We start from the raw sequence: 54,407 nt of genomic DNA on the forward strand, positions 1-54,407 counted from the left end.
CGGCCGGCGGCTGGTCGCCCGCATCCCGCGCTGGAGCCAGCTCGGCCTAGACGCCTGGACGGCGCTGGAGCGGCAGGCCGCCGCCTTCCAGCGGGCGGAGCCGTCGGGCCACACCCCGCGCTTCGCCGGCCTGCTGCCGCCCGGCGAGGGGCTGCCGCTCGGCGCTTTGGTGGTGGGTGAGGTGGAGGGGCGTACCCCCGTCCTGCCCGGCGACATGCCGGCCATTGCCCGCGCGCTGGCGGCATTGCACCGCATGGCGCTGCCGGATTTCTTTGAGCCGCTTCCCGCCCCGCCCGACCCGGTCGCCGCCTTGCTGGCGCAGGTCGAACGGCAGGCGGAATGGTTCGACCGCGCCGACCTGACGCCCATTGCGCGCAGCCTGATCGCGGAGGAGCTTGCCGCCGCCCGTGCCGGCGACCTCGCCCCGCCGCGAGAGACCCCGATGCCGCTGACCGCGGTGGGGGTGGACGTGCATCCCGGCAATTTCCTGATCGACGCCCACGGCAAGGCGTGGTTCACCGATCTGGAAAAGCTGCAATACGGCCACCCGGCCAGCGATCTCGCCCATGCCAGCCTCTACACCTCGACCAAGTGGGATCCGGAGGTGAACGCGGAACTGGCCCCGGCAGACGTCGATGCCTTTATTGAGGCCTGGGCCATCGCGGTTCCGGGCGACCTCGCCGACGAGGTGCGGCCCTGGCTGAGGCCGCTGCGCCGGCTGACATGGTTGCGCACGCTCTCCTGGATGGCCCGCTGGTCGGTCGAGGGCGCCACCCTGTCTCCCGGCATGCCGGAGGCGTTGCGCGCCCATATGGACGCCCACGCCACCGACATCCTGCGCCCGGAGCGGATCGAGCAGGTGCGGCGGGAGTGGCGTTGGCCGATGTGAAAACGGGACGCGCACGAAAGTCTCTTGCCCGCGCCCTGCCGAAAATGATGGGATACCGACTCGGAAAACGAGGTGACGAGAGCATGACGAGTTTCCGACGCCGGTTGCTGCCGATCTCCCTGGCCATCCTGATGGCCGGGACTGCCTTGGCGCCCGCCCTTGCCGCCGGGCCGGGGGCAGGCCCGACTGCGGATGACGGCACCGGTTCCGCCACCGGCAGCTATCTGGCCGGCCGCTACGCCCAGCACCAGGACGACTGGACCGCGGCGGCGCGCTTCACCGCGCAGGCTCTGGCCGCCGATCCCGACGACCCGGCCTTGCTGCGCCGCACCTTCCTGTTGCGGCTGGGCGAGGGGCGGATCGACACGGCCGTCGGCTATGCCAGCCGGCTGCTCGATGAAAAGGGCGAGCCACAGATGGCGCTGACCCTGCTGGCCGCCGACGCGCTGGCCAAGGGCAAGCTGGATGAGGCCGACGGCTATACCGCCCGCCTGCCGACCGACGGGCTCGGCCGTTTCCTGGCGCCGCTGACCCGCGCTTGGCTGGCAACCGCCCGCGGCAAGACGGATGAGGCGCTGACGGCGCTGCAACCGCTGTCCGGAGTCCAGGGCTTCGAAGCGCTCTACAACCTGCATGCCGGTCTGATCCTCGACCTCGCCGGCCGCAACGAAGAAGCGGCGGCCCGCTACGCCAAGGTGACGGAGACCGATGCGCCGCTGCGCGTCGTGCAGATCGTCGGCAGCTTCATGAGCCGTACCGGCCGCAAGGACGAAGCGCGCAAGCTCTACGAGGCCTTCCAGGGCAGCAACCCCGACGGGCTGCTGGTGGAGCCGGCGCTGGCCGCCATGGCGAATGCCCCGTCCGACACCCGCCCGGTTCCCGATGCCCGCTCCGGCCTTGCCGAAGCGCTGTTCGACCTGGGCAGCGCGCTGCATCATGAGAATGCCGACGAGCCGGCGCTGCTGTTCGGCCGCATCGCGCTGCACCTGCGCGACGATCTGGCGCTGGCCCATTTGCTGATCGGCGACATCACCGCGTCGCGCGACCATCACGAGGAGGCGCTGGCCGCCTACAAGAGGCTGGAGAAGGACCCGCTGTTGGGCTGGACCGCCCGCATGCGCGAGGCCGACAGCCTCGCCCGCATGGATCGCAACGACGAGGCCATCGCGGTCCTCAAGGACCTCGCCGCCGAACGGCCGGAACGCACCGACGCGATCACCCGCCTGGGCGACATCTATCGCTACGCCAAGCGCTATGCCGAGGCCATCCCCGCCTACACCACCGCGCTGGAGCGGATCGGCACCCCGCAGGAGCGGCATTGGCCGCTGCTGTATGCCCGCGCCATGTGCTACGAGAAGACCAGGCAATGGCCGCAGGCCGAAGCCGACCTGCAGGCGGCGCTGAAGCTGCGGCCAGACGAACCGTCGCTGCTCAACTTCCTCGGCTACAGCTGGATCGACCGCGGCGAGCATCTGTACAAGGCCAGGGCGATGGTGGAGCGGGCGGTGGAACTGCGCCCGCGCGACGGCTACATCGTCGACAGCCTGGGCTGGGCGCTCTACACGCTGGGCGACTACGAAGCCGCCGTCGCCAAGCTGGAGCGCGCGGTGGAGTTGAAGCCGGTCGATCCGACCATCAACGACCATCTCGGCGACGCCTACTGGCGGGCCGGCCGCCGCGTTGAGGCCCGCTTCCAGTGGATGCGCGCGCTGCGCAGCGCCGACGACGACACCGACAAGGCCGCGATACAGGCCAAGCTGGACAAGGGCCTGCCTGAACAGAAGGCCGCAGCGAAGCAGTGAGGGCCGGCCAATGAGTGCAAGCCCTCTCCCGCCCCGGTAACCCTCTCCCCGGGGGAGAGGGGACTCTTACGCTCTACGCCTTCTCCCCTACATAGGGCTTGTACAGGCTGTCGGTCTGCTGGATGTGCTCCACGAACCAGTCCTTCAACAGCAGGATCAGGTCCATGCGCAGCATCGTGGGGTTGTCGCCGTCGAAGTCGCGGGCCAGCTTTTCCACCTCGTCGGCGAAATAGCGGTGGGCGGCGAGGTGGCCGTCCAGTTCGGGATAGCCGCAGCGCTCCATCATCGCCTCTTCCCGCGCGAAATGGACGGCAACATAGTCGCGTAGGCTGGCGAGCAGACTCGACAATTCCTCCCGGTTGGCGGGGGTGATGCCGCTTTCCAGCAGACCGTTGAACAGGTCGAGAAGGCGCCGGTGCTCGTCGTCGAGCACGGGCACGCCGACGCTCATGGATTTGTCCCAAACGACGTAGCTCATCGCAGCGATCTCCCCCCTCGCGACCCGCGATCGCAGGCGCATCCCGCGGACTGAGGCGGTTGCGGCCGGCCATGGCTGGGTTGTGGACATCTTGACAGGGATCCTAAAACCGGCAACCGTGCCCGTCCAAGCGGCAAATCCCCGCAGGGGGCGCGGCAAGACGCGCATCGTGCCAAGCCCTCCCCTGCTAAAGCGACAGAGTGACCGATGGCCCTGCTCGACGAGATCGCGGAGAAGAAACGGGCGCTGGACGCCGCGCGTCCCCTGCCGCAGGAGGTCGTGCACGGCATCGCCGACCGGTTCGAGCTGGATCTGACCGTCGCCGCCGCGGCGCTGGAGGAGATTCCGCTCAAGCGCGCGGACGTCAAAGCGATCCTGGAGCGCGGCAGCATCCTGCGCCACCGCGGGGTGGAGGAACAGCGCTTCGTCCTGAACCACCGCGCGGCGCTGGAGCTGATGGCCCGGCTTTCCTTCGATCCCTCGGGCGCCGTCACCGAACGCACGGTTACCGCCTTTCACAGCGTGCTCTATCGCGGAATCGAGGACGAGGCCGGAAAATACCGCGACGGTCCGCCGAAGGACGACCCGGCCGAAACGGCTCCTGACCCGGCCAAGCTGCGGGTGTCGATGTCGGCGCTGTCGACCTGGATGCGCAAGTCCGACGCCGGTCCCGACACGGCTTTCGAGGCGCATCACCGGCTGAGCGCCATCCGTCCCTTCCATGCCGGCAACCGGGCGACGGCGCTGCTGCTGTGCAATCTGATCCTGAACCGCGCCGGCTATCCGCCGGTGGTGGTCCAGGCCGACGACCGCGGCCTGTATCTGGACCTCGTCGAGCGGGCCTGGTCGGTCGGCGACAAGACGCCCTTCCGCGACCTGATGATGCGATTCCTGTCCCAGAGCCTGGATTTCTGCCTGGAAGCGGCAGGGAAAGGCGAAGACGAGGCGGACGGGGGCGAGGCTCCCTAAACGGTTGATCCGGCCGGCAACCGCAGACGCGACGGCCGGTCGGGACCGCTGTGGATCAGCAGGGTGATCGGCAGCGCATCGACCCGGCGGGTCTCGCCCGGCTCCGCCCCGGTGCCGGGATTGACCGGATAGGCCGGGAAACAGGACCCGGCAAGGCTGAGGCGCAACGCCGATCCCGGCGCGAGCGTGGCGCAGGCCGCCCGCATGCCGATGGTCAGCGGCCGGGTCGGATCTCCCGGCTCCACCCGCGCATGGCCATGGGTCAGCGGCAGCACCTGCCCGTCGGGCCGCAGCACCGACAGCACGGCGCTGACATCGAAGGATGGCGCGTCGGCCTCCACCCACACATCCAGCGCCACCCGGCCGGCCAGCATCAGCGATTCGTCCAACGGCAGGCTGGTGTAGGTCGCGACGTCCGGGCGGCGGTCGACGGCGGCGCGGTCGGGACGTCCGGCGGCATCCGGCACCGCATGGCCGCCCACCGTCGGCACCGGCATGCGCGGGTCGTGCACCACCACGTCGAGCGCCTCCAGATCGGGCATCTCCAACTCCAGCCGCCCGCCCTGACGGTTGGCAAGGCCGTCGCTGGCCAGATGCAGGACCGCTTCGGCCGCCGGCAAGGTGGACAGATCGTGCCAGCGTCCGGTCTCCACATCGTGCAGGCGGACCGGACCGCCGCGATCCCCTCCCTCGCCCTTCAGCACCCGGTCGAACCACGCGAGTTGCAGCGTGTCGAGCGTCGGCGCCTGTCCAGGCGCGGCGGCGGGTCCCTCGGCGCCCCAAGGACCGACGACCAGCCGCACCGGTGCCCTCTGGCTTGCGCCGAAGCGCTCATGGGCGTCCAGCATGCCGGCGAGCCGCGGGTCGTACCAGCCGCCGATCTGCAGGACCGACACGTCGGTCGGCATGGCGTCCTGCATCGCCTTGGGCGACAGCGCGGCCCAGGATGGGCCGGGCACCGGGTTGGTCAGCCAATCGTCGTAATGGGTGTAGCGGGCGTAGTCGCGCAGGGCCTGCGGCCGTGACGGGATCTCGTCGTCGATGGGCAGGCTGCGCGCCGCGTCCGTCAGCAACCGGTGCCCGGTTCCGTCCTCGACCCGCCGCGCGGCGTCGGCCGCGGTGCGCAGGGCCCAGCCCATGGCGTCGGCCAACCGGAAGGCCCCGCCCTCATAGGCCCAGTCGGAAAAGACGTCCCACCCGGCGAAGGCCGGCGTCACCGCGCGCAGGGCCGCCGGCGCCTCGGCCATCGCCAGCCATTGCGCCATTCCGGCATAGCCGCAGCCGTACATCGCCACAGATCCCGACGATCCCGGCAGGGAGGCCGCCCAGGCGACGGCATCGGCGCCATCCTCCCGTTCCGCCTCGAAGGGACGGAAGCGGCCGTCGGAGGTGCCGCAGCCGCGCATGTCCTGCACCACCACCACATAACCGCGCGCCGCGTACCAGCGCGGATGGGCGTAGTGGCTGGTCAGGGCGGTGCGCCGGCCGCAGGGGACGCGCAGGAGTAGCACCGGCCATGTGCCGGCGGCGTCGGGCCGATAGAGATCGGCATCCAACCGCACGCCGTCCCGCGTCCGCATCGACACGGTTTCCGGCGGCCGGACCGGCAGCAGGCTGTGGGAGTGGTGGATCACCGGGGCCAGATGGGTCATGGCTGATCGGGCTCGCTCGATGACGAACAACAGATAATGTGTCGTCGTGGCAAAGCCCATGCCAGAGGAAGGAAGGCGATCGGCCTAAATTTTAAGGTCGCAAATCCAGGCATGGAAAGCCCGCTCCCCTTACGGGAAATGGGCTTTTCCAGGTTTCGCGGCCGTTTCGTGGTCGGTGCCGATCAATGCGAGGATAAATTCCAACCGCCCATTCCCCAGGCCGATGCCCCTTTCACGGGCATACCGCCCAATCAGGCGGCAATCAGCTCGAAACGGTCGACATCGACCATGCCACGGTCGGTGATCTTCAGGTGCGGGATGACCGGCAGCGGCAGGAAGGCCAACTGCAGGAAGGGCTCGGCCAGCGGACAGCCCATGGCGCGGACGGCGGCGCGCAGGGACCGGAGTTTCACCTCCACGGCCTCGAACGACTCCAGGCTCATCAGCCCGGCCAGCGGCAGCGCCAGTTCCCCGACCACCTGCCCGTTGCGCACGGCAACGAAGCCGCCCTGCAGCTCGATCAACCGGTTCACCGCGATGCGCATATCGGCATCGCCGGCACCCACCACGCAGATGTTGTGGCTGTCATGGCCGACCGACGAGGCCAGCGCCCCCTCCGCGAAGCCGAAGCCCTGGACGAAGCCGCGGCCGATGTTGCGGTTGCTGCCGTGGCGGGCGAAGACACAGATCTTCAGCAGGTCGCGTGACGGATCGGCCACCATCCGGCCGCCGACCACCGGCACCTCGATCCGCCGGTGTTCGGTCAGGATCTTGCCCGGTTCCAGCCCGATCACTGACTGGACGGAGCCGCCGACCGGCACGGCGAAATCCTCCTCGGCCACCGGCTCCAGCTTCACCGAATCCAGCCCCACCGGCGTTACCGCCGGCCGGCCGTCGAAGCTGTGCGGCCCGACGATCTTGCCGTTGCGGATGACGCGGTTGACCGCGCAGTCCTCCAGATCGTCCAGAAGGACCAGATCGGCGCGATGCCCCGGCGCCACCAACCCGCGGTCGTACAGACGGAAGCCGCGGGCGGCCGACCATGTGGCGGCACGATAGACATGGGCGACCGGCGCGCCGAGGCGGATGGCGCTGCGGATCAGGTGATCCATGTGCCCCTCCTCCGCGATGTCCAGCGGATTGCGGTCGTCGGTGCAGAAGCCGAGGAACGGTGAGGTCTCCGGCCCGATGACTTCGGCAAGGGCATGGACGTCCTTCGACACCGACCCGTCACGGATCAGCACCTGCATGCCCTTGCGCAGCTTCTCCATCGCCTCATCGGCACTGGTCGTCTCGTGGCAGTTGCGGATGCCGCAGGACAGATAGGCGTTCAGTTCCTTCCCCGTCACCAGCGGGGCGTGGCCGTCGATGTGGCGCCCGTCGAAGGCGGCCAGCTTGTCCAGTACCCCGTCCACCTTGTGGAAGACGCCGGGAAAGTTCATGAATTCCGCCAGCCCCAGCACGCGCGGATGGTCCATGTGGCGGATCAGGTCCGGCGCCTCCAGCCGGGCACCCGAGGTCTCCAGTTCCGTCGCCGGCACGCAGGAGGACAGCTGAACGAACAGGTCGAGCACCGTGCCCCCGGCACAGTCGAGGAAATAGCTGAGGCCCCTCTCGCCCAACACATTGCAGATCTCATGCGGGTCACAGATGGCGGTGGTGGTGCCGCGGGGCAGGACGCAGCGGTCGAACTCCTGCGGGGTGACACAGGTGGATTCGCAGTGGACATGGGTGTCGATGAAGCCGGGAACCACGGTCAGGCCGCGCCCGTCGATCTCCTCCACCCCGTCATAGGACTCGTAGGTGCCGACGATGACCTCGCCGCAGACGGCGATGTCACCCTCCGCGATCTCGCCGGTGACGACGTTGAGGAAGCGCGTGTTCTTGATGACCAGATCGGCCTTCGCCTCCCCCAGCGCCTGCCCGATGCGCGTCTTCAGATCGTCCCGCCCCACTGCCCGGCTGACCGACATGTCCCACTCCGCCTGTCGTCTATTCAAAGAGGCAAAGTGGCCCGCCGCCCGGCCCTGCGCAAGCGGCTATCCGCCGGCCTGCTGGCGGAATGGGGAGCGGGCCTGTTCCTGCGCATAAGCGGCGAGAACCTTGGCGTTGTCCAGTTCCAGCCCTTCCGCCACCGCACGGCGCATATTGGTGTACAGGAACCAGTGGCAGGCATGGGAGAGTTTCGGCAGGAACCCTCGCGCCAGCTTGTGCGGGCCGCCGCGCCCGCTGTCCACACGGCTCAACCCCCGGGCAATCGCCCGTTCGACAGTGCGGTAATAGCAGATCTCGAAATGGACCAGCTGCGCGCCCTCCCTCGCCCCCCAGCTGCGCACATAGAGGCAATCGTCACCTTCCATGGTCAGCAAGGCGCCGATCGCGACTCCGCCGGATTCGGCGAACGTCAGCGTCACGGCATCACCGAAAGCGGCGCAGAGTCGCAGGACGAAATCCATCGTCAGCGCCTGACGCCTCCCCCGGCGGCTATGGAGGTCGGCCAGCAAATCCAGGAACACCGCGACATCGGCCTCCCCGACCCGGCCGCCCGGCACATCGCGAATCCGCACCCCGCTTTCGATGATCTTGCGGCGTTCCCACAGCATCACGCTGCGCCGACGGCTCGACAGGGCCGCGGTGAATTCGGTGAAGTCGCCATAGCCCGCGTTCCGCCACTCGTAATCGACGGTATGGCGGGTCAGCCATCCCGCCTTCTCGAAACGGGCACGGTCTTCCTCGTCCGGAAAGCTCACATGGATGGAAGAAAGACCATGATTGTGGGCCAATGAACGCATAGCCCCTGTTAGTGCATCTGCCACGCCGGACGGCGCTCCCTCCCGTAGCAAAATCCGCGCGCCGGTCACCGGCGTGTAGGGGACCTCCATGACCAGCTTCGGAAAATAGCGTCCACCCGACGCCTGAAAGCCGTCGATCCATGCCTGATCGGGCCAGAACTCGTCCGTAGACCGGTCGCGCAGATAGAGGGGCGCCGCTCCAACCGTAAGGCCCAATTCATCCCTTACGATCATATGGGCGGGACGCCAGCCATTGTCCGGCCCGGCCAGACCGCTGTCTTCGACCGCGCTCAGATAAGCATGCCGCAGGAACGGCCCCTTGCCGGCGGCACAGGCATCCCATTCCAGCGGGTCGATCCCGGAAATCCCAAATACCATCGCGACCGAAAACGGCTCACCCTGCCGGTCGCCGTCCTGTGCAACCGGTCCCTGCCTCATGACCATGTCATTCCCTGATTATTCCCCGTCGTAGGGCGGCGCCACCGGAAGCCGTACGCTGACCGTCGTGCCTTCCCCCTCGCGGCTGCGGATGTCCAGCGTGCCGTTCAGCAGATCGACGAAGGACCGCACCAGCGGCAGGCCCAGCCCAGTGCCGCCTGAGCGGCGGGACAGTTGGCTGTCGACCTGACCGAAAGGTTGCAGGGCGATGGCGATGCCGTCCGCATTCATGCCGATCCCACTGTCAGCCACCTCGATCAGGATTCGGTCGCGTTCCGGGCGGACCCGCAGGGCGACGCTGCCGCCGGTGGGGGTGAACTTCACCGCGTTGGTCAACAGGTTCAGCAGGATTTGCTTCACCCGCACCGGGTCGCCCAACAGGCGGGGGGTTTCGGGGGCGATGTCCTGGGTCAGGGTCAGCCCGCCTTCCTCCGCCCGTTCGGCGATCAGCAGAAGCGAGCTTTCCACGGCGTCGCGCACGTCCATCGGCTGCGGATGCATTTCCAACTTGCCGGCCTCGATCTTGGCAACATCCAGGATATCGCTGATGACCGCCAGCAGGTGCTGGCTCGACTTGCCGATCACCTTGGCGTAGTCGAGGTATTTGGGATGGCCGAGCGGCCCGACGATCTCGCTCTCCATCATCGAGGAAAAGCCGATGATGGCGTTCAGCGGCGTGCGCAGCTCGTGACTCATGTTGGCGAGGAACTCGCTCTTGGCGCGGTTGGCGAGTTCGGCCTGTTCCTTTGCCTGGATCAGCGCCTGTTCGGCGCGGCGACGTTCCTGGATCTCCTGCATCAAAGCGCGGGTACGCTCGGCCACCCGCATCTCCAGCTCGTCGCGGGCCTGACGCAGAGCCAGTTCCGCCCGCTTGCGGCGTGTGATGTCCTGGCCGACGCAGAGGATGCCCGCCGGCGCGCCGTCGGCCTCCGGCAGCCGGTTCAGGTTCCACAGAAGCACACGCTCGCTCATGCAGTCCTGCTCGCGCAGGGCCTGCTCGAAGTTGCGGACCTCCATTCCCTCGGCGGCGACCTTGAGCTGGGCGGCGAAGGCGCCGGTCGGCTGCTCCCCCATCATCTCGGTCCAGGGGCGGCCGATGGCGGTGCCGGGCTCCAGCCCGAAGGCGCGTTCGGCATCACGGTTGGCCTCCAGCACACGGCCATCGTCTCCCAGCACCAGGATGATGCTGGCCGCCGTGCGCAGCAGGGAGCGGAAGCGCGCCTCCCCTGCCCGCGCCTCGCTCTGGCGCAATGCGGCTTCCAACTCGGCGATGCGCCGTTCCAGCCGGCGGATGGTGTCGGCCGGGCCGCCTCCCGGCGACGGGGCCGGGTCGGCGAAGAAGATCGGATCGGTCACGCCGCGGCGTTTTCCGGCTGCATCATGTCGCCCAGCTTCGCCAGCAGGAACTCCAGATCCTCCGGCGCCAGATCCTCGTACTGGGTCAGGATGCGCTCGATGACGCGGCGGCGGTGGCGCTCGCGGTCGCCGGGTTCGCCGTCATAGGGGGTCTCCTTCAGCACGTCGATCGCGATGCGGCAGGCCGGCAGCAGGGCCGGCGGCAGCTTTGCCTTGTCATACAGCGACTTCAGCCCCAGCCGTCCGGCATCATGGATCAGCAGCCGGGCGTTGGTCAGCGGCACGTTCGCCATGCGCGACATCGCCATCTCGAAGAAGGCGATGTCGCCGGTGCACAGCGAGCGGACCAGCAGCGACGGCGTCAGGCGGCCGGTACGGGCAAGCTGGGTGACCAGCCGGTCCAGCGCCCCTTCGTCGCTCTCCCCGGTGAACAGGGCGACGGTCGCCCGTTCACGGCTTTGCAGGATCAGCTCCGACGCGACCTTCGACGGCAGTTCGTGGTGCGAGACCAGATGCTGGCGCAGCCGTTCCGACACGACGGCGACCAGACGCTCGGCGATGGTGATCGGCAGCTTCGAACGGTGGACCAGCGGATCCTGCACCGCCTCGCTGGCGCCGAAGCGGTCGATGACGCGGCCCAGGCTCTGCTCGCCAAGCTCCGCCCCCTCGTTGGCGACCAGTGCCGCGACCGCGTGTTCGGAACCGCTTTCGATCAGCGCGTCGGCGACCACGGCCGGCACGGTCGGGCGTTGGGCGATGGCGGTGCTCTTTGCCTCCGCTCCCGTCCGCACGATCTCGACCAGATCGGCCGGTGTCAGCACGGTGGAGACGCTCAGCACCGGGATCGCCACCGCCTCCACATCGCGGGCCAGGGTCAGGGCGACGTCACGCGGCAGGGATGGGCTGGATTTCAGATTCTCGGCCAGGGTCTGACGGACGCGCAGGACCGTGTCCGTGACCATCACGCGGATGATGTCCTCCGCCAGCATGCGCTCCGACTGCGACAGCTCCGGGCTGTCGAACTGCTGAGCCAGCTTGGCGGCCAGATCGGTCCGGCTGTTCGGCGACGGGTCGGCCAGAAGCCGCGCCACGTCCTGCTGGGTCAGATGACCCGACTTGAAACCGTCACTCATGGGTCCCGGACCCTTCCTGCCCTGGTCCGTCTCCATATGGGTCGCGGACCGCAAAACCCGCGCGGATGTGGGCGGAGACTTGTCCACAAGGGTTAAGGATCTTCCGAAACGGTTGAACCTTCCTTAACGCCCCGCGGTCATAAGCCCATGGCCTTTGGCCATAAGTCCATGGGAGGAGGAGCCGCTCACGGCATTCCGACGAAGCTGGGCGGCTCCGGCAGGATGGACCGGCGTCGCCGTGCCCCGCGCAGATGCAGCGTCACCTCGGCGATCTGCTGCTCCACCGAGATATGGCGCTGCGAGGCGACCTCCAGCCCGCGGTCCTCGTAGACGTAGGCGTCGGGATGGCTCTCCGCCCAGCGCTGGATGGCGGCATCGCGGTCGCGCAGCAATTCGACGATGGTCGGGCGGAACAGCCGCGTCATCGCGGTGATCCAGCGGTTGGCCGGCCAGGACGGCCGGGCATGATCGACCTCGAAGGAATCGAGCATGGCGATCACGTCGTCGGCCTTGTACCAGGTCTCCCCGGTCACCCAGCGGTTGGTGGTGAACAGCCGCACCGGCTGGCCGGCCACGTCCATGGCGATGCCGATCAGGTGGGACAGAGCGTCGTTGTCGTTGTCCGGCGTCACGAAATCGGCCAACGGCGCCGGCCGCAGCCCCGGCGGCATGCCGTGCGGGCGCAGGAAGGTGTGGAAATGCCCATGCTCGCCATTGGGCCGTTCGCCTTCCGGATGGCAGTGATAGTAATACTGGGCATGGAACTCGGCGTCGTAAACATCGCCGGGCGGATAGTGCTTCCACTCGTACAGCGTGCCGTGACCGCGCAGAAGCTCACCCACCACCGTGTCGCCGGTCTTGGCCAGGACGCGCTGGCACAGGCGAACCTCGCGTCCCGCCTCGGCCATCGCCTCCAACTCTTCGCGGGACACTTCCGACAAATCCGTCATCGCCCGATCCTGCGCTGCGCGAACACCCCTATTACGTACGCGGCTATGCGGGCATGGCAAGGTCTTTTCGATTGCCGCACCTGCGGTTGCAGCACCGCTTGCGCTCAGGCGGTCCACGGCCGCCCGATCAACTGCCGGAAGGGTGGAAACGCTGCGACAGCGACCAGGTCACCAATTCCCCGGTGACCCTGCCCAGCGCCTCGTCGAATGCGGCGATCACGTCGGTGAAGGAGCGTCCGCGCACCGGTGCCGACGCCTCGAAAGTCTCGCCGGCCTCGATGGTCCGGCGCGGCATGGCGACCAGCTTGGCCGACAGACGCACATGCACCCGGTCGGGCATGGCGGCACCCGGCGTGGCGTATTCGGCCTGGAAATCGCGCAATTCCGACTTCAGCACATAGTCGGAACGCAAGCCCACCGTGTCGCGCCCGACCGAGACGATGCGACCGCTGTCTTCGAAGGTCTGGACGATCAGCCCCTGCACCATGTTCGGCGCCCGGTCGGCCCAGGACACGTCGGCGAAATAATCGAGCGAGGTCGGCGTGCGGGCCAGGGCGATGCGCGGCGTATCGATCCCCGCCGCAGCCGACGGCGTCTCCACCAGCAATTGCCAGTCGGCCTTGGGGCCGGGGGCGACGGTGGCCCGCGGGGTCAGGGTATAGAGATGCGGCGCCGTCGGGTTCAGCGTCGAACAGGCGGCCAGCCCCAGCAGCAGGGCCGCGCCCAGCATCCTGCGCACGACAGTCCCTGCCGATCCGCCTCGCTCCATCCTCGCAAGCCTCATTTCCCACGCACCTCCACGCCCTGCCGCGTCCCGCCGAAAAGGAAGTTCGACGGGTCGTTCTCGATCCGCGTGACCACCCGGGACAGCTGGCCCGAGAGATCGCGCAGCTGGGTGATCAGCAGCGTCAGTTCATACAGTCCCGTGGCGGTAAAGTCGCGCACCGGCTCGCGATTTTCGGCGACGAGGCCGTTCAGCGTGTCGGAGGTGCGTTTCAGCGACCGCAGCAGCTCGCGCGCCTCGCCACCCAGCTGCTTGGCGGTGCCGTCCACCGTCGCCAGCGTATCGTGCGTCTGGGCCAGCGTGCGGTCAAGCTGTGGCCCGACCGCCTCGAACCCGTTCAGCGTCCGCCGCGCCTGGGTCATGGTTTCCTCCAGACCGGCGCTGGCGCGGGCAAGCTCGGCGCTGATGGTGCGGGCATTGGCCAGGATGTCGCCGATCGCCTTCTGGTTCTCACCGTTCAGCATCTCGCCAAGCTTGGTGATGACCTCCAGCGAGCGGTTGACCAGCTGCGGTGCGCTGTCCACCACCGCGGTCAGCGAACTGGGCCGAGACGGAATGGTCAGCACCCCGTCGGCATCGGTGGCGGTCAGCCGCTTGCCCCCCATCGCCCCGCCGGAAATTTGGACATAGGCGCCGCCGGTGATCCCCTGCACCTCCAGCGAGGCGATGGAATCGGACATGATCGGCGTGCCGTTCTGCACCTCGATCGTCACCCGCACCCGCGTCACGTTGTCGGGGTCGAGCCGGATGTCCGACACGGTGCCCACCGGCACGCCGCGGTAGCGCACCGGGCTTCCCTGCTGCAACCCGGTGACGGAGCCGGTGAAATAGATGCGGTAGGTCTCGCGCGTCTCGTCCAGCTGGACCTTGGCGATCCAGGCGGTGAAGACCAGCAGGCCGGCGACCAGCGCCAGCACGAAGCTGCCGACCAGGATATAGCTGGCGCGGGTTTCCATGACGTGCCCCTACCCTTTCGCAAGCTGGCGAGCGTCATTGCGCTCTTTCGCGTCGAGGGCCGCGCGGCCGCGCGGTCCGTGGAAATAATCGTGGATCCACGGGTGTGGATCGGCCAGATGCTGGGCCAGGGTCCCCACCCGGATCTTCTTGTCGACCAGCACGGCGATGCGGTCGCAGATCGAGGTCAGGCTGTCCAGATCGTGGGTGACCATGAAGACGGTCAGCCCCAGGCTGCGTTGCAAGCTCTGGATCAGCGTGTCGAAGGCGGCGGCGCCGATGGGATCGAGACCGGCGGTCGGTTCGTCCAGGAACAGGATGTCAGGGTCGAGCGCCAGCGCGCGGGCCAGACCGGCGCGCTTGATCATGCCGCCCGACAGCTGGGCCGGATGCTTGGTGCCGGCATCGGGCGGCAAGCCGGCCATGGCGATCTTCACCCGGGCCACCTCCGCGATCAGCGCCGGGGGCAGGTCGGTGTGCTCCTTCAGCGGCAGCATCACATTCTCCGCCACCGTCATGGAGCTGAACAGGGCGCCGTTCTGGAACAGCACGCCGGTGCGGGCCTGCAGAGCCGTGCGCTCCGCCCGGTCCAGTTCGGCGGTGTCGTGGCCCAGCAGCTCGATCCGCCCGGCGGCGGGCTCGATCAGCCCGAGGATCTCCTTCAGCAGCACCGACTTGCCGGTGCCAGAGCCGCCGACGACGCCCAGCACCTCCCCCCGCTCGACGTCGAGGTCGAGGCCGTCATGGACGGTCTGCGGGCCGAAGCGGGTGACCAGTCCACGCACGCGGATGACGGGAGCGCCGGCCATCACACCCCCAGCATGGAGAAGAGGACGGAAAAGACCGCGTCGATGACGATCACCAGGAAGATGCCCTCCACCACCGCCTTGGTGGTCATGATGCCGACGCTCTCGGCGCTGCCGGAGACCTTCAGCCCCTCGTAACAACCGACCATGGCGATCACCAGGGCGAAGACCGGGGCCTTGATCAGGCCGGCGATCACCGTGTTGATGCCGACCGCGCTGTGAAGCTGGCGGATGAACTGCCCGAAGGTGATGTCCAGCGTGGCATAGGCCATCACCGCCCCGCCGAACAGCCCCATCACGTCGGCGTAGAAGGCCAGCAGCGGCAGGGTGATCATCAGCGCCAGCGCCCGCGGCACCACCAGCAGTTCCACCGGATCGAGACCCATGGTGCCGATGGCGTCGACCTCCTGGTTCACCTTCATGGTGCCGATCTGCGCGGTGAAGGCGGAGCCGGAGCGGCCGGCGACGATGATCGCCGTCATCAGGATGCCGATCTCGCGCAGGACGGAGATGCCCAGCAGGTTGACGACATACAGCTCCGCCCCGAAGCGTTTCAGCTGGTCCGCCCCCTGGAAAGCCAGCACAACGCCGATCAGGAAGGACAGCAGCCCCAGGATCGGCAGGGCGTTCAGCCCGGTCTGCTCGATGTGGAACAGGACGGAGGTCAGGCGCAGGCGCGACGGGCGCAGGATCAGCCGGGCGAAGGTGACGGTGACGAGACCGAGGAAACCGACGAGATCGAGGATTTCCTTAGCGGCGCTCACCGTCGTCTCGCCGGTGCGGACGATCATGTCGAGGATCGGGTGATGCTCGCGCTCGATCGGATGCGGCGGCGCCTTGCCTGCGTCGCGCACGGCATCGAACAGGGCGGCATGCTCCGGCCGCAGACCGACGATCGCCACCGCATGTCCGTTGGCCCCCAGCCGCTCGGCCATCCGGTTCAGCAGATAGGCGCCGACGGTGTCGAGCGCCTCCACCCGCGCCATGTCGAGACGCACCGCGGCACCCTCCTGGGGTTTCGGAGCGCGGTCGAGCGCATCGGACGCTGCGGTGGCAGCATCCAGGGTCCAGCGCCCGGCGGCGCCGATCCGCCACCCGCCGTCCTCCGGTCCGGCATCGATCCGGATCTCGTCCGCCGCCCCATCCGTCGCCAAAGTCCCAGCCACAGGCTCCGCCGCACGCCTCCGCACATCCACCGGTACGTGGCCGGTGCGCCTGGAACGTGGCTGAGCATCGCCGGATGGTCAACCCCATGCGGTAAAATGGCGGCACCGCCAAAGCGTCCATTCCCGTCTTTGCGCCGGGGTGGGCAACCGCTAGAGTGCCCGGCGGCAGACCGGGCCGTTTATGCCGGCACATGATTTATTGCGGAAACGACCTCCGATGAACCTGAAAGACCATATCCGCGGCATTCCGGATTTTCCCAAGCCCGGCATCCTGTTCTACGATGTCTCGCCGCTGCTGGCGAACGGCGCCGCCTGGAAGGCCGCCATCGACGAGCTGGCCGAGGCGGTGCACCCGCACAAGCCGGATCTGCTGGTCGGAATCGAATCGCGCGGTTTCCTGGTCGCCGCCCCGCTGGCGCTGGCGCTGGGCATCGGCTTCATCATGGTGCGCAAGCACGGCAAGCTGCCGGGCGACAAGATCGCCCATTCCTATGACCTGGAATACGGCACCGACACCATCGAGGTGCAGTCCGACGCCGTGAAGCCCGGCCAGCGCGTCGTGGTGCTGGACGATCTGCTGGCGACCGGCGGCACCATGGCCGCCGCCATCAATCTGCTGCGTCAGGTCGGCGCCGACGTCCGCGCCGCCGCCTTCCTTGTGGAATTGACCTTCCTGAATGGCCGCGACCGCATCGACGTACCCAGCATCTCGCTGACGGCGTATGACGAGTAAGATCAGCGCCGGGCGCGCCAGCCATCGACGCTGAACCGCCCGGCCCCCGACGCCACCAGTGACAGGAAGCCGCCGATGATGGCGAGGTTCTTCATGAACTGGATCTGCTGCATCTTCATGGCGTCGGGCGCCGCGTCCCAATAGCGGTGGGCGATCAGGGTCGCGGCGACGGTGAAGGCCGCGACCGCCAGCGCCGCCAGCCGGGTCCAGGCGCCCAGCACGATGGCAAGCCCGCCGAGCGCCTCGACCAGCGCGCCAACGGGGGCGACGATCGTGGCCATCGGCACGCCCTGGCTCTCCATCCCGGCGATGAAGCCGCCGAGCGCCATCAGCTTGCCGAAGCCGCTCTGCACGAAGATGGCGCCCAGCAGCACGCGGGCGGCCAGCAGCAGGGCATCCTGCCAGGAGGTGGCGGCGCCGGTCTCGTAGGCGGTGGCATGGTTCGTCATCGCTTGTCCCTTTCCCAATGGCTTTGGAAAGGGACGGCGGCGGGACGGCGGTTATTCCATGAAAAATGCGGGATCAGGCGGTCCTCCACAGGCTGATGATCATGACGCCGGCCACCGTCAGGGCGGCGCCGGCCAACTGCAGCCAGCCCATCGGCTCGGCCAGCGCCAGATAGCCGAAGACGGCGGCGGCGACCGGGCCGATGGCGCCGCTCAGCGCCACCAGATTGGGACCGACCCGCCGCAGCGCCTCCGCCGTCATCAGCACCGGCAGCACGGTGCAGACGACCGCCATCACCACCGACAGACCGAAGACCGCCGGCGCCAGGTCGAGCGCCGACAGGGGACGCAGCACCAGGAACTGCAGGATGCAGCAGAGGCAGGCCGCCGTCATCGCATAGGCGGTGAAGCGCATCGAGCCGATCCGCTGCACCACCCGGCTGCTGCCGACCAGATAGATCGAATAGAGGAAGGCCCCCATGAAGACCAATCCCGCCCCGGTCATGAAGTCGGGATGGCCGGTTCCGATCTCCGACCACACCACCAGGGCGACGCCGGCGTAGGAAACCACCAGCGCCACCACCTCGCGCAGGCCGATGCGCTTGCCGAGGAACAGGGCGGACAGGACCACGACGATGGTCGGGTAGAGGAACAGCAGCAACCGCCCCATCCCGGCCGAGACATAGCGCAAGCCCAGGAAATCGCAGAAGCTGGCGGCGTAATAGCCGGTGATCCCGAGCGCCACGGTCAGGGCGAGGTCGCGTCCGGCGATCGGCGCATACTCTCCTTTCCTGGCTCCCTTCTTCACCCCCGACCACAGCGCCATGCCCAGGAAGAAGGGCAGCGCGAAGACCATGCGCAGCATGATCAGGGTGACCGGATCGACGTTGTAGCGGTAGGCCAGCTTGATGATGACCGGCCGCAGCGAAAAGGCGATCACCCCGGCGATGGCAAGGCCCAGCCCGACCAGGATCTGGACCGGCGGCAGGAACCGCGTCGCCGCGGCTTCGGAGGACAGGCTGGACTGGGACAAGGCGGCGTTTCCGGCGGCTGGAGAGGGACCGCCATTCAAGCATCCCCGCTGCCGTTTGGCTTCAACCAAGGCGGCGGCCGGCCATGACCGCCGCCATACCCTGGATTGCGTCAGGCGGTTGCGCCGGCCGCAACGGCGGTGCCCGACATCGGCGCCAGCCCGGTGAAGGTCACCCGCGCCTGCTGGCCGATGGCGATTGAGTGGACGCCGGTCAGGGCGCCGGTGGACACCCACTGCCCGGCCTTCAGCGGCCGGCCCAGCCGCACGGCCATGCTGAGCGCGACCGCGACCGCGGCGGCGATGCCGCCCGGCAGCTTGGCGGCGCTGCCGACGCCGACGCTCTGCCCGTCGATCAGCACCTCGGCCCTGAGCGCGTCGGCGCCCTCCACCCCACCCACGATCTCCTCGCCGACGATCAGGCCGGTGTTGTTGCCGAAGACGGAGGTCGAGGCGGTGGGACCGAGCGTGTTGACCGGAGCCAGCGGCCCGCCCGCCACCTCGATGGCGGCATGGACGGCGGCGATGAAGGCGGCGGCCTCCGCCGGGCTGTAGTCCAGCTTGTCGGCGGGGGCGTCGGCGGCGATGCGCACCGCGAACTCCGCCTCCACCGCGCCGAAGCCGCCGGGAATGACCGGGAAGCTCAGCGGCCCGCCATCGGCGGCCGACACCGTGCGGGCGAAGATCGGGCCGATGTAGCGCATGGCGCCCAGCGTCTCCTCCAGCGCCGGGGGCACCCGCGCCACCTTCCAGCCGGCAACCTCGTCGGGCCAGGCAGCGGTCGCCGTCGCCTGGATGGCGTAGGCGGTGGCAAGGTCGGCCGGCAGCGGACCGGGGAAGTCGGCAAGGCCGGCCGCGCTGCGGCGGGCAGCGACGAAGCGGGCCGCGGCCTCGGCGATCACCGGGTCGGCCAGGGTCGGGGCGCTCAGCCCGATGGGGTGCGTGACGGTCATGGAAAGCTTCTCCGCTGAGGGGCGCCGCGACTGTAGCGGTCCCGGCCGGCGGGGGAAAGTGCGCCGCACAATAACAACTCCCGAAAGGCGGGGTGGACGGACCATCCGGTTGCGGAGACACTGAACCCGTCCTTGCCGCGGGAGAGGCCATGCGTTCCGACACCGACGCCGCAACGAAGCTGCTGTTCCGCCGTATCGAGGCGCGGCGCGACGATCTGGTCGCGCTGACGCAGGATCTGATCCGCATCCCCACCGTCAACCCGCCGGGCGACGTCTATACCGACTGCGCCGAGTTGATCGGCCGGCGGCTGGCGGCGCGCGGATTCGCTGTCGAGTATGTGCGGGCGGAGGGGGCGGCCGGCGACAGCGACCGCTATCCGCGCACCAACGTCGTCGCCCGCATCGAGGCACCGCGACCGGGACCCTGCGTCCATTTCAACGGCCACATCGACGTGGTGCCGGCCGGCCAGGGCTGGACCGTCGATCCCTTCGGCGGGGTGGTGAAGGACGGCCGGGTTTATGGCCGCGGCGCCTGCGACATGAAGGGCGGCATCGCCGCGTCGATCATCGCCGTGGAATCGCTGCTGGAGGAAGGGCTGTTGACGGCGGGCGCCCTGGAGATTTCCGGCACGGTGGACGAGGAATCCGGCGGCTATGGCGGGGTCGGGCATCTGGCGAAGCTCGGCTATTTCTCGCAGCCCAGAGTCGACCACGTCATCATTCCGGAGCCGCTGAACGTCGACCGGGTCTGCATCGGCCATCGCGGCGTCTGGTGGGCGGAGATCGAGACCAAGGGCCGCGTCGCCCACGGCTCCATGCCCTTCCTCGGCAACTGCGCGGTGCGCCACATGGGCGCCGTGCTGCACCGGATCGAGACCGAACTGATCCCCCGCCTCGCCGCCAAGCGCACCGGGATGCCGGTGGTGCCGGAGGGGGCGCGCCAATCCACCATCAACATCAACGCCATCCATGGCGGCCAGCGCGAGGACCATGGCGGCCTGCCCAGCCCGATGGTGCCCGACCGCTGCCGCATGGTGATCGACCGCCGCTACCTGATCGAGGAGGACCCCGAGGCGGTGCGCGGCGAGATCGTCGCCATCCTGGAGGATCTGCGTCGCACCCGCCCCGGCTTCGCGTACGAGCTGCGTGAGGTTCTGGCCTTCCTGCCGACGATGACCGATGCCGACGCGCCGGTGGTGCGGGCGGTGGCCGCCGCCATCGAAACGGTGCTGGGCCGCCCGGCGCAGCATGTGGTTTCCCCCGGCACCTATGACCAGAAGCATGTGGTGCGCGTCGGCCAGTTGAAGGACTGCATCGCCTACGGCCCCGGCATCCTCGACCTCGCCCACCAGCCCGACGAATGGGTCGGCATCGACGACATGGTGCAGTCGGCGCAGGTGATGGCGCTGGCGACGCTGGATCTGATGGGGGGTGCTGCGGAGGCCGGCGGCGGGCTGCGTTTCTGACGGCACCGGCGCTGCGGCCGGGGGGAGGGATGGAACGGCGTGGAACAGTTTCCGCCGGACGTTCCATCTACCGCCGGCCGGCGAAGGCTCCGGCGGCGCGGCGGCTGACCGGGCCGGGGTTGAGGTTGGGGTACTCCTCATACTGGTTGAGCGTGTAGGGGAAGACGCCCTTCGGCCCCGCCGCCTCAGGCTGAGCGAGGACGGCGGCGACCTGCGCCGGGCTGGGCGGATGGCGTTCGCGGATCGCGCCGGGGATGGCGTCGTCATCCAGTTCGGGGACGACGACGGCGGGCGGGTCTTCGGGTTTCGGGGCCGGTCTCGGGGCGGGCGGCTGGTCGGATTGGGCGGCCTGCTGCTTGGCGGTGGGCAGGTCGAGGCCGGCGAACAGGCCGAGCCGTTCGGCCAGCCAGCGCACGGTGGCGGGATCGCCCGACGTGACCAGCCGCTCGATCTGCTCGGCCACCAGCACCCGCAGCGAGGACAGGCGCAGTTCCGCCTCGCGGTTCAGCGCCTGCCGCTCCCACCACACCCTGTGACGGAAATCCTTGGAACCGTAATAGGCCCGCCACAGCGTGGTCCGGCTGCACCCCATGGCGCGCGAGACCTGAAGGAAGCTGTTGCCGCGCGCCAGCATGCCGGCGGCCATGATCCACTGTTCCTCATGGAACTGCGAACCGGGGACCAGCGAGCCTTCGGACGGGGTCGGCGGCTCCTCGGCCCAACGGGGGAAATTGTCGGTGGTGAAGCTGCGGGGATCGAGTGGCATGGCGGAACTCCACAAGTCGGGGGGCTTGCGGGGGAGATTACAGGAAAATTTTCCTTTCCGGTGGCGTTCTTTGAAAATGGAGATGGGGGTCGCTCCATCGGCACAGGGGAGGTCCTCCCCTCTCGCTCTTGCGATCCGACTGTTCCGCTGCAAATATCCTCGTCATGAAGGCCGCACCAAGTACCACCTGCATCGCGCTCTCGCGCGCTTGACGCGAAGAGCTTTGACGTGAGCACCCCGATTGGCGGCTCGCGTTGGTTGTCTGCGCGCCCACGCGGACAGGAAACCGCCTATCTGGCGGCTCAGATGCAGCGGAGCGATCCGATGAAGAACTTTTTCGAAAACCCCTTCAAGGGCGTCCTTCTGGAAAAGCAGGTCACCAACCCGAACATCGTTTTTGGCCGGTACAGCTATTATTCCGGCTATTATCATGGCCAAAGCTTCGATGACTGCGCCCGGTTTCTTCTCCCGGACGACGGGGCCGACAAGCTGGTGATCGGCAGCTTTTGCTCGATCGGGTCTGGCGCAGCGTTCATCATGGCGGGCAACCAAGGCCACCGGAGCGACTGGATCAGCACCTTTCCCTTCTTCTGGATGCCCGACGTGCCGGCATTCGCCGGTGCGCAGAACGGCTACCAGCCGGCAGGCGACACGGTGATCGGCAATGACGTCTGGATCGGTTCGGAAGCCATCGTCATGCCCGGTATCACGATTGGCGACGGTGCCGTGATCGGCACAAGGTCGCTGGTAACGCGGGACGTCGAGCCCTATGCGATTGTCGGTGGCTCCCCCGCCAGAACGATCCGGAAGCGCTTCGATGACCATCTTGTTGCGTTGCTGCTTGAGATGGCGTGGTGGGAGTGGTCCGACGACCAGTTGCGGAGCGCCATGCCGATCCTGACCAGCGGCGACGTCGCGGCGCTTCATCGTTATTGGGAAAGCGCGATCAAACGCAGCTGACGGCGACCATGCCGGCTTCGCCTGTCCCTGGAGCGGGATGGGCAAAGCCGGCACCTGTCGGCCCCATGTTCAGAACCGCAACAGCTGAGCCCCCTGGCGCCTGCTGCCCGGCGCAGACGACGCGGCGGCACCCTGAGCGATTCGCTCGCCGGCATGTTGGCGGCGATCAAAATTTCGCGTATACTGTGACGCTCGCGGTAGAAGTAACTCGTTAAAAGGGTATCACGCAAACTAGCGTTGCACTGATTACCTTCAGTATAGAAAATAAAACATAAAGGATATGCAGAATGCCAAGAAAAACTCCTAAGGAAAATGAAATAGAGAAATGGGAAAATGGACTCCCATGGCTTTTTCAGGCACGAGCGGGAGAGTGGATAGAAGGTAATGGTGCATACCCAAAGCAAATCAGGCTCATGACTGAAGAACATATAAAAAATGCAATAAGTCTTGTGAAAACAAGCGGTCCTATATTCGAAAATAGGGACTGCAAATACAAAACAACTCAGGAACACTACGAAAAAGTCGCAAATGAAAAAATAAGACAGCTTGAGGGTGAGTTATTTTTCCGTATTAACGGCTACAATAAGCCGTAAATCATCTGTTTCCTCGATGCCGATCAGCAGCAGCCCGACCAGCGCGATACGCGTCGCCCTGGTCGAGCGGCCAGCCGGTCGCCGGCACCAACTCGCGCCCGGTCTTACAACTGGGCGACACTCTCGACACCGATCTGCAAGAATTTTGCACATCAGGTGGATGCCTTGATATCTGAAAAGGCATCGCAAAAAGGAGCGTTTTGGAGCGTCCGCAAAGCGCCACGAGCGGTCATAAGCGAAAGTCAAAACCGCCCATCTTCTGATTAAGTCATAATTTATTCTAATATTTCTGTTTGTCATGCAAATTTGTTTATCTCTTCCATGAATATAATTAGAAAGTGGGTCGATGCTTGAGTTTAACGAAATCGTTGAAGATTCCTTAGGTTCCAGAGCCCCGAATTCTTGTGAATATGCACAGGTAATATGCGAGGATAAGTGGATCAATGGCTGCTCGAATGGAAAGATGTGGAACTATGCGCAAATTCCAAATGCTAGGAATTATATCTCTGTAATAGTGATACTTGAATCGCCACACATCGAAGAATTCAATCGCCAAATCGATGGAACTTTCGTGCAAGTTGGCCCCGCTGCAGGATTTAAGCGCGGCAGGTCCGGCTATCGTATTCAGAAATTTTTGGAAAACCGATACCTTTCTCTAATTCCTAATTATAAAATCAACACTCCTTTGTTTTTAGTTAATGCGGTCCAATATCAATGCTCCCTAAACAGAAAATTAACAGAGGCGATAGCGGTAGAGAGGGACAAGGTATTTAAAGCTGTTTGGGAGAGAGGCGGCTGTTGCAACTTCGTGGAGCGCCTCTCAAGTTATTACCAACCCGGTGATATTGTGGTGAACGCTTGTACCGGAAATAAGAAGCAGGATGCAGCTACAAATTTGAAGCTGACGGTTGAGGCTGGTATCATTGCGGCGCTTGAGGGTAAGGACGGGCGCGAAGCCACAAATAAGCTTTGGGGAAACTCGAAAAAAGACATTCGCGTTATAAGTGACATAGGTATCCATCACCCATCCTCCAAATGTTTTGAGCGACAGCCGCCTATCTGGATACTTCCATGAGATTCCCTTGCGAAAGGTCCGCTTCGAGTCAGAAGCAGACGCAGCCGGCATTGCTATCAGAACCGCACCGCAGGCGGAGCCTTCCGCCGGCTGCCGCTATGGGGCCGCGTGCTCTTCGATGCAATCGACGCGGTCCGGATAGAACGCCAAATGGTCGCGGATGGCGGCCACGGCGGGATAGGGGGTTTCGTAGGTCCAGACAGCGTTGACCGCGACGCGATCACCCACGCGCAGGCTGTAGTAAGCGGCATCCCCCTTGTAAGGGCAATGCGTCGTGTGCGCCGTGCGCTCGAAGGCCGTCATGTCGGCATCCGCACGGGGAATATAGTGGACCATGGGCAAATTCGCCTCGGTCAGCGTCAGGGCGCGTGCCGTTTCGGCGACGACCCGGCCGGCGAAGACGACACGGATCCGATTCGGGTTGGGGACGATGGTGATGGGATGCTCGGGGCCGGGAATTTTCACAGCGATACTCCTTGCTCGCCAGCGGTCGCGCCGGTCATGGCGCTTTCGCCATGCTACTCTGGGCGGTGTGACGGAGCGTTGTCCTCGTTTCACATCCGTGCCACAGGTGGCTCCACCGAAGAAAGATTGGATCTCAATGAGCATGCAGCCATGGGAAGGACGTGACCGGCTGGTCGCAATCGACATCGAGACGACCGGACGGCGCCTGCCGAGCCTCCAGGACATCCGCAAGGCGCCCAAGGGCCTGCGTCAGCCCGGCATCATCATCGAGATCGGGTGTCTCGAACTCATCCGCGAGGGCGATGGCTGGAGGAAAGCGCGCAGTTGGGAGTCGCGGGTCAACCCCGACGCCCCTCTCCATCCCGACTCCATCAAGGTGCACGGCATCAAGCCCGCCGACCTGAAGACGGCGCCCCGCTTTCCCGAAGTCGCCGACGCGCTTCTCGCCTTTCTGGGCGAGGATCTTCTGGTGGCCCATGCCTATGAGAACGAGATGGACTTCCTGAACCACGAGTTCGCGCGCTGCGGACGCGCCGCATGGGGTGCCGACACCTTCACGGCGGACCGGTTCATCTGTACCAAGGAGATGTCGCACGCGGTCTTCCCCGGCGCTTCCGGCTCGCTCGATGCGCTGTGCGACCGGCTGTGGCTCGACCGGAGCGATCGCTTCGCCCACCATGGCGCGCTGCTCGACGCAGACCTGACGGCTGACGCCTTCGTCAAGATGGCGTTGGGAGATACCGGCCCGCGCGACGCCGTGTATGAGTGAGGCACGGCGCCCTCACTCCGCCGACACCGACTGCACGGGGGGCTGCACCGCCGTCAGCTTCTCCAGCAACCGCTCCACCTCCTCGACCGGGATGGGGCGGCTGAACAGGAAGCCCTGGTAGCTTTCGCAGGCGAGATCGCGCAGAAGTTGTAGCTGCTCCTGGGTCTCCACACCCTCGGCGATCACCGACAGGCCCAGGCTGCGGCCCAGGCCGACGATGGCGCGGGGGACGGAGGAGTCGCTGGCGCCGGTCGACAAATCGTGGATGAAGGACCGGTCGATCTTCAGCTTGTCGATCGGCAGACGGTGCAGATAGCTGAGGCTGGAATAGCCGGTGCCGAAATCATCCAGCGCGATCAAGACTCCGCGCTGCTTCAACGCCGCCAGCGTCGCCGCCGCCGATTCGACGTCGTCGATCAGCGTGCTTTCCGTCACCTCGATCTCCAGCTCCGGGCCGCTCAGGCCGTTGGCATCCAGCGCGCGGGCGACCTTGGCCGGCAGCTGGCCGTCGCGGAACTGGGCGCCGGACACGTTGACCGCCACCGGGATCGACAGGTCGAAGCGGGTCCGCCAGCGCCGGATCTGGGCGCAGGCCTCGAACAGCACCCAGTCGCCCATCGCCAGGACCAGACCGGTCTCCTCCGCCACCGGCAGGAAACGGCCGGGCAGGATCATCCCTTCGTCGGGGTGGCGCCAGCGGATCAGCGCCTCCAGACCGACGATACGGCCGGTCAGGGTATCGACCTGCGGCTGGTAGACCAGGAACAGCTGGCCGTCGCGGATGGCCTGGCGCAGGCTGCCCTCCAGATCCATGCGCTCGCGCGATTTGGCGCCCATCTCCTTGGTGACGAAGCGGAAGCCGTTCCGGCCCTGCTCCTTGGCATGGTACATGGCGATGTCGGCGCAGCGGATCAGCCCTTCAGGATCCTCGGCGTCGTCGGGATACAGGCTGATGCCGATGCTGGGCGTCACCACGAAATTCTGGCCGCCGACGGCGAAGGGGCTGGCCAGATGCGCCACCACCTTTTCCGCCACGCAGGCCGCATCGTTCGGCTCCATCACCCGACGGACGACGATCAGGAACTCGTCGCCGCCCAGCCGGCCGACGGTGTCGGATTCGCGCAGACCCGATTGCAGCCGGCGCGCCACCGACCGCAGCACCTCGTCGCCGAAGCTGTGGCCCAGGCTGTCGTTGATGACCTTGAAACGGTCGAGGTCGATGAACAGCACCGCCACCTTGGTGCCGTCGCGCCGCCCCTCGCGCAGGGCCTGGGCGATGCGGTCGTACAGCAGGACGCGGTTGGGCAGGCCGGTCAGCGCATCGAAATGGGCCAGATATTGGATGTGCTGCTCGGCCCGGCGCTTCTCGCCGATGTCCTCGGCGAAGGCCAGGACGAATTTCTGCGCGCCGTCGGCGATGACCGGCTGGAAATGCAGGCTGAAATGGCTGCGCCGGCCGCCCAGCAGCAGGGGCTGGTCGGATTCGAGCTTGCCGCTCTCCCCCTGCAGCGCCGCCTCCAGCGCGAAGACCGACGCTTGATCGCCAAAGCGCAGCCGCAGGTCGGTGCCGAGCAGTTCCTGCCGGGGCAGGCCGGCGGCGGCGGCGAAGGCCGGGTTGCAGTCCAGCACCAGCCCGTCGGCGCCGACCAGCGCGATCCCCAGCGGCGCCTGGGTGAACAGCTGCTGCCGTTCCGCCTCCTGCAGGCGGAGCGAGGCCGTCATCTCCCCGGCCAGCACCACCGCGCGGGAATGGGTCACCAGCGCCATGCGCAGGACCAGCGCCAGCGCGAGGCTGAGCGCCAGCCCCCCGGCCAGCAGCGCGCCGGGCACCCAGTCATGCGCGGTGAACAGGCCGTCGGGCAGGCTGTCGTAACGGACGGTCCACACCCGCCCGCCGACCGGCAGTTCCCGCATCAGGCTGATGGCGACCGTGGAGTCCAGCGGGCGGCGGCTGCGGTACAGCGGAAATTCGGCATCCGCCGGCGGCACGTCGAAGATCTCGATGCCGGTGTCCCGGCGGTTCGCGTCGATCAGCCCGTCGACCAGCGGGCCGATCCTGACCGGGGTCAGCACCACGCCGGTGAAGGACGCACGCCGCGCCTCCAGCGACGGCGGCAGCGGATCGCCGCGGTAGGTCGCCTGATAGAGGATGAAGGCGGGGCCGGCCCCGGTCGCCTCGTCGATCTTCAGCGTGATGGCGCGGGTGGCGGCGGGCTCGCCGGTGTCGCGCGCCCGTTCGATGGCGGAGCGCCGGACCGCCTCCGACATCATGTCGAAGCCGATGGCCCGCACGTTCCCTTCGTTGACCGGGGCGGTGAAGATGTTGACCACCCGCTCCGCGCCCGCCGTCTCGGGCCAGATGCGGAAGTCCGACAGGCCGGCCGCCCGCATCGACGCCACCAGATCGCCGGCCCGGCCGGCCGCGACCGCGCGAGCATAGGCGATGGAGATGATGCCGGGATAGCGCTGAGGCATGTCCAGCGCCTCGACGAAGCGGCTCCACTGCGTCCAATGCAGGTCGGGGAAGGTCATCGCCAGCGAGGCGGCGCTGCGCGCCACCTGTTCGTACACCCGCAGGCGGTCGGCGAGCTGGCCGTGGATTTCCTCGACCCTCGCGGCGAAGCGGTGCTCCTCCTCCCGATGCAGCAGGCGGCCGGAATGGAGCATCGCCATCACGGACAGGCCGGCACCGGCAATCAACGCCAGAACGGGAACGGCCACCGGCAAGTTCAGATTGCGAAGGAAGCGACGAAAGGAGGGTTCCGAACCGGCGGCAGGTTGGCTTTCCGCAGTGGGATCCGGCTTGGGATCCAGCTTGGGATCGGCCTTGGACGCGGCTGCCGGCTCCGGCATCAGAACTCCTCTAGGATCTTCGGACTGGTCAGCAGCAACTGTTCGATCATCCCCAGGATCTGCTCGATCTTGGTGCGGGTGGCGTCGAGCTCGTCGGCCATCCTGTCGTCGATGCCGGCTTCCATCAGCATGGTGTCGAAGGTGTGCAGCGTTTCGTTGAAGGCCTTCTGCTCCGCCACCAGCACGTCGAAGGCCCCCAGCGAGGCGGTCAGGGCCAGCGGCGGGTCGCTGACGAAGGAATGGCTGATGTCGGTGAAGATGGCGATGGCGCTCAGCTTCTGCCGGGTCACCCATTGCGGGAAGTTCGGCGGCAGCTCCTTCCCGGCGACCTCCAGCCTTTCCTGGATCGAGAAGATCAGCCCCTGGATGTCCAGATAGGCCGCCCGGATCTCGCGGAAGCGCGGAAAGGTCTTCGGTTTTCCGGCGGCGCGCTGGCGGCCCAGGGCGGCGATATCCTCGGTCAGCTTGCGGGACATCCGAAGCACGACGTCCGTCACCTTCGACATCACACGCCTCCGCTCAACGGACCGCCCCCGCGCATCGCCATCACTGCTTCGCCAACACCGAACCGCCTCCCGTGGCGGCTGCCCCGCCAGACTACACCAGTTCCTTCCCCTATCGTTAGTGTTACCGGCGGCCGGGTCAGAAGCCCACCGCCGCAGCCGGTGTCGCACCGACCGCCAGCCCGGCCTTGTCGAGTTCGTCGAGCAGGGCGATCACCTCCTGGGAGGCGCGCTCCACCTCCGCCACCCCGGCCAGCGCGCGGTCCATGTCGCCGTCGGCGAAGGCGCGGGCGGCGGCCTTGCCGTGGTCGTGGACCCGGCGGTGCGGGGCCTCCAGCCGGACGAAGGCCGAATGGGCGCGGTAGGCCATCGACGACGGGCCGTAATACCACTTGCCCAGCCGGCAGGCCTCGTGGCTCGCCAGTTCGTCCGGGCGCAGGGTCTCCAGCCCGACCAGCATGTCTGCCAGCCGCTTCTTCCAGATGACGTGGTCGACCTTGGCGATCTTGACGATCTTGCCGGGAATGTCCTGTTCCATCAGCTGTTTCAGCTGGTTGCCCAGCAGGGTCTCCACCCCGCGCGTGGCCTGCACGCTGCGCAGGATGGCGGCGCTGTTCGACGCGCTGCTCTCGGCGATGCGGGAGGTGCCGGAGGCCACCTGGTTGGCGGCTGCCGACTGCTGGGTCAGGATGCTGGCGATGTCGGACATGCGCTGTTCGGTGCGGCCGATATGGTCGCCGATGTCGCTCATCCGGTCGCTGACCGCGCGGATCGCCGCCTGCCCGGCGGCGACGGCACGGGTGCCGTCCTCCATCGAGGCGACGATGGCGCCCATTTCCGCCTTCAGGGAATCGATGCGCAGGCGGATGTCCTCGGTCGCGCGGGCGGTCTGGTTGGACAGGCTCTTCACCTCGCTCGCCACGACGGCAAAGCCTTTTCCGGCCTCCCCGGCGCGGGCCGCCTCGATGGTGGCGTTGAGGGCGAGAAGGTTGGTCTGCTTGGCGATCGCCTCGATGGTGGAGACGATTTCCGCGATGCGTTCGGAGGCGACCGACAGCTCGCCGACCCGCATCGCCGCGCCTTCCACCGCGCCGGCGATCTGTTCCATGCGGACGACCGCCTCATGCACCGTGCGGCCGCCGTCGGCGGTCACCGTCTGCGCCTGTCCGGCCAGGGCGGCGACATCGCGGCTGCGCGCCCAGATCTCCTGGATGCCGGTCACCGTCTCCTCAGTCGCGGCGGCGATGCCCTGGGATTCCTGATCGACCGCGCGCAGCTGTCCGACCATCTGGGCGTTGGCGACCGCCGCGTCATTGATCGCCATCGCCACCTCGATGGTCCGGTCCATCAGCGACGACGCGAAGTCGCCCAGCGCGCGGCCGCAGCCCTGTCCGCCCGCACCCGCCGCCGGCAGGCCATAACCGGCAAGCGTCCGGTCCATGTCGAAGGAAACGGCGCGGGCCACCGCCGCCACCGCGCGCCGCGCCATGGCCGGGCGCCAGCGCAGCGCCCCCTGGACCAGCGCCAGCAGGTCGCTGAGCACCACGCCATAGGCGCCGATGTACCAGGAGGACTCCAGACCGATGCGGCTGTGCGCCTCCCCGGCGGCGCGGCAGCGCGCCTCATGCTCGGGCGAGCCCGCATCCTGGAACATCAGGCGCCAGTGATCGGCCTGCCGGCGCTTCAGCCCGGACAGATCGCCGTGGGCCTGCAGCAGGGCGCGGGTTTCCGGCCAGCGGGACAGGTGGGCATAGAAGCGCTCCGACAGGTCCGGCAGACTGCGGTCGATCAGCCGCCCCATGCTGGCCAGAAGCCCGCGCTCCTCCGCCTCGAGCCCGAAGAAGCCCGCATCGGCCCCCATCCGCCCGTCCGTCCGCCCATCGCCCGCCATGTCGCTCACCCAATACAGATGATGCGGCGCACAATCGGTGTGACGCCGCATTGGATTGGCGACAGTTATATAAAAATTGTCATAAAAGGCAACCCGCCCTCGGCATAGAATCCGCCGAAGGACGGGCTTAATGGTCGCACCCGCTATTCTTTCATTCGCTTACGAAAGACTTGATGGCGTCTGCGATCAGTCCGCCGAGGGACAGGGCGTTGGAGGGATGCGGCACGCCGTCGCAGGACAGCGGGCGGCCCAGACCTTCCGCGGCGAAGCGTTCGGCGACGATGTCGCTGAACAGGGCGTGGACACCGTAGACCTGCACCCGCTCCGCCCCCAGCACCCGCGCCGCGCGGGCGCAGGAGAAGATCGTCTCGCCGGAACTGATGACGTCGTCGACGATCACCACCGGCCGGCCATGGATCGGCGCGTCGGGGGGAAGCGCCACCGTCACGTCGCGGTCGCCGCGCCGCTCCTTGCGGCCGACGATGCCGGTGAGGCCGAGCGGCCCGGCCACCGCCTCCACCAGCGGGGCGGATTCCTCGTCGGGACCGATGATGACGGTGCCGGGGGCCACACCGGCGGCCCGCAAATGCGCGGCGATGGGTGCGGCGCCGCTCAGCGCGATGGAGGGGCGGCCGACGAACACCTCGTCCAGCGTGTGGGTGCGGTGCAGGTGCGGCTCGACGCAGACGAAACGGTCGAAGCAGCGGCCGAGCCACTCGCCGACCACCGTCTGGCTGACCGGCTCGCCCGGCCGGAAGACGGCGTCCTGGCGCATGTAGGCCATGTAGGGCGCCACCAGACAGAGGTCGGTCGCCCCCTGGCGCCGCAGGACCGAAGCGGCGAGGGTCAACTCCACCAGCTTGTCGTTCGGCCGGTCGAGCGAGCGGTAGACAATGGCGCGCTCCACCGGCTCCGGCAGGCGGACAAGGCTTTCGCCGTCGGGGAAGCGGTGCAGTTCGGCAATGTGGCAGGGAATGTCCAGCACCTGGGCCAGACGGCGCGCGGCATCGGCCGATTCCGGAAAGCCGTAGACGGCCGTGTAAGTGCCCGTATCGCGGGCCATGCCCCATCTCCCTCACCACCTTGGACGGCGGCAAGCTTGGCGCAGGCGGCATGGGCGGGTCAATCATGGCGAAAGGCGGACAGTGCGGGGTCCGGATCCCGCCATGTCCGCCTATGCCGTGCCGGTTCATGCCTCCGGCCGCTTTCCCTCCTCCGCCTCGTCGGCTTCGGAGGCTCGGGGGTCGACATAAATGCTCTCGGCCCGGCGCGCCAGCCATTGGAAGGCGCCCAGCCCGACCACCAGCAACGTGACCACCCCCAGCAGCATCACCGGATAGACGATGCCGGAGATCTCGGTGGTGCGCGCCTCGAACACCAGGACCAGCCCTTCCAGGCTGGCGGCGATGATGATGGTGGTCAGGAACTTGGTCAGGGTGCGGCGGGCCTCGTCGGCGCGGCGCAGCTCGCGTTCGCGGACGATCTCCTCCTCGTAGAGGTATTTGGCGATCTCGAACACGGCGATGGCCAGCACGATCATCCCGACCCCGTCGAGCATGGCCGAGGTCAGGACGGCACTGTCCAGCGCCACCATGCCTTCGAACACCGTCAGGGCGGACAGGCCGATGAACAGCAGGGAGAACAGGCTGAGCGTCACCGCCGCCAGCAGATACATTCCGCGCGCCGCCGACTGGAACATCGCCCTTCCCTCTTCCAAAGCTGGTCCTTGGCAGTGGAAACGCATGAGCCGGCCAATCCGCCCAAATGGTGCCACCGGATCCGTCGACGCTGCCGGGGAACCTCTTTAGAGTGGCGCCGACCTGTCGCCTCCCATTCGGTTTTCACTTCCATGACGCTGCCGCCGGAACCCACCCCGACCCACAACGCAGTGGTGGCGAGCGCCGCCTATTGCGAAGGCCGGCGCATAGCCGACGTACCCTTGGCCGAGGCCGGCGCCTGGGCCGCAAAAGACGGGCACTTCGTCTGGATCGGCTTGTGGGAGCCGGACGAGGCGCTGCTGATGGAGGTGAAGCAGCAGTTCGGCCTGCATGAACTGGCGGTGGAGGACGCGCTGCACGCCCACCAGCGCCCGAAGGTGGATATCTATGGCGACAGCCTGTTCATGGTCCTGCGCACCGCCCGGCTGGAAAAGGGCGAGCTGGTGCTGGGCGAGACCCATGTCTTCGCCGGCCGCGGCTATGTCGTCACCGTGCGGCACGGCGCCTCGACCAGCTATTCGCCGGTGCGGGCGCGGGCGGAAAGCGCGCCGCATCTGCTGAAGCATGGCGAGGACTTCATCGTCTACACCATCATGGATTATGTGGTGGACTGTTACTTCCCGGTGCTGGACCAGATGGCCACCACGGCGGACGAACTGGACGCCCTGCTGATCGCCCGCCCGCCCAGCATGACGGAGATCGAGTGCATCCACCAGCTGCGCCGCGACCTGGAGCGGCTGCGCCGCAACGCCTCTCCGCTGCTGGAGGTCTGTTCGCGGCTGGAGCGCTTCGACCTGCCGATGATCGACCCGGCGATCCGCCCCTATTACCGCGACGTCCAGGACCATGTGATCCGCGTCAACGAGCAGATCGGCTCGCTGCGCGAGGTGCTGTCCTTCGCCTTCGAAACCAGTATGATCCTGGCGACCGCGCGGCAGAACGACGTGACGCGCAAGCTGGCCGCCTGGGCCGCCATCCTTGCCGTGCCGACGGCCGTCGCCGGCCTGTACGGCATGAACTTCGAGCATATGCCGGAGCTTCACTGGCGCTACGGGTACCCGGCGGTGCTGGCGGTGATCGCCGCGGTCTGCGGCGCGCTCTTTGTCCGCTTCCGGCGGATGGGATGGCTGTGACGGACGAGATTTCGGGTCGGGGTTTTCGGGCCGACCTTTTTCGGTTTGGACTTTGGTGACGGACATGACCGACGCAACGAACGCGCTGTACGCCCTGCTGGACGCCTATCTGCGCTGCCCGGTGGAACCGGCGCGCGCGGAGCTGGAACAGGCGCTCCGCAACTATCAGACCGACTGGATCCGCGCCCGCGCCGGGGCCAATTCCCCGCCGCTGGCGGCGAAGGCGGAAGAGGCCCCGGCGCCCGTCAAGAAGGTGATCGTGCCGAAGCCGCGTTTCCCCATCGCGTCGGCCGACCTGGAGGTTCTGAAGCGTCTGGCCGACGGCTGGCCCGGCACCACTGCCGAGGTGGCGCGCTGGGCGTGGTTCGAGAACCGCGAGTTGGTGGCGCTGGACCCGAACCCGGCCGGCGAAGGGCCGGAGGTGCTGCGCCTCACCCCGCTCGGCTGGGCCGCCATCGGTCGGATGCCGCCGGACTGAGCCGCAACCAAGTCCGCAGCTGTCGGTCTCATGCCCACCTCTCTGCGCCAAAGGCACAGAAAACCGACCGCAGATCAGCCAGTATCTGCGATGGGGGCATCGGAGGTGAGTTCCGGGAACCGCCTCTTATATGGTTATTGGACCCAGAACTGAGAGGCTTAGCTGTTTTCCCCGAACTTCAACGCGCTATTCGTGGCCGCCTAATGGCGTGTCCTCATCCGGCTCGGCGGCGGCTCGCCGCATTTCAGTGCCAGCGTGCACGCTATGGATCACGGTACGAGCTTGCCGGATGTTCTGAAGGTCAAGAGCATAGCCGATGCCCGCTTGCCTCAGATCGGTTTCGAACGTATTCACGGCTTTAATCAACTTCTCCCTTGCCTCCCCATGCTCGGGAGCTGACGACAAAGTGATATAGCAACTAAGTTCATAGTCCATGGCTTCTTCCCTTCGGGAAGATCAACAACGCAATATCGTTTTCATCACGCCGGAAAGAATCGTTTGCCAGATATGCAATATTTCGGCATATATTTTCTCATGACTGCAATCGTACAGCGCTGAACGCCAGATTCACCCCTCGAATTCGCTCACCTCGTCGCGGCGAAGGTGGCCTCTGCCTCATCTGCGCCAAAGGCACAGGAAATCGACGGCAGATCAGCAGGTTTTTGGAAAGGTGAACATTGGACAAGGGTTCTGAAAAGCGTCTTTAAGATTTGAACCGCTCCGTATCCCGCTTCATTCCCGCGCGATCCTCGGCCGCCATCCCCACGAACGCGGGGATGACGGAAAGTTCCTTTTTTCTTCAGAGGCTTAGCAATGCCTGGAATTGCGTGGATGCGATGTCGCCTTCGCAAGGATGACGGCTGACAGTAGCTGCGGAAACTCACAGCCGTAGTAGAAGGGTCTCCCCCTCAATTCACCTGCGGCAGCGCGAAGATCTGGCCGGGATAGATCAGGTCCGGGTTGCGGATCTGCTCGCGGTTGGCGGTGTAGATGGTGGTGTAGAGCATGCCGTCGCCATAGGTGCGGCGGGCCAGCCGCCACAGGCTGTTGCCGGGCTGGACGACGATGTTGCGGCCGTCGGTGGAGGCCGCCGGCATGGCGGAAACCTGGACCGGCAGTTCGGCCCGTGCCACCACCTTTCCGCCCTGGGTGATCTGATCGGCGCGCAGGGTGTAGACGCCGGGGTCGATCAGCTTTTCCGGGGTCAGGCGCCAGTTGCCCTTCGGGTCGGTGTGGGCGCTGCCGACGAGGATGTTGTCGAGATAGAGCTGGACAGCGCTGTTGGGCGCCGCCCGTCCCCCCAGCGCCACCCGGCCGGCGGGATCATAGTCCATTGTTTCCACCGACACGCCGCCCGGCGGCGGGGGCGCCCCGTTTTCCGGAACCGGCGGAGCCTGCAGGACCGAGCTGCCACCCATGGCGGGCGACGCGCTGGCCAGCCCGTCGCGCGGCACCGCCACGGCGACCGGAGCGGCCGGACTCGTGGCCGCGGCCGACGACTCGGGTGCGGGTTTCGCTGCGGGCTCGGGCACCATCACCACGACCACCTTGTCGGCGGGCAGCGGGGCATCGGCGCCGGGACGGGTCTCGGTCAGGTTCAGTTCGCGGGTGCCGGGGGACAGCGGCTTGTCCGGCAGCATCACCCACTCGCCGCGCTGGTCGGCCTTGGCCGACGCGACCCGATTTCCGCCGTCGGTGACCGTGACCTCCGAACCGGGTGCCGCGCGGCCGGCCATCACCGTCGCGCCGTCCGGCGCTATCCGCACCACGTCGAAGCTGGGAGCAGCGGGCTTCGCCGGTTCCGGCGCCGCGGCGGCCTTCGCCGGAGTCCCCGTCTGTGTGGCCGTCTGTGTGGCCGGCTGTGCGGCCGACTGCGCCGATGCAGCCGGGGTGCCGGGGGCCGAGGCAAGGGCCAATGTCGCCGGCTCCTCGGCCGGTTTGCCTGCCGGCCACAAGGCGACCGCCGCCGCCCCGCCCATCAGAGCCACGCCCAAAGCTGCGAACAACGCGTTTCGTTTCACCTGAGCACCCATCCGGCGGCCCACCACAATGGCAGGATGACTGACTATAGCAGAAGGACAGGTCGCAAAAGAATGGCGCCGTTGGAGCGGAACCATCCGCCAAACGGGCTCGGTTGCCCCATAGGATCATGAATCCGCAGCGAATCGGCGCCTGTTGCCGAGAAGACTCACTCCTTCGCAGGAACCGTCTTCAGATAGGCGACGATGGCGGCGCGGTCGTCGGCCGTCAGCTTGGAGGTGGTGTTGCGCACGACCTCTCCCATGGCGCCGCCGGCGACGTCGCCTTCGGGGGTCAGGCCGGTTTCCAGGAATAGCGTCAGGTCGCCGTCCGACCAGCCGCCGACCCCGCCCTTGCCCTTGGCTCCGGTGATGCCCGGCACCTTGTCGCCGTCCGGTCCGTCCGGGTTGCCGGCCAGATAGCGGTCGGCATCGAGCCCGCCCAGCAGGGTGCGCGGGCTGTGGCATTCGGCGCAATGGCCCTGCGCATCGACCAGATAGCGCCCGCGGTTCCAGGCCGCCGGCTTGGCCGGGTCGTCGGGTACCGGGCCGGGGGTCAGGTACAGCCACTGCCAGACCGGCAGCAGAAATCGCCAGGAGAAGGGCGGCGTCAGGTCGTGCGGCTTGTTCGGGGCCGCCACCGCCGGGCGGCTGAACAGATAGGCCTTCAGGTCCAGCAGGTCGCGGTCGGTCATCCGCGTGTAGGCGGCATAGGGAAAGGCGGGGAACAGGGCGGCGCCGTCCGGGCGTACGCCCTCGCGCAGGGCGCGGATGAAGTCGGCGTCGCTCCACCGGCCGATGCCGGTCACCGGATCCGGCGTGATGTTGGGGGTGTGGAAGGTGCCGAAGGGCGTCGCCAGCGCCCGGCCGCCGGCCAGCGGCTGACCGCCGCCCTTCACGTCGGTGTGGCAGCCGAGGCAGCCGGCGGCGTTGAAGATGTAGGCGCCCCGCTGGACGGCATCGCCGGCGGGAGCATCGCCGGCGGCATGCGCGGCGCCGCCCGCGGCGGCGAGCGGCAGCAGCACGGACGCGGCGGTCAGGAGACGCCGCACCGGTCAGTTCTTCTTGACGCGGAAGTCCTCGTGGCAGCTTCCGCAGGCCTTGGAGGTGGCGCCCAGCGCCTGGGCGATCTGCGCGCGGTCGCCGCTTTTCAGCGCGGCCTCCAGCTTCTCGGCCGCCGGCTCGACGGCGCCCCAGTATTTCTGCACCTCGCCCCAGTTCTTCCACAGCTCCGGCTTGGCGGCGCTGTCGGCCACGCCGACGGCGGTGCCTTCGGGGAAGATCTTCTTCGGGTCCATCTTCGACACCGCCAGCACGGCTTCCGCCCCCTTGGCCGCGTCCTCGGCGGTGGCGCCCTCGTTCTTCACGAACTTGGCGACCGCGCCCATGCCGCCGCCCATCTTCTTCATGGTCTGCTGCCGGTCCTTCACCTGCTCCGCCGGATCGGCGGCGCCGGCGCTCTGCGCCGACATGCCGAACAGCGCGAACATCAGACCGGCGACGGATGCCGCCGCAAGGACATTGACGACCCGGTTGCTCATGTGGTCCCTCCCGATGATGCCGTGGCTCTTAACGGTGCCTGTGCCGCTGTTGACGCGCCGCCCTCGCCCGATATTCCATGGCATTCACCGGATTTTTTGCGGCCCCGCTCCCGATGGGTGGCGGTGGCGAGAAAGGTTGACCCGCGATGAAGAGCCTGTCGTCCGTCTGCGTCTATTGCGGTGCGTCGAGCCGCGTCGCCGATGTCCACAAGGAAGCCGCCCATGCGCTGGGCGACGGGCTGGCCCGCCGCGGCATCCGCATGGTCTATGGCGGCGGCCGGGTCGGGCTGATGGGAATCGCCGCCGACGCCGCCATCGCCGCCGGCGGCGAGGTGGTCGGCATCATCCCCGAACACATCCAGTCGGCGGAGATCGAGCACACCGGCCTGACCGAACTGCATGTCGTCGACAGCATGCATACCCGCAAGCGCATGATGGTGGAGCGGTCGGACGCCTTCGTCATCCTGCCGGGCGGGCTGGGCACGCTGGACGAGGCCTTCGAGATCCTGACCTGGAAGCAGCTGCAGTTGCACGACAAGCCGATCGTCATCGCCGACGTCGACGGCTACTGGCGCCCGCTGCTGGGCCTGATCGACCACATGGTCGCCCAGGGCTTCGCCCGCATCGACCGCTCCGCCCTCTACCGCGTTGCCGACCAGATCGACGGCGTGTTCCAGGCGCTGGGCGCGATGCCCGACGCGGCGCATCCGGACCAGCCCCGGAAGATGTAGGGCTTGAGCTTCAAAGCCCGGTCGCCGTTATCCCCAGACTTCCCAGCCTGTGGATAACTTCTGTGCACAGCTTTTGTGGAGGGTCCCCCGCCCTTCGCCGAGCGTTCGCGTTCTGTTTCTGCTATTGTGTCCTCCATGAGCAACCAGACCTCATCGCTGTTCGATCCCCGCCCGTCGTCCGCGGTCAAGCCGACGGCCGAATACCGCACGCCCCCCAACAACGAGGAGGCGGAGCAGGCGCTGCTGGGCGCGATCCTGGTCAACAACAAGGCCTATGAGAAGGTCGGCGAGTTCCTGCGGCCGGAGCATTTCTACGACCCGGCCCACCAGCGCATCTTCGCCGCCATCACCAAGATGATCGACCGCGGCCAGATCGCGAACCCGGTCACGCTGAAGTCCCTGTTCGACAACGATCCCGAACTGGCGGTGGAAGGCGGCAGCGCCTATCTGGCGGAGCTGGCGGCCAACGTCGTCACCGTGGTCAACGCCGGTGATTACGGCAAGACCATCCACGACCTGTTCATCCGACGGCAGCTGATCGAGGTCGGCACCGACATGGTGAACGAGGCGTACCGCCACGACCTCGACATCACCGCGCTCGACCAGATCGGCGAGGCGGAAAAGCAGCTGTTCGACCTCGCCTCGACCGGCGACGTGCAGGGCGGCTTCGTGGCGTTCGGCGAGTCGGTCAAGCATGCGATCACGACGGCGGAGGCGGCCTTCCGCCGCTCCAGCCACGTCACCGGCGTCACCACCGGGCTGATCGACATCGACCGCAAGCTGGGCGGCCTGCACCCGTCGGACCTGATCATCCTCGCCGGGCGTCCCTCCATGGGCAAGACGGCACTGGCCACCAACATCGCCTTCAACGCCGCCAAGGCGCACATGCGCACATCCGGCCAGGAAGGCGGCGTGGTCGGTTTCTTCTCGCTGGAAATGTCGGCGGAACAGCTCGCCACCCGTATCCTCGCCGACGAGGTACAGGTGCCGGGTGACAAGATCCGCCGCGGCGAGATCCGCGACACCGACTTCCCGAAATTCGTCCAGGCCAGCCAGGACCTCGCCCGCTGCCCCTTCTATGTCGACGACACGCCGGCCCTGTCGGTCGCCGCGGTGCGCACCCGCTGCCGCCGGCTGAAGCGGACGTCGGGCCTCAGCATGGTGGTGGTCGACTATCTCCAGCTGCTGCGCGGCTCGTCGTCGCGCGGGTCGGAGAACCGGGTGCAGGAAATCTCGGAGATCACCCGCGGCCTGAAGGCCATCGCCAAGGAGCTGGACGTGCCGGTGGTGGCGCTGTCGCAGTTGAGCCGCGCGGTGGAGCTTCGCGAGGACAAGCGTCCGCAGCTGGCCGACCTTCGCGAATCGGGCTCGATCGAGCAGGACGCCGACGTCGTGATGTTCGTCTTCCGCGAACAGTATTATCTTGAGCGCGCCGAGCCCTCGCGCCGGCCCGACGAGAGCGACGACAAGTTCAACGACCGCTACCAGCGCTGGCAGCAGCGCCTGGGCGAGGTGCACAACACCGCCGAGGTGATCATCGCCAAGCAGCGTCACGGTCCGATCGGCACCGTCCGCCTCTACTTCGACGGCCAGTTCACCAAGTTCGGCGATCTCGACCAGCACCACCAGACCGACGAGTGACCAGAGTGACGAGCGACCTGAACCCGCGCGCCGGCGCCATCCTGACCGTGGATCTCGGCGCCGTCGTCGCCAACTGGACCCAGCTGCGCGACCGCGTGGCGCCGGCGGAATGCTCCGCCGTGGTCAAGGCCGACGCCTATGGGCTGGGGGTGGCGCGCGTCGTGCCGGCCCTGGCCACCGCCGGTTGCCGGACCTTCGTCGTCGCCCAGTTCGAGGAGGCGCTGGCCGTCCGCCGCGCGCTGGAACCGGTGGCGCCGCAAGCTCAGGTCTTCTCGCTGGGCGGCCTGCCGGTGGGTTGCGAGGGGGAGTTCATCGCCAACCGCATCCTGCCGGTGCTGAACCACCTGGGCGAGATCGCGGCGTGGCGGGCCTTCGCCGCGTCACGCGGCGAGGTTCTGCCGGCGGTGATCCACATCGACACCGGCATGAACCGCCTGGGCCTCGGCCCCGACGAGCTGGACGACCTCGCCGGTCATCCGCAGTGGCTGGAGGGCATCGACGTCCGCTATTGGATGACCCACCTCGCCTGCGCCGACGAATTCGACAACCCGATGACCGGGGAGCAGCTCGACCGCTTCCGCGCGGCGCTGACCCGACTGCCGAAGGCGAAGGCGAGCTTTGCCAACTCGTCCGGCATCTTCCACGGCAAGGACCATCATTTCGACCTCGCCCGGCCGGGCTGCGCGCTCTACGGCGTCAACCCGACGCCGCATCTGCCGAATCCGATGCGGGATACGGTACGGTTGGACGCCAAGCTGCTGCAGGTGCGCAACTGCGACGCGTCGATGACGGTCGGCTATGGCGCCGCCCACAAGGTGGCCGGCCCGGCGCGGATCGCCACCATCGGCGTGGGCTACGCCGACGGCTACATGCGGTCGCTCGGCGGCAAGGGGCACATCTTCGTCGACGGCGTCGCCGCCCCCATCGTCGGCCGCATCTCCATGGACCTCATCACCATCGACGTCACCGGCCTGTCGGAGTCGGCGGCCCATGCCGGCCGCATGGTCGAGCTGATCGGGCCGAACCGGCTGGTCGACACAGTGGCGGCGGAGGGCGGGACCATCGGCTACGAAATCCTGACCTCGCTCGGCCGGCGCTATCACCGGATTTATGTGGGCGGGTGATCGGCACGCGGCGATCGGGCACAGGAGTTCCCCGTCGCGCCCCACGATGGCGGTCAGTCTACCACGAGCACCGGGTGATGGAGCGGTATCCGGGCAGACCGCCAAACTTCGGCGGCGGCGATGGTCTTGTCCATGTCGCGAAAATCATAGAATTGCAGCTTGGCGGAGCGGCCGGCGTCGACCACCGCCAGCCCCCCGTCCCGCACCGCGCCAACGCGAATTTCGACAAAAGCGGCATGGGCGGCCATGCGAGGCTCCCCCTCGCCGGTCGGATCGTCGAAGTGTCCGTAATAGAGGTTGGTGGGCACAGTGTCCGGCAAAGTCGTGCGCTTAACGCGGATGGAAGAATCGTCCAAACGGCTGGCTTTCGGCACATAGGGCAGCAGGACAGACATCATGTCAGGGACTTCAGGAATGCCCTGGTAGAGAATCAGGGTGTCGCCTTCCCGCCAGCGGAAATACACATCCCCCGGCCCGGCGGCGGGAGATGATGGGTCGGCAGCGATGCCGTCGAACAAATAATAGTCGTGGCCGGAGGAATTCTCCAGGCTCCATTCCACGACGTTGCGCCCATCGGAATCGCGCTTCGTGGTAATGGTTAAGTTTATCCCCTTGGGCATCGCCACAATTTCCTTCGGTCAGGGCTTTGGCTTTTCATCATAGACCGCCTTCAACGAGCCGGAATAGCCGGGGCGGATGGGCATGTCCTGGTCAACCCGGAGCTGGTTTTCGGTCATGGACGTCGTTCCTGCCTGCGGAGGCATCCACAACGTCATGCCGGGCGTCAGTGCCGTCGTGGCGCTTATGCGGTTCGCCTTTTTGATGGCATCCTCGTAGCCGCTCTTTCCATAGTAGGACTTGGAGATTTCCTTGACGATGTCATCGTTCGAGCGCGTGTTCTTTCCATCGGTGGCCTCCGCAGCAGTGATCGCGTGCATGCTGTCCAGACCGACGGTGCTGTTCTCCTCATCTTCGTTGTAGGATTGGCTGGCACCTTTGATCCTCGTCTTTCCTTGGGCAGCGTGAACGGCATGGATCATTTCGTGTCCCAACACCTTTTCCGACGGGAAATCAATATCCACCCCGTTGATGGTGATGGTCATTGACCGGTCCGCCCTATACAGCACTGTGCTGGCCTTCGCCCCCGCCCCGTCCACCACCTTGCCGCTGGAATCCAAACGCTGCTTGCCCTCTTTGCTGTCGGTGCCGGTTGTGAATTGGCAGGCATCTTCGGCAAGGAAGGACTCACTGATCGTCAGGACATAGCCTTTGTCCTTATTCGCCTTTTGTAATGCCCTGAGAATGGACTTTCCGGTATCGGTCTTGGCCAACGTCCTCAAATCTTGCACAACATTGTTGGAAAACGCGTCCGATCCTTTGATCTTGATGGCGGGAAAATTTTTGATCGCGTGCTCGTCGCCATCGTAGTAATAGCGCCCCGTGCTGCCCAACTGCTTTAGATTCTTGTCGTTTTTGGGGTCAGGGGTGCCCTGGTTGATGGGCGTGGGGCCTTGGGCCGCCCCCCCATTGCCAGTACTGGCCACGCCCAAAATAAACCAGGGCAGCGGATCGGCTTGAGTGGCCGGGCACGCCTGGACAACATTCCGGACCACCGTTTTTGCCAGCGCCAGCCCTGCCGTTCGCACGGCGGCCAAACGTTCGATGTTCGACGCCATCAATTCAGCGCGGCGAAGGCTGTGACATCGGGCACACTCGTCACGCGGCGGCCGCACTTGATGGCGTGGCGCATCAACTCCTCGATACGGTAGGTTTCGCTGGCGTTCCGGTCGAAAAGCGCGCGCTGCAGGCACGGCTCGGAGGAGATGCGGTCAAAGTCGGGACCAAATTCCAAGATCAGGGACGCCAGACAGAGAACGGCGCCGCAAGACTCAAATCCATACACGTCCGCCTTGTCCAGGGCCGCACGGGTCGTCCTCTCGATGTCGGCGGGAGCGGTCTCGGGATAGAGCACGCTTAACTCACGGCCGATGTCGCGCAGTGCCACAACCATCGCGGACCGTTGGAGAGCAGCCTGTTGGGAAAGGGATAAAACAATCACAGAGGGTCATCCTCCCTATCTATTCACCTTTTCTAGAATTAATGGTAAGTTTTTTCAACCCTGAAAGCTTATTGCCATTCCTTACCTCATCAAATCGGACGCTGGCCGAGTGTGCGCGAACCATATGGTGGCCTGCAATTCCGGCGTCCGGCAGACGACCCGTTCGGTCCACTCGTCTCGCGCGGAGAGGCAGCGCGGGCAACTCGTTCAGAAGGTCGTTGTGCGGGCTGCCGATCGGGGGAGCGGAACCAACTCACCACGGCGACCCCTCGACCGCATATGCTGCCGACTTGCTCCGACCTGGATTGCTTCGTTGTCAAGGTGCGCGGATTGCGCTGCCTCCGCCATCATCGTCGAGTTCCACGCCGTCCCCGTCTCCCCACCATTGCAAAGTCCAAGGATGACCTAGGCGCTCATCGGTGCTATGACCGCATCGCCCAAACGAGTCTCTAACCAAGGATGCGGGCCGACTGATGGGTTTCCTCGCCGCTACCGGCCGGGCCTTCCTGATCTTCCTGGAAGCGACCGGACGCCTTGCCCTGTTCACCGGATCCGCCCTGTCGCACTGCGTGCGTCCGCCGCTCTATCCACGGCAGATCATGCGGCAGATGATCGACATCGGCTATTACTCGCTGCCGGTGGTCGGGCTGACGGCGCTGTTCACCGGCATGGTGCTGGCGCTGCAGAGCTATAGCGGCTTCTCCCGCTTCCAGGCGGAGGGTGCCATCGCCACCGTCGTCGTGCTGTCGATCACCCGGGAACTTGGCCCGGTGCTGGCCGGCCTGATGGTGGCGGGCCGCATCGGCGCCGCCATGGCGGCGGAGATCGGCACCATGCGGGTGACCGAGCAGATCGACGCGCTGTCGACCCTGTCGACCAACCCGCACAAGTATCTGGTGGCGCCGCGGCTGATCGCCGGCCTGACCATGGTGCCGCTGCTGGTGGTGGTCGCCGACATCATCGGCGTGTTCGGCGGTTTCCTGGTCGGCGTCTACCGGCTGGACTTCAACGCCGCCAGCTACATCAACCGCACCTGGGAATTCCTGGAACCGCTGGACGTGATCTCCGGTCTGGTCAAGGCGGCGATCTTCGGCTTCCTGATCGCGCTGATGGGCTGCTACCACGGTTACCACTCGAAGGGCGGCGCCCAGGGCGTCGGTGCCGCGACCACCAACGCGGTGGTGTCGGCCTCGATCATGATCCTGGTGTGGAACTACCTGATCACCGGCCTCTTCTTCTCGACCAAGTGAGCGCCACCCCATGACCGCTTCGCCCATGACCACTGTCCCCAAGATCGCGCTCAAGGGCGTCACCAAGCATTTCGGCCCGAAGAAGGTGCTGAACGGCATCGATCTGGAGGTGGCGAAGGGCGAGTCGCTGGTCGTCATCGGCGGGTCGGGCACCGGCAAGTCGGTGATGCTGAAGAGCATCCTCGGCCTGCTGACGCCGGATTCCGGCTCGATCAAGGTCGACGGCGAAGAGACGACGCGGCTGCGCTCGCGCGAGCGGGAGAAGCTGCTGCACAAGTTCGGCATGCTGTTTCAGGGCGCCGCCCTGTTCGACAGTCTGCCGGTCTGGGAAAACGTCGCCTTCGGCCTGATCCAGGGCGAGCATATGCCGCGATCCCAGGCCAAGGAGATTGCCATCGCCAAGCTGGGCGCCGTCGGCCTCACCCCGGACGTGGCGGAACTGTCGCCGTCGGAGCTGTCGGGCGGCATGCAGAAGCGCGTCGGCCTTGCCCGCGCCATCGCCGACGAGCCGGAGATCATCTTCTTCGACGAGCCGACGACCGGCCTCGACCCGATCATGGCCGACGTCATCAACGAGCTGATCGTGCAGTGCGTGAAGGACCTTGGCGCCACCGCGGTCACCATCACCCACGACATGGCGTCCGCCCGCAAGATCGCCGACCGCGTCGCCATGATCTATCAGGGCCGCATCATCTGGACCGGCCACGCCCGCGACATCGACAATTCGGGCAACGCCTATGTCGACCAGTTCGTCCATGGCCGGGCGGATGGGCCGATCAAGATGCAGATCAAGGCGCTCTGACCGGAACATAGTCCGGAGTCGCGAGTTGTCGGACGGGGGCCTGCCGTAACGCCCCGTCCGTTCAGCCCGTGCCCGGAGACGATGCCGGTGAGTTTGCAGTCCGCGGCGTCCCAGTCCTTCGACATCGACGAGGCGTTCCGCCGCCTGCGGGTCGCCGTCGCCGCCTATCCCAAGGCGGCGATGTTCGAGCTGCGCGACCGTGGCCACGCCTCCCCTTTCGAGCAGCTGGTCGCCAGCCTGATCTCCGCCCGGACGCGGGACGAGACGACGCTGGCGGTCGCCGAGCGGCTGTTCGCGGTGGCCGCCACCCCCGCCGCGATGGCCGCCCTGCCGGAAGACCGGCTGGTGGATCTGCTGCACGGCGCCACCTTCCCGGAACCGAAAGCCCGCGACATCCGCGACCTGTCCCGCCGCATCGTCGAGGAGCATGGCGGCGAGGTGCCCGATACGCCGGACGGGCTGATGCGCTTTCGCGGCGTCGGGCCGAAGATCGCGGCGCTGACGCTGGCCGTCGGCTTCGACATTCCGGCGCTGGCGGTCGACATCCATGTCCACCGCGTCACCAACCGCTGGGGCTATGTGCGGGCGCGCACGCCGGAAAAGACGATGACGGCGCTGCTGGCGGTGCTGCCCAAGCGCTATTGGGTGGAGATCAATGAGCGGCTGGTGCCCTTCGGCAAATGGGTCTGCACCGGCGAAAGGCCGCGCTGCTCCACCTGTCCGCTGCTGTCGATGTGCGCGCGGGTGGGCGTGACCGAGTCACGCTGACGATAGGATTGATGCAGATCCTGGCGGGGTGCCGGAGGCTTGGCTAGAAGACGGCCGGGTTTCCGCTTTCCGAGGCTCTTGCGATGATCGTCTATGCCCTGCACTGCGCCTGCGGCCATGATTTCGACCAGTGGTTCGACAATATGGCCGATTACGACGCCAAGAAGGCCGCCGGTATCCCCTGCCCGTCCTGCGGCGGCACCGAAGTCGCCAAGGCCATCATGGCCCCGCGCGTCGGCAAGTCCCTGCCGGCGCCCGCCCCGGCCTGCGCGCCCGCCTGCGCCCCCAGTGGCTGCGGCGGGGGCGGCTGTCCGATGATGATGTGAGATAGGCGGCGCTCAGCGCCGCCGTGCCTCCGCCGTCAGCCGCGGACCGGGCGTCAGTTCCTCGCGGCGGCGGGGGCCGCCGAAGCTCGGCTCGACGCGGGTGTCGCGCGGACGGTCGTCGCCGGCCGGTGTGCGGCTGAGTGGATCGACGCCCCGGCCGCTGCGCCACCATGCGAAGCCGAGGCCGCCCAGCGTCGCGGCGAGCAGCCCGGCGACACCGGCACGCGCGGCGTTGGACTGCCAGACCGACGGGGCCGCGCCGACCGCAACCGGTTCCTCCACCGGGACCGGCTTCCCGTCGGGCGTGGTCGCCGACACCGCCCCGCGCGGTGCGGCCTGCGGCACCGGCCCCTCGGATGCGCTGGCGGAGGCGCTGGCCGACGGACGCGGCGCGCTCTGGGGAGTCGGGCTGGAAGGCGCGGCAGCGGAAGCCGGCGCGCTCGCCGATGGACGCGCCGCCGGGGCGGCGGCGCTGTGGCTGGCGGAAGAGGACGACGACGACGAGGACGACACCGGGGCGCCGCCGAATTGGGCCATGCCGCCGACGCTCTCGTTGCCCGACTCGACCCGGCCGGTCGGGGCGGCGCGCGGCGTCACCTCCTTCTCGTGGCGGGTCTGGCCAACCTGGCTCTTGGACAGGCTGCCCATGGTCGGCGCGGCCTTCTTTTCGCGGTCGCCCATCATTTTTGCGATGGTGGCCTGATCCAGGTTGCCGGTGGCGGGCAGGCCCACCGACTTCTGATAGGCGCTGAGGGCTGAGCGGGTTTCCGGCGTCATCTGGCCCTTGGCCCGGCCGCCGATGTCGAAGCCCTTTTCCTTGAGGATGGTCTGCGCCCACTGGATGTCGGCGACCGATGGCTCCGCCCTTGCCGGAGCGGGCGTTCCCACGGTCAGAGCCGACACCACCACCGCGACAGCCGCCACCGCGGCGCCACCATGCACCCGCCGCGAAATCCCAGACATTGCCTCTCCCTCCGTCCGTGACGCCAGACCGACTTCAGAGCCACGACACTCCCCCGAATCGGGGAAATCCAGATCGTGTTACCAGATTGCGTCGCTTTTCCGGCGGCGATTTTGGTGCGTCTGCGTTGTCCGCCGCGCAGCGTTGCCGAAAAGGCGCGTTCCCGGAAATGGTGCACGAAAATGGATCGAAAAGCCCCGGTCGTGGTAGCGTCAAATCGGGGACGAAAAAGGAGCGAGTCGCAAGCCATGACCGGGACCATAGCCGCACGCTTGCCGGCCCTGCCGGTGCTGGCCTGCCTGTCCACGCTCGCCCTGCTGTCCGGCTGCAGCAGCCCGCCGTCCTACCGCGAGTGGACCGCCAGCCCCGACGTGCCCACCGTCGCCTATGACGAATGCACCGAGCAGGTGGACAACACCATGCGCCTGCGCGGCTATCCCCTGCGCCCGCTGCCGGAAACGCCGCAGTTCGGCTATCGCAAGGAGATCTTCGCGCTGTGCATGCGCCGCAAGGGCTATGCGGCGGAGTGACGCCTTGCCGCCCGGCCGTTACCGGCCGCCGGCGAAATGCAGGTAGGCCAGGGCGCCCGCCAGCGTGCCGATCAGGATCACCGTCAGATAGATGCGCAGCGGCAGGGCGACCGGTTCAGCGGATTTGCGCTTGCCCTTCGATTTGCGGGGAGTTGCCGGGACGGGCTTCGGTGGAGGCCGGACGCTTCCGCCCCTGGTGGGATCGTACAGCTCGATCAGCGTCCAGTTGAACTCCATCCCTTCATAGGCGGAGTCGGCGTTGTAATCGAGCTGGATCAGCCGGAAATAGGCCCGCGGGTTGATGCCGACCATCCGGTCGAAGCGCGCCTTGGCGTGGGCAAGCTCCTCGCCGACCTCCAGCGTCTTCCACCCCTTGCCACGCGCCTTCTGGATGGCGAATCGGGTCGGCTGGGGCGGACGGGGGGACGGCATGGCCGCAGTCTACCGCCACCCTCAGGCCAGCGGAACGGCGTTGTTGCGGATGACCGAGGCGTACCAGTCGTAGCTGGCCTTCGGGGTGCGGGCCATCGTCTTGCGGTCGACCTGGACAAGGCCGAAATGGCGGCGGTAGCCCTCCGACCATTCGAAATTGTCCAGCAGGGTCCAGGCCATGTAGCCCTTGAGGTTGCAGCCCTCGTCGATCGACTTGGCGGCGGCCAGCAGATGGTCGCGCAGATAGGCGATGCGATCGCGGTCCTCGACACGGCCGCTCGGGCCGATGCTGTCGGGATAGTCGGCGCCGTTCTCCGTCACATAGACCGGCGGGTTGCCGTATTTCTCCTGCAGTTCGGCCAGGATTTCGCTCAGCCCATCCGGCTCCACCGGCCAGTCCATGCCGGTCTTGCGCGTGCCCTCCGGCGCCGAGCCGTAGCCGGTGCCGAACAGCCCCTGCAGATCGGGCTGCTGGTGCATGCGGCTGTAGTAGTTGACGCCGAGGAAATCGACCGGCTGGTTGATGCGCGCCAGATCGTCGGGCTTGGCGATGCGGGCGAAGTCCGCCTCCAGCAACTCCGGGAAGCGGCCCTTGAACAGCGGGTCGAGGCAGGAGCGGTTCCACACCGCATCCCACATCAGCGAGGCCGGATAGTTCGAGTCGAGTCCGCCGACCGGCCAGGACGGCTGCAGCGACAGCACGGTGCCGAGCTGCCAGTTCCTGCCGCCGGCCTTGCGGAGCGCCGCCAGTGCGGTGCCCTGGGCGAGATTCTGGTGGTGGATCGCCTTCAGGCAGGTCTCGCGCCCGGTCAGGCCGGGCGCATGGCCGCCGGTGCCGTGGCCGAAGATGGCGACCACCGACGGCTCGTTCAGCATCACCCAGTGCTTGGCGCGGTCGCCCAGCCGGGCGGTCACCGCCAGCGCGTAATCGGTGAACCAGCCGGCGATGTCGCGGTTGGTCCAGCCGCCGCGGTCCTGCAGGGCCTGCGGCAGGTCCCAATGGAATAGGCAGGGCCAGGGCTGGATGCCTTTCGCCAGCAGCGTGTCGGTCAGCCGGTCGTAGAAGTCCAGCCCCTTGGCATTCACCGCACCGGTGCCCTGCGGCATCACCCGCGGCCAGGCGATGGAGAAGCGGTAGGCCTTCATCCCGGCCCGCGCCATCAGATCCACATCCTCGGCATAGCGGTGGTAATGGTCGCAGGCCACGTCGCCGGTGTCGCCGTTGGCGATTCGCCCGTAGGAATGGCTGAAGGTGTCCCAGACGCTGGGCGCCCGTCCATCCTCGGCGACGGCGCCCTCGATCTGGTAGCTGGAGGTGGAGACGCCCCACAGGAAATCGTCGGGGAAGGACGTCGACGGAACGGCGGTTCCGGGAGCCGCCTGGACGGGCTTGCGGCTCAGCGCCGCGAAGGCAGCGGTGCCGGCCGCGGTGACCGCGGTCGCCTTCAGGGCCGTCTTCAGGAAAGTCCGCCGCCGCATCGCCTGCATCTCCACTCTATCCGCCGATCCCGACGCCGCGCACTCTATGCGGTCCGGCGGCGTTGGCAACCGGGGGATTACCCGGAACACCGATTTCAAGGGACCACGTCGCCATAGGCGCGGGCCGGATGCTGGAATATAGTGGCGGTCATGCAAAACCTTTTCCCCATCCTGATGGTCATGGCGATGCTGGCGGTGGTCGGCTCGCTGTTCGTCGGCCTCTTCTTCATGGCCCGCGGCGGCCGGGGCGATCCCCGCCGCTCCAACAAGGCGATGCGGCTGCGCGTGATGCTGCAGGGTGCGGCGCTGCTGCTGTTCGTCCTCGCCATCCTGACCAAAGGCTGACGGTTCCCCATGGTGAAGCTGACCAAGATCTACACGCGCGGCGGCGACGCCGGCGAAACCTCGCTCGGCGACGGCAGCCGGGTGCCGAAGCATGACCGCCGCGTCGCCGCCTATGGCACGGTGGACGAGGCGAACGCCGTCATCGGCATGGCGCGGCTGCACACCGCCGGTATGACGGAAGCCGACGCCATGCTGGGCCGCATCCAGAACGACCTGTTCGACCTGGGCGCCGACCTCTGCACGCCGGAGGAGGAGGACCCGAAATACCCGCCGCTGCGCATCGTGCAGGCGCAGGTCGACCGGCTGGAGGCGGAGATCGACGCGATGAACGCCGATCTGGCGCCGCTGACCTCCTTCATCCTGCCCGGCGGCTCTCCGGCAGCGGCGCATCTGCATCTGGCGCGCACCGTCGTGCGGCGGGCGGAACGGCTGATGACCGATCTGGCCCGGCACGAGACGGTGACGCATGCTGCGCTGAAATACGTCAACCGGCTGTCCGACCATCTGTTCGTGCTGAGCCGGGTGGTGAACCGCAACGGGGCGGACGACGTGCTGTGGGTGCCCGGCGCCAACCGCTGAGCCTGCGCATTCCGGCGAACACTGCGCAATACGTCCCTGCCGCGACAATCAGGCCGGTACACGACGCCGCCCGCGCATCCGGCGCGTCATTGACAGTGGTAATGCCAGATCCTATGGTCCGTTCGCAACCACAGCAATTTTCGCGGTGTTCGCCGTAACAGGCGCGCGCTCAGCAGCCAGGGTGAGTTATGAAAGTCCTCGTCCCCGTTAAGCGAGTGGTCGACTACAACGTGAAGATCCGCGTCAAGGCGGATGGCAGCGGCGTCGAGACCGCCAACGTGAAGATGAGCATGAACCCCTTCGACGAGATCGCCGTCGAAGAAGCCGTGCGCCTGAAGGAAGCCGGCACGGCGACCGAGATCGTCGTGGTCTCCGTCGGCCCGACCCAGGCCCAGGAGACCCTGCGCACCGCTCTCGCCATGGGTGCCGACCGCGCCATCCTGGTGCAGACCGACGTGACGACCGAGCCGCTGGCCGTCGCCAAGCTGCTGAAGTCCCTGGTCGAGAAGGAGGCCCCCGGCCTCGTCATCCTCGGCAAGCAGGCGATCGACGACGACTGCAACCAGACCGGCCAGATGCTGGCCGCCCTGCTCGGCTGGGGCCAGGGCACCTTCGCCTCTAAGGTGGTTGCCGGCGACGGCAAGGTCGCGGTCACCCGCGAGATCGACGGCGGCCTGGAGACGGTCGAGCTGAAGCTGCCGGCGGTGGTCACCGCCGACCTGCGGCTGAACGAGCCGCGCTATGCCTCGCTGCCCAACATCATGAAGGCGAAGAAGAAGCCGCTGGAGACCGTCGCCCCGGATGCGCTGGGCGTCGATGTGACCCCGCGTCTGAAGACGCTGAAGGTCGTTGAGCCGCCGAAGCGTCAGGCCGGCATCAAGGTGCCCGACGTCGCCACGCTGGTCGACAAGCTCAAGAACGATGCGCGCGTGATCTGAGGGGGATGAACTGACCATGGCCAACATTCTCGTCATCGCGGAACACGACGGCGCCTCGCTGAAGCCCGCCACGCTGAACGCCGTCACCGCCGCTTCCAAGATCGGCGGCGACATCCACCTCTTGGTCGCCGGCAAGGGCGCGCAGACCGCCGCCGAGGCAGCATCCAAGGTGGCCGGCGTCGCCAAGGTGCTGCTGGCCGACGATGCCGCTTATGAGCATCAGCTGCCGGAAGACGTCGCCCCGCTGGTGGTGTCGATCGCCAAGAACGGTTACGGCCATGTGCTGGCCGGCGCCACTTCGGTCGGCAAGAACCTCCTGCCGCGCGTCGCCGCACTGCTGGACGTCGCCGCCATCTCCGACATCACCGCCGTGCTGTCGGCCGACACCTTCGAGCGGCCGATCTATGCCGGCAACGCCATCGCCACCGTGCAGTCGGCCGACCCGGTGAAGGTCGTCACCGTCCGCACCACCGCCTTCGAGACCGCAGCATCCGAAGGCGGTTCGGCCGCAGTGGAGAGCGTGGCCGGTGTCGGCGCGTCGGGCCTGTCGAGCTTCGTCTCGGCCGAGCTGACCAAGTCGGAGCGTCCGGAGCTGACCGCCGCCCGCGTGGTGGTTTCGGGTGGCCGCGGCATGCAGTCGGGCGACAATTTCCCGATGCTGGAGGCTCTGGCCGACAAGCTGGGTGCCGCGGTGGGCGCCAGCCGCGCCGCCGTGGACGCGGGTTTCGTGCCGAACGACTACCAAGTCGGGCAAACCGGCAAGATCGTGGCGCCGGAGCTGTACATCGCCGTCGGCATCTCGGGTGCGATCCAGCACCTCGCCGGCATGAAGGACAGCAAGGTCATCGTCGCGATCAACAAGGATGAGGAAGCGCCCATCTTCCAGGTCGCCGATTACGGCCTCGTCGCGGACCTGTTCAAGGCCGTGCCGGAGCTGACGGAAAAGCTTGGATAAGGCGCGCTGATCCGGACTGCCGCGGCGGTCACCGGATGGAACCGGTGCCCGTCGCGGCGGACCAACTTACCCACATCCTTCGCGGGACAGCCTCCATGACCACGATCAAGAAGATTGGCATCATCGGTGCGGGCCAGATGGGCAGCGGCATCGCCCAGGTCTGTGCCCAGGCCGGGTACGACGTCACCCTGTCCGACATCAGCGAAGCGGCGCTGGAAAAGTCGCTCGCCGGCATCTCCCGGAACTTCGACCGGCAGATCCAGAAGGGCAAGCTGAGCGAGACGGACAAGACGGCGGCGCTGGGCCGCATCGTCACCGGCACCGACCTGTCGATCTTCGGCGACTCCGATCTGGTGATCGAGGCCGCGACCGAGAACGAGGCACTGAAGCGCGACCTGCTGAAGAAGCTGGTTCCGCACCTGAAGCCGGAGGCGCTGATCGCGACGAACACCTCGTCGATCTCGATCACCCGTCTGGCGGCGGCGACCGACCGCCCGGCCAAGTTCATGGGCATGCACTTCATGAACCCGGTGCCGGTGATGCAGCTGGTCGAGCTGATCCGCGGCATCGCGACCGACGAGCCGACCTTCAACGCCATCAAGGAACTGACGCTCGCCATCGGCAAGACCGCCGCGGTGGCCGAGGATTTCCCGGCCTTCATCGTCAACCGCATCCTGCTGCCGATGATCAACGAAGCCGTCTATACCCTCTATGAGGGCGTCGGCGGCGTCGATGCCATCGACACCGCGCTGAAGCTGGGCGCCAACCACCCGATGGGCCCGCTGGAACTGGCCGACTTCATCGGCCTGGACACCTGTCTGGCGGTGATGCAGGTGCTGTATGAAGGGCTGGCCGACAGCAAGTACCGCCCCTGCCCGCTGCTGGTGAAGTATGTCGAGGCCGGCTGGATCGGCAAGAAGTACGGCCGCGGCTTCTACGACTACTCGCAGACGCCGCCGGTGCCGACGCGCTGAGGATTGTTTGGTTGGGGAAAGCCCGCCCTGGGGAACCGGGGCAGGCTTTTTTGTTGGGCAGTGACGATGCCCCCACAGCTCTTGCCCCCACCCCAACCCTCCCCCGCTGGGCGGGGGAGGGAGCAAGTGCTGACACGGAAGAGCAGCAGCAGTCCCTCCCCCGCCCAGCGGGGGAGGTTAGGTGGGGGCAATCGAAGCCGACGCCCCTCACTTCGGCAGCGCATAGGCGATCACCGAATCGCCCGCCTTGGTCCCGAGCGAGCCGTGCCCGCCGGCCACCACCAGCACATATTGCCGGCCGTCCTCGCCCTGGTAGGTCATCGGGGTGGCCTGACCGCCGGCCGGAAGACGGCTTTCCCACAGCTGCTTGCCGGTGGAAACGTCGTAGGCCCGCACATAATAGTCGATGGTGCCGGACAGGAAAGCCACGCCGCCAGCGGTCATGATCGGGCCGCCCAGGTTGGGCACGCCCATGCGGAAGGGCAGCGGCACCGGCGAGGCGTCGCGGGTGGTGCCGTTCTTGTGCTTCCACACAATCTTGCCGGTCGTCAGGTCGGCCGCCGCGACATAGCCCCAGGGCGGCGCCTGACAGGGCAGGCCCAGGACCGAGACGAAGGGGGCGAGCTTCACCGCATAGGGCGCGCCGAAATTCTCGTTGAGAGCCGGCAGGCTGAATTGCGGCCGTTCCCCACCCTGGACATACAGCTCCGTGTCGTTCTTGCGCGGCACCAGCTGCGAAACGAAGGCCAGATTGGCCGGCGTGGTGAAGGCGATCTGGCGCTTGGGGTCGACCGCGACGCTGCCCCAGTTGAACACGCCGAAATTGCCGGGATAGATCAGCGAGCCCTGCAGCGTCGGCGGGGTGAAGCGGCCGTCGTAGCGCAGGCGTTTCAGCGCGATGCGGCAGGCGAGCTGGTCGAACATCGTCGCGCCCCACATGTCAGCCCCGGTCA

General features: G+C 67.1%; 56 protein-coding genes (2 of these 56 running past the window's edge). 24 read left to right on the forward strand and 32 right to left on the reverse strand.

Features of this window, described 5'->3' with window-relative positions; genetic code table 11:
• Positions 1 to 889: the 3' portion of an aminoglycoside phosphotransferase family protein gene (locus tag FZ938_RS21895; RefSeq protein WP_246457969.1), read on the forward strand. The gene continues 137 nt to the left of window position 1, outside the view; the window shows 889 of its 1,026 coding nt (coding positions 138–1,026); the start codon falls outside the window, past its left edge; the stop codon is at positions 887 to 889.
• Between the two features lie 83 nt (positions 890 to 972).
• Positions 973 to 2,691: a tetratricopeptide repeat protein gene (locus tag FZ938_RS21900; RefSeq protein WP_149200564.1), complete on the forward strand. Its 1,719-nt coding sequence runs from the start codon at positions 973 to 975 to the stop codon at positions 2,689 to 2,691.
• Positions 2,692 to 2,764: 73 nt separating this feature from the next.
• Here FZ938_RS21900 and FZ938_RS21905 read toward each other — a convergent pair whose 3' ends face one another.
• Positions 2,765 to 3,169: a bacteriohemerythrin gene (locus FZ938_RS21905; protein ID WP_149200565.1), complete on the reverse strand. Its 405-nt coding sequence runs from the start codon at positions 3,167 to 3,169 to the stop codon at positions 2,765 to 2,767.
• A gap of 207 nt (positions 3,170 to 3,376) precedes the next feature.
• Here FZ938_RS21905 and FZ938_RS21910 point away from each other — a divergent pair, with 207 nt between their 5' ends.
• Positions 3,377 to 4,138, forward strand: a complete 762-nt coding sequence (locus FZ938_RS21910; RefSeq protein WP_149200566.1) for a Fic family protein — start codon at positions 3,377 to 3,379, stop codon at positions 4,136 to 4,138.
• On the opposite strand, the gene FZ938_RS21915 is transcribed toward FZ938_RS21910, so the two are convergent.
• The 10 genes from FZ938_RS21915 to FZ938_RS21960 form a co-directional block, all read right to left on the reverse strand.
• Positions 4,135 to 5,790, reverse strand: coding sequence for a CocE/NonD family hydrolase (locus FZ938_RS21915; RefSeq protein ID WP_149200567.1), 1,656 nt, complete (start codon positions 5,788 to 5,790; stop codon positions 4,135 to 4,137). The genes FZ938_RS21910 and FZ938_RS21915 overlap by 4 nt on opposite strands.
• A gap of 251 nt (positions 5,791 to 6,041) precedes the next feature.
• Positions 6,042 to 7,763, reverse strand: coding sequence for an adenine deaminase (ade, locus tag FZ938_RS21920; RefSeq protein WP_149200568.1), 1,722 nt, complete (start codon positions 7,761 to 7,763; stop codon positions 6,042 to 6,044).
• A gap of 66 nt (positions 7,764 to 7,829) precedes the next feature.
• Positions 7,830 to 9,020 (reverse strand): GNAT family N-acetyltransferase, encoded by a 1,191-nt coding sequence (locus tag FZ938_RS21925; RefSeq protein WP_174757438.1) that lies wholly within the window; start codon positions 9,018 to 9,020, stop codon positions 7,830 to 7,832.
• 18 nt (positions 9,021 to 9,038) lie between these two features.
• Positions 9,039 to 10,376 carry a PAS domain-containing sensor histidine kinase gene (locus FZ938_RS21930; protein ID WP_246457967.1) on the reverse strand — a complete coding sequence of 446 codons (1,338 nt, stop codon included), beginning with the start codon at positions 10,374 to 10,376 and terminating at the stop codon, positions 9,039 to 9,041.
• Entirely contained in the window at positions 10,373 to 11,509 is a 1,137-nt protein-coding gene (spbR, locus tag FZ938_RS21935) for a SpbR family protein (RefSeq protein ID WP_109074625.1), read from the reverse strand. Before spbR ends, FZ938_RS21930 begins: the two co-directional genes overlap by 4 nt.
• Positions 11,510 to 11,694: 185 nt before the next feature.
• A complete protein-coding gene (locus FZ938_RS21940; RefSeq protein WP_149200570.1) occupies positions 11,695 to 12,459 on the reverse strand; it encodes a DUF6969 family protein in 765 nt (254 codons plus the stop codon).
• 127 nt (positions 12,460 to 12,586) lie between these two features.
• Positions 12,587 to 13,189, reverse strand: a complete 603-nt coding sequence (locus tag FZ938_RS21945) for an ABC-type transport auxiliary lipoprotein family protein (RefSeq protein ID WP_246457995.1) — start codon at positions 13,187 to 13,189, stop codon at positions 12,587 to 12,589.
• A 50-nt stretch (positions 13,190 to 13,239) separates the two neighbouring features.
• Positions 13,240 to 14,199 carry an MlaD family protein gene (locus FZ938_RS21950; protein WP_149200571.1) on the reverse strand — a complete coding sequence of 320 codons (960 nt, stop codon included), beginning with the start codon at positions 14,197 to 14,199 and terminating at the stop codon, positions 13,240 to 13,242.
• A gap of 9 nt (positions 14,200 to 14,208) precedes the next feature.
• A complete protein-coding gene (locus tag FZ938_RS21955; protein WP_149200572.1) occupies positions 14,209 to 15,006 on the reverse strand; it encodes an ABC transporter ATP-binding protein in 798 nt (265 codons plus the stop codon).
• Positions 15,006 to 16,169, reverse strand: coding sequence for an ABC transporter permease (locus FZ938_RS21960; protein ID WP_246457965.1), 1,164 nt, complete (start codon positions 16,167 to 16,169; stop codon positions 15,006 to 15,008). Before FZ938_RS21960 ends, FZ938_RS21955 begins: the two co-directional genes overlap by 1 nt.
• Positions 16,170 to 16,386: 217 nt before the next feature.
• Between FZ938_RS21960 and FZ938_RS21965 the strand changes: the two genes are divergently transcribed.
• The gene (locus FZ938_RS21965; RefSeq protein ID WP_149200573.1) at positions 16,387 to 16,902 is read left to right on the forward strand and encodes an adenine phosphoribosyltransferase; all 516 of its coding nucleotides are present in this window, start codon (positions 16,387 to 16,389) and stop codon (positions 16,900 to 16,902) included.
• A 2-nt stretch (positions 16,903 to 16,904) separates the two neighbouring features.
• Here the strand turns inward: FZ938_RS21965 and FZ938_RS21970 are convergent, their stop codons facing one another.
• The 3 genes from FZ938_RS21970 to FZ938_RS21980 form a co-directional block, all read right to left on the reverse strand.
• Complete coding sequence (locus tag FZ938_RS21970) at positions 16,905 to 17,351, reverse strand: DoxX family protein (protein ID WP_149200574.1); 447 nt, start codon at positions 17,349 to 17,351, stop codon at positions 16,905 to 16,907.
• 73 nt (positions 17,352 to 17,424) lie between these two features.
• On the reverse strand, positions 17,425 to 18,381 hold the full coding sequence (locus tag FZ938_RS21975; RefSeq protein ID WP_246457963.1) for a DMT family transporter: 957 nt from the start codon (positions 18,379 to 18,381) through the stop codon (positions 17,425 to 17,427).
• Between the two features lie 110 nt (positions 18,382 to 18,491).
• Positions 18,492 to 19,331 carry a 2-keto-4-pentenoate hydratase gene (locus FZ938_RS21980; RefSeq protein WP_149200576.1) on the reverse strand — a complete coding sequence of 280 codons (840 nt, stop codon included), beginning with the start codon at positions 19,329 to 19,331 and terminating at the stop codon, positions 18,492 to 18,494.
• A 149-nt stretch (positions 19,332 to 19,480) separates the two neighbouring features.
• On the opposite strand from FZ938_RS21980, the gene FZ938_RS21985 reads away from it, so the two are divergent.
• On the forward strand, positions 19,481 to 20,797 hold the full coding sequence (locus FZ938_RS21985) for an acetylornithine deacetylase/succinyl-diaminopimelate desuccinylase family protein (protein WP_149200577.1): 1,317 nt from the start codon (positions 19,481 to 19,483) through the stop codon (positions 20,795 to 20,797).
• Positions 20,798 to 20,864: 67 nt separating this feature from the next.
• On the opposite strand, the gene FZ938_RS21990 is transcribed toward FZ938_RS21985, so the two are convergent.
• Positions 20,865 to 21,563 (reverse strand): hypothetical protein, encoded by a 699-nt coding sequence (locus tag FZ938_RS21990; protein WP_149200578.1) that lies wholly within the window; start codon positions 21,561 to 21,563, stop codon positions 20,865 to 20,867.
• Between the two features lie 324 nt (positions 21,564 to 21,887).
• Here FZ938_RS21990 and catB point away from each other — a divergent pair, with 324 nt between their 5' ends.
• From catB to FZ938_RS22005, 3 genes are all read left to right on the forward strand, one after another.
• Entirely contained in the window at positions 21,888 to 22,523 is a 636-nt protein-coding gene (gene catB, locus FZ938_RS21995) for a type B chloramphenicol O-acetyltransferase (RefSeq protein WP_149200703.1), read from the forward strand.
• Positions 22,524 to 22,810: 287 nt separating this feature from the next.
• Positions 22,811 to 23,116 (forward strand): hypothetical protein, encoded by a 306-nt coding sequence (locus tag FZ938_RS22000; protein WP_149200579.1) that lies wholly within the window; start codon positions 22,811 to 22,813, stop codon positions 23,114 to 23,116.
• Between the two features lie 346 nt (positions 23,117 to 23,462).
• Positions 23,463 to 24,191 carry a hypothetical protein gene (locus tag FZ938_RS22005; RefSeq protein ID WP_149200580.1) on the forward strand — a complete coding sequence of 243 codons (729 nt, stop codon included), beginning with the start codon at positions 23,463 to 23,465 and terminating at the stop codon, positions 24,189 to 24,191.
• A gap of 96 nt (positions 24,192 to 24,287) precedes the next feature.
• Here FZ938_RS22005 and FZ938_RS22010 read toward each other — a convergent pair whose 3' ends face one another.
• On the reverse strand, positions 24,288 to 24,656 hold the full coding sequence (locus FZ938_RS22010; protein WP_149200581.1) for a DUF427 domain-containing protein: 369 nt from the start codon (positions 24,654 to 24,656) through the stop codon (positions 24,288 to 24,290).
• Between the two features lie 136 nt (positions 24,657 to 24,792).
• Between FZ938_RS22010 and FZ938_RS22015 the strand changes: the two genes are divergently transcribed.
• Positions 24,793 to 25,425 (forward strand): 3'-5' exonuclease, encoded by a 633-nt coding sequence (locus tag FZ938_RS22015; RefSeq protein ID WP_149200582.1) that lies wholly within the window; start codon positions 24,793 to 24,795, stop codon positions 25,423 to 25,425.
• A 12-nt stretch (positions 25,426 to 25,437) separates the two neighbouring features.
• Here FZ938_RS22015 and FZ938_RS22020 read toward each other — a convergent pair whose 3' ends face one another.
• The 5 genes from FZ938_RS22020 to FZ938_RS22040 form a co-directional block, all read right to left on the reverse strand.
• Positions 25,438 to 28,278: a bifunctional diguanylate cyclase/phosphodiesterase gene (locus tag FZ938_RS22020; protein WP_149200583.1), complete on the reverse strand. Its 2,841-nt coding sequence runs from the start codon at positions 28,276 to 28,278 to the stop codon at positions 25,438 to 25,440.
• Complete coding sequence (locus tag FZ938_RS22025; RefSeq protein ID WP_149200584.1) at positions 28,278 to 28,784, reverse strand: hypothetical protein; 507 nt, start codon at positions 28,782 to 28,784, stop codon at positions 28,278 to 28,280. The genes FZ938_RS22020 and FZ938_RS22025 overlap by 1 nt, the downstream gene beginning before the upstream one ends.
• A gap of 136 nt (positions 28,785 to 28,920) precedes the next feature.
• Complete coding sequence (locus tag FZ938_RS22030; RefSeq protein WP_246799084.1) at positions 28,921 to 30,642, reverse strand: methyl-accepting chemotaxis protein; 1,722 nt, start codon at positions 30,640 to 30,642, stop codon at positions 28,921 to 28,923.
• Between the two features lie 181 nt (positions 30,643 to 30,823).
• A complete protein-coding gene (prs, locus tag FZ938_RS22035; RefSeq protein WP_149200586.1) occupies positions 30,824 to 31,735 on the reverse strand; it encodes a ribose-phosphate diphosphokinase in 912 nt (303 codons plus the stop codon).
• A gap of 126 nt (positions 31,736 to 31,861) precedes the next feature.
• Positions 31,862 to 32,371 (reverse strand): hypothetical protein, encoded by a 510-nt coding sequence (locus tag FZ938_RS22040; RefSeq protein WP_149200587.1) that lies wholly within the window; start codon positions 32,369 to 32,371, stop codon positions 31,862 to 31,864.
• A 150-nt stretch (positions 32,372 to 32,521) separates the two neighbouring features.
• Between FZ938_RS22040 and corA the strand changes: the two genes are divergently transcribed.
• Together corA and FZ938_RS22050 are read left to right on the forward strand one after the other, a co-directional pair.
• Positions 32,522 to 33,523, forward strand: coding sequence for a magnesium/cobalt transporter CorA (gene corA / locus FZ938_RS22045; RefSeq protein ID WP_149200588.1), 1,002 nt, complete (start codon positions 32,522 to 32,524; stop codon positions 33,521 to 33,523).
• Positions 33,524 to 33,587: 64 nt separating this feature from the next.
• The gene (locus tag FZ938_RS22050; RefSeq protein WP_149200589.1) at positions 33,588 to 34,001 is read left to right on the forward strand and encodes a hypothetical protein; all 414 of its coding nucleotides are present in this window, start codon (positions 33,588 to 33,590) and stop codon (positions 33,999 to 34,001) included.
• 186 nt (positions 34,002 to 34,187) lie between these two features.
• Here the strand turns inward: FZ938_RS22050 and FZ938_RS22055 are convergent, their stop codons facing one another.
• The 4 genes from FZ938_RS22055 to FZ938_RS22070 all read right to left on the reverse strand — a co-directional run bounded on the left by FZ938_RS22055 (position 34,188) and on the right by FZ938_RS22070 (position 37,560).
• Positions 34,188 to 34,436: a hypothetical protein gene (locus FZ938_RS22055; RefSeq protein WP_149200590.1), complete on the reverse strand. Its 249-nt coding sequence runs from the start codon at positions 34,434 to 34,436 to the stop codon at positions 34,188 to 34,190.
• Positions 34,437 to 34,909: 473 nt separating this feature from the next.
• On the reverse strand, positions 34,910 to 36,022 hold the full coding sequence (locus FZ938_RS22060) for a LysM peptidoglycan-binding domain-containing protein (RefSeq protein ID WP_246457960.1): 1,113 nt from the start codon (positions 36,020 to 36,022) through the stop codon (positions 34,910 to 34,912).
• Between the two features lie 167 nt (positions 36,023 to 36,189).
• Positions 36,190 to 37,071 (reverse strand): c-type cytochrome, encoded by an 882-nt coding sequence (locus FZ938_RS22065; protein WP_149200592.1) that lies wholly within the window; start codon positions 37,069 to 37,071, stop codon positions 36,190 to 36,192.
• 3 nt (positions 37,072 to 37,074) lie between these two features.
• The gene (locus tag FZ938_RS22070) at positions 37,075 to 37,560 is read right to left on the reverse strand and encodes a c-type cytochrome (RefSeq protein WP_149200593.1); all 486 of its coding nucleotides are present in this window, start codon (positions 37,558 to 37,560) and stop codon (positions 37,075 to 37,077) included.
• Positions 37,561 to 37,706: 146 nt separating this feature from the next.
• Between FZ938_RS22070 and FZ938_RS22075 the strand changes: the two genes are divergently transcribed.
• The 3 genes from FZ938_RS22075 (at position 37,707) to alr (ending at position 41,056) form a co-directional block, all read left to right on the forward strand.
• Positions 37,707 to 38,291, forward strand: a complete 585-nt coding sequence (locus FZ938_RS22075) for an LOG family protein (RefSeq protein WP_149200594.1) — start codon at positions 37,707 to 37,709, stop codon at positions 38,289 to 38,291.
• Between the two features lie 135 nt (positions 38,292 to 38,426).
• Entirely contained in the window at positions 38,427 to 39,932 is a 1,506-nt protein-coding gene (locus FZ938_RS22080; protein ID WP_149200595.1) for a replicative DNA helicase, read from the forward strand.
• Between the two features lie 5 nt (positions 39,933 to 39,937).
• Entirely contained in the window at positions 39,938 to 41,056 is a 1,119-nt protein-coding gene (alr, locus tag FZ938_RS22085; protein WP_149200596.1) for an alanine racemase, read from the forward strand.
• A gap of 53 nt (positions 41,057 to 41,109) precedes the next feature.
• Here alr and FZ938_RS22090 read toward each other — a convergent pair whose 3' ends face one another.
• From FZ938_RS22090 to FZ938_RS22100, 3 genes are read right to left on the reverse strand one after another with little or no spacing between them, the layout of a single operon-like run.
• A complete protein-coding gene (locus FZ938_RS22090; RefSeq protein WP_149200597.1) occupies positions 41,110 to 41,676 on the reverse strand; it encodes a hypothetical protein in 567 nt (188 codons plus the stop codon).
• A gap of 18 nt (positions 41,677 to 41,694) precedes the next feature.
• A complete protein-coding gene (locus tag FZ938_RS22095) occupies positions 41,695 to 42,732 on the reverse strand; it encodes a M91 family zinc metallopeptidase (RefSeq protein ID WP_149200598.1) in 1,038 nt (345 codons plus the stop codon).
• Positions 42,732 to 43,115 (reverse strand): hypothetical protein, encoded by a 384-nt coding sequence (locus tag FZ938_RS22100; protein WP_149200599.1) that lies wholly within the window; start codon positions 43,113 to 43,115, stop codon positions 42,732 to 42,734. Before FZ938_RS22100 ends, FZ938_RS22095 begins: the two co-directional genes overlap by 1 nt.
• 473 nt (positions 43,116 to 43,588) lie before the next feature.
• On the opposite strand from FZ938_RS22100, the gene FZ938_RS22105 reads away from it, so the two are divergent.
• The 4 genes from FZ938_RS22105 to FZ938_RS22120 all read left to right on the forward strand — a co-directional run bounded on the left by FZ938_RS22105 (position 43,589) and on the right by FZ938_RS22120 (position 46,261).
• A complete protein-coding gene (locus FZ938_RS22105; RefSeq protein ID WP_149200600.1) occupies positions 43,589 to 44,365 on the forward strand; it encodes an MlaE family ABC transporter permease in 777 nt (258 codons plus the stop codon).
• 25 nt (positions 44,366 to 44,390) lie between these two features.
• Positions 44,391 to 45,167 (forward strand): ABC transporter ATP-binding protein, encoded by a 777-nt coding sequence (locus FZ938_RS22110; RefSeq protein ID WP_149200601.1) that lies wholly within the window; start codon positions 44,391 to 44,393, stop codon positions 45,165 to 45,167.
• Positions 45,168 to 45,254: 87 nt separating this feature from the next.
• A complete protein-coding gene (locus tag FZ938_RS22115; protein WP_246457958.1) occupies positions 45,255 to 45,935 on the forward strand; it encodes an endonuclease III domain-containing protein in 681 nt (226 codons plus the stop codon).
• An 83-nt stretch (positions 45,936 to 46,018) separates the two neighbouring features.
• A complete protein-coding gene (locus FZ938_RS22120) occupies positions 46,019 to 46,261 on the forward strand; it encodes a DUF1178 family protein (protein WP_149200603.1) in 243 nt (80 codons plus the stop codon).
• Between the two features lie 12 nt (positions 46,262 to 46,273).
• Here the strand turns inward: FZ938_RS22120 and FZ938_RS22125 are convergent, their stop codons facing one another.
• Positions 46,274 to 47,224: a peptidoglycan-binding domain-containing protein gene (locus FZ938_RS22125; protein ID WP_149200604.1), complete on the reverse strand. Its 951-nt coding sequence runs from the start codon at positions 47,222 to 47,224 to the stop codon at positions 46,274 to 46,276.
• A 246-nt stretch (positions 47,225 to 47,470) separates the two neighbouring features.
• Between FZ938_RS22125 and FZ938_RS22130 the strand changes: the two genes are divergently transcribed.
• Positions 47,471 to 47,752 carry a hypothetical protein gene (locus FZ938_RS22130; RefSeq protein WP_149200605.1) on the forward strand — a complete coding sequence of 94 codons (282 nt, stop codon included), beginning with the start codon at positions 47,471 to 47,473 and terminating at the stop codon, positions 47,750 to 47,752.
• A gap of 18 nt (positions 47,753 to 47,770) precedes the next feature.
• Here FZ938_RS22130 and FZ938_RS22135 read toward each other — a convergent pair whose 3' ends face one another.
• Both FZ938_RS22135 and FZ938_RS22140 read right to left on the reverse strand, forming a co-directional pair.
• Entirely contained in the window at positions 47,771 to 48,184 is a 414-nt protein-coding gene (locus FZ938_RS22135) for a hypothetical protein (protein WP_149200606.1), read from the reverse strand.
• 21 nt (positions 48,185 to 48,205) lie between these two features.
• Positions 48,206 to 49,663 carry a GH1 family beta-glucosidase gene (locus FZ938_RS22140; protein WP_149200607.1) on the reverse strand — a complete coding sequence of 486 codons (1,458 nt, stop codon included), beginning with the start codon at positions 49,661 to 49,663 and terminating at the stop codon, positions 48,206 to 48,208.
• Positions 49,664 to 49,813: 150 nt separating this feature from the next.
• Between FZ938_RS22140 and FZ938_RS22145 the strand changes: the two genes are divergently transcribed.
• From FZ938_RS22145 to FZ938_RS22165, 5 genes are all read left to right on the forward strand, one after another.
• Positions 49,814 to 50,008 carry a twin transmembrane helix small protein gene (locus FZ938_RS22145; RefSeq protein ID WP_109073584.1) on the forward strand — a complete coding sequence of 65 codons (195 nt, stop codon included), beginning with the start codon at positions 49,814 to 49,816 and terminating at the stop codon, positions 50,006 to 50,008.
• Positions 50,009 to 50,017: 9 nt separating this feature from the next.
• On the forward strand, positions 50,018 to 50,587 hold the full coding sequence (locus tag FZ938_RS22150) for a cob(I)yrinic acid a,c-diamide adenosyltransferase (protein ID WP_149200608.1): 570 nt from the start codon (positions 50,018 to 50,020) through the stop codon (positions 50,585 to 50,587).
• Between the two features lie 188 nt (positions 50,588 to 50,775).
• Positions 50,776 to 51,525 (forward strand): electron transfer flavoprotein subunit beta/FixA family protein, encoded by a 750-nt coding sequence (locus FZ938_RS22155; RefSeq protein ID WP_149200609.1) that lies wholly within the window; start codon positions 50,776 to 50,778, stop codon positions 51,523 to 51,525.
• A 16-nt stretch (positions 51,526 to 51,541) separates the two neighbouring features.
• A complete protein-coding gene (locus FZ938_RS22160) occupies positions 51,542 to 52,480 on the forward strand; it encodes an electron transfer flavoprotein subunit alpha/FixB family protein (protein WP_149200610.1) in 939 nt (312 codons plus the stop codon).
• A 95-nt stretch (positions 52,481 to 52,575) separates the two neighbouring features.
• Complete coding sequence (locus tag FZ938_RS22165; RefSeq protein WP_149200611.1) at positions 52,576 to 53,454, forward strand: 3-hydroxybutyryl-CoA dehydrogenase; 879 nt, start codon at positions 52,576 to 52,578, stop codon at positions 53,452 to 53,454.
• A gap of 207 nt (positions 53,455 to 53,661) precedes the next feature.
• Here the strand turns inward: FZ938_RS22165 and FZ938_RS22170 are convergent, their stop codons facing one another.
• Positions 53,662 to 54,407 carry the 3' end of a glucose/quinate/shikimate family membrane-bound PQQ-dependent dehydrogenase gene (locus FZ938_RS22170; protein ID WP_149200612.1) on the reverse strand. 1,708 nt of this gene lie beyond the right edge of the window, so 746 of the gene's 2,454 nt are visible here — the last part of the coding sequence; the start codon falls outside the window, past its right edge; it ends in the stop codon at positions 53,662 to 53,664.

The organism is Azospirillum oryzae (assembly GCF_008364795.1).
Classification (GTDB): domain Bacteria; phylum Pseudomonadota; class Alphaproteobacteria; order Azospirillales; family Azospirillaceae; genus Azospirillum; species Azospirillum oryzae.

What these genes read in the sequence shown, in the direction of transcription:
- FZ938_RS21900 (WP_149200564.1), top strand. Translation starts at nt 973, where the DNA reads ATGACGAGTTTCCGACGCCGGTTGCTGCCGATCTCCCTGGCCATCCTG.
- FZ938_RS21905 (WP_149200565.1), bottom strand. Translation starts at nt 3,169, where the DNA reads ATGAGCTACGTCGTTTGGGACAAATCCATGAGCGTCGGCGTGCCCGTG.
- FZ938_RS21910 (WP_149200566.1), top strand. Translation starts at nt 3,377, where the DNA reads ATGGCCCTGCTCGACGAGATCGCGGAGAAGAAACGGGCGCTGGACGCC.
- FZ938_RS21915 (WP_149200567.1), bottom strand. Translation starts at nt 5,790, where the DNA reads ATGACCCATCTGGCCCCGGTGATCCACCACTCCCACAGCCTGCTGCCG.
- ade (WP_149200568.1), bottom strand. Translation starts at nt 7,763, where the DNA reads ATGTCGGTCAGCCGGGCAGTGGGGCGGGACGATCTGAAGACGCGCATC.
- FZ938_RS21925 (WP_174757438.1), bottom strand. Translation starts at nt 9,020, where the DNA reads ATGAGGCAGGGACCGGTTGCACAGGACGGCGACCGGCAGGGTGAGCCG.
- spbR (WP_109074625.1), bottom strand. Translation starts at nt 11,509, where the DNA reads ATGAGTGACGGTTTCAAGTCGGGTCATCTGACCCAGCAGGACGTGGCG.
- FZ938_RS21940 (WP_149200570.1), bottom strand. Translation starts at nt 12,459, where the DNA reads ATGACGGATTTGTCGGAAGTGTCCCGCGAAGAGTTGGAGGCGATGGCC.
- FZ938_RS21945 (WP_246457995.1), bottom strand. Translation starts at nt 13,189, where the DNA reads ATGCTGGGCGCGGCCCTGCTGCTGGGGCTGGCCGCCTGTTCGACGCTG.
- FZ938_RS21950 (WP_149200571.1), bottom strand. Translation starts at nt 14,199, where the DNA reads ATGGAAACCCGCGCCAGCTATATCCTGGTCGGCAGCTTCGTGCTGGCG.
- FZ938_RS21955 (WP_149200572.1), bottom strand. Translation starts at nt 15,006, where the DNA reads ATGGCCGGCGCTCCCGTCATCCGCGTGCGTGGACTGGTCACCCGCTTC.
- FZ938_RS21965 (WP_149200573.1), top strand. Translation starts at nt 16,387, where the DNA reads ATGAACCTGAAAGACCATATCCGCGGCATTCCGGATTTTCCCAAGCCC.
- FZ938_RS21970 (WP_149200574.1), bottom strand. Translation starts at nt 17,351, where the DNA reads ATGACGAACCATGCCACCGCCTACGAGACCGGCGCCGCCACCTCCTGG.
- FZ938_RS21980 (WP_149200576.1), bottom strand. Translation starts at nt 19,331, where the DNA reads ATGACCGTCACGCACCCCATCGGGCTGAGCGCCCCGACCCTGGCCGAC.
- FZ938_RS21985 (WP_149200577.1), top strand. Translation starts at nt 19,481, where the DNA reads ATGCGTTCCGACACCGACGCCGCAACGAAGCTGCTGTTCCGCCGTATC.
- FZ938_RS21990 (WP_149200578.1), bottom strand. Translation starts at nt 21,563, where the DNA reads ATGCCACTCGATCCCCGCAGCTTCACCACCGACAATTTCCCCCGTTGG.
- catB (WP_149200703.1), top strand. Translation starts at nt 21,888, where the DNA reads ATGAAGAACTTTTTCGAAAACCCCTTCAAGGGCGTCCTTCTGGAAAAG.
- FZ938_RS22000 (WP_149200579.1), top strand. Translation starts at nt 22,811, where the DNA reads ATGCCAAGAAAAACTCCTAAGGAAAATGAAATAGAGAAATGGGAAAAT.
- FZ938_RS22005 (WP_149200580.1), top strand. Translation starts at nt 23,463, where the DNA reads ATGCTTGAGTTTAACGAAATCGTTGAAGATTCCTTAGGTTCCAGAGCC.
- FZ938_RS22015 (WP_149200582.1), top strand. Translation starts at nt 24,793, where the DNA reads ATGAGCATGCAGCCATGGGAAGGACGTGACCGGCTGGTCGCAATCGAC.
- FZ938_RS22020 (WP_149200583.1), bottom strand. Translation starts at nt 28,278, where the DNA reads ATGCCGGAGCCGGCAGCCGCGTCCAAGGCCGATCCCAAGCTGGATCCC.
- FZ938_RS22025 (WP_149200584.1), bottom strand. Translation starts at nt 28,784, where the DNA reads ATGTCGAAGGTGACGGACGTCGTGCTTCGGATGTCCCGCAAGCTGACC.
- FZ938_RS22030 (WP_246799084.1), bottom strand. Translation starts at nt 30,642, where the DNA reads ATGGGGGCCGATGCGGGCTTCTTCGGGCTCGAGGCGGAGGAGCGCGGG.
- prs (WP_149200586.1), bottom strand. Translation starts at nt 31,735, where the DNA reads ATGGCCCGCGATACGGGCACTTACACGGCCGTCTACGGCTTTCCGGAA.
- FZ938_RS22040 (WP_149200587.1), bottom strand. Translation starts at nt 32,371, where the DNA reads ATGTTCCAGTCGGCGGCGCGCGGAATGTATCTGCTGGCGGCGGTGACG.
- corA (WP_149200588.1), top strand. Translation starts at nt 32,522, where the DNA reads ATGACGCTGCCGCCGGAACCCACCCCGACCCACAACGCAGTGGTGGCG.
- FZ938_RS22050 (WP_149200589.1), top strand. Translation starts at nt 33,588, where the DNA reads ATGACCGACGCAACGAACGCGCTGTACGCCCTGCTGGACGCCTATCTG.
- FZ938_RS22055 (WP_149200590.1), bottom strand. Translation starts at nt 34,436, where the DNA reads ATGGACTATGAACTTAGTTGCTATATCACTTTGTCGTCAGCTCCCGAG.
- FZ938_RS22070 (WP_149200593.1), bottom strand. Translation starts at nt 37,560, where the DNA reads ATGAGCAACCGGGTCGTCAATGTCCTTGCGGCGGCATCCGTCGCCGGT.
- FZ938_RS22075 (WP_149200594.1), top strand. Translation starts at nt 37,707, where the DNA reads ATGAAGAGCCTGTCGTCCGTCTGCGTCTATTGCGGTGCGTCGAGCCGC.
- FZ938_RS22080 (WP_149200595.1), top strand. Translation starts at nt 38,427, where the DNA reads ATGAGCAACCAGACCTCATCGCTGTTCGATCCCCGCCCGTCGTCCGCG.
- FZ938_RS22090 (WP_149200597.1), bottom strand. Translation starts at nt 41,676, where the DNA reads ATGCCCAAGGGGATAAACTTAACCATTACCACGAAGCGCGATTCCGAT.
- FZ938_RS22095 (WP_149200598.1), bottom strand. Translation starts at nt 42,732, where the DNA reads ATGGCGTCGAACATCGAACGTTTGGCCGCCGTGCGAACGGCAGGGCTG.
- FZ938_RS22105 (WP_149200600.1), top strand. Translation starts at nt 43,589, where the DNA reads ATGGGTTTCCTCGCCGCTACCGGCCGGGCCTTCCTGATCTTCCTGGAA.
- FZ938_RS22110 (WP_149200601.1), top strand. Translation starts at nt 44,391, where the DNA reads ATGACCACTGTCCCCAAGATCGCGCTCAAGGGCGTCACCAAGCATTTC.
- FZ938_RS22120 (WP_149200603.1), top strand. Translation starts at nt 46,019, where the DNA reads ATGATCGTCTATGCCCTGCACTGCGCCTGCGGCCATGATTTCGACCAG.
- FZ938_RS22125 (WP_149200604.1), bottom strand. Translation starts at nt 47,224, where the DNA reads ATGTCTGGGATTTCGCGGCGGGTGCATGGTGGCGCCGCGGTGGCGGCT.
- FZ938_RS22130 (WP_149200605.1), top strand. Translation starts at nt 47,471, where the DNA reads ATGACCGGGACCATAGCCGCACGCTTGCCGGCCCTGCCGGTGCTGGCC.
- FZ938_RS22135 (WP_149200606.1), bottom strand. Translation starts at nt 48,184, where the DNA reads ATGCCGTCCCCCCGTCCGCCCCAGCCGACCCGATTCGCCATCCAGAAG.
- FZ938_RS22140 (WP_149200607.1), bottom strand. Translation starts at nt 49,663, where the DNA reads ATGCGGCGGCGGACTTTCCTGAAGACGGCCCTGAAGGCGACCGCGGTC.
- FZ938_RS22145 (WP_109073584.1), top strand. Translation starts at nt 49,814, where the DNA reads ATGCAAAACCTTTTCCCCATCCTGATGGTCATGGCGATGCTGGCGGTG.
- FZ938_RS22150 (WP_149200608.1), top strand. Translation starts at nt 50,018, where the DNA reads ATGGTGAAGCTGACCAAGATCTACACGCGCGGCGGCGACGCCGGCGAA.
- FZ938_RS22155 (WP_149200609.1), top strand. Translation starts at nt 50,776, where the DNA reads ATGAAAGTCCTCGTCCCCGTTAAGCGAGTGGTCGACTACAACGTGAAG.
- FZ938_RS22160 (WP_149200610.1), top strand. Translation starts at nt 51,542, where the DNA reads ATGGCCAACATTCTCGTCATCGCGGAACACGACGGCGCCTCGCTGAAG.
- FZ938_RS22165 (WP_149200611.1), top strand. Translation starts at nt 52,576, where the DNA reads ATGACCACGATCAAGAAGATTGGCATCATCGGTGCGGGCCAGATGGGC.